We start from the raw sequence: 55238 nt of genomic DNA, 5'->3' as shown, positions 1-55238 counted from the left end.
GCCCGGAGGCGTTGTGGGGGTGCGCGGCGCTGGTCGTGGTCGTCACGGCGGCGGTGCTGTGCGTTCCGGACGTCCGCAATCTCCGCCGCCGGACCCGCCAGGTCACCGGCGCGTCCGTCGCACCGGCCGATGCCGGACGTCCCCTCGGGGAACTCGGGAGATCGCCGCAGGACTGAACCGCGGTCCGCGCCGCCGGACCCGCCACGCCGGCGGTACCGGCCCGGACGGTGCGTCAGCCGATGCCGAACGCCCCTGCGGGGGGCTCGGGTGACGGTACGGCGTCCTCGTCCCGCACCGGGAGCGCGCCGCGGACGAAGTCCCGCAGCGCGGCCCCGTGTTCCACCCGGGCCGGGAAGGCGTCGGCGGCGGTGGCGCGGGACAGGGCGGCGATGTCCAGGGGCCGGTGGGCGGCGGCCAGGACCGCGTTGCCGAAGCGGCGGCCGCGCAGCACTCCCGGCTCGGCGATCAGCGCCAGCTCCTCGAACCGCGTGCCCAGGGTGGCGATCTGGGAGCGGAGGAAGGCGAACGGGGCCGCGTCCGCGAGATTGGCGAGATAGACCCCGCCGGGCCGCAGGACGCGCGCGGCCTCCTGTGCGTAGGCGGCGGAGGTCAGGTGTGCCGGGACCCGCGAGCCGCCGAAGACGTCGGCGACCAGGACGTCCGCGCTGTCGTCGGGGGCCGTCTCCAGCCAGGCGCGGGCGTCCGCCGCGTGCAGGGTGACATCGGCGCCGGCGGGGAGGGGCAGGTGCTCGGCGACCAGCTCCAGCAGTCCCCGGTCGAACTCCACGACGTGTTGCCGGGAACCGGGGCGGGTGGCGGCCAGGTAGCGGGGCAAGGTGAGCGCCCCGCCGCCGAGGTGCAGCGCGTCCAGCGGGCGCCCCGGTTCCGCCACGGTGTCGAGGACGTGCCCGAGCCGCCGGGCGTACTCGAACTCCAGGTGCGCCGGCTCGTCCAGGTCGACGTACGACTGCGGCGCACCGTCGACGGTGAGCAGCCAGGCCCGCTGCCGGTCCACGTCGGGCATCAGCTTGGCGGTGCCGTGATCGACGACGCGGGTCACGGGGATGGGCTCGCTCACCGTCCCATTGTGTGCCGTCGTCCGCACGGACGGCCGACCGCCCCCTGTCCGGGGGCGGGCGGCCGTCCGCCGCTCAGCCGACCGCCGTCACCGTGCCGGCGCCGACCGTGCGGCCGCCCTCGCGGACGGCGAAGCCGAGCCCGGGCTCCAGGGGCACGTCCCGTCCCAGCTCCACGGTCATGGTGACCGTGTCCCCGGGCCGCGCCACCGCCGCCTCGCCGAGGTCGACGTCGCCCACGACGTCCGCCGTGCGGATGTAGAACTGCGGCCGGTACCCGGTCGACACCGGTGTCGTACGGCCGCCCTCGCGGGCCGACAGCACGTACACCTGCGCGGTGAAGCGCCGGCTCGGCACCACGCTGCCCGGCGCGGCCACCACGTGCCCGCGCCGCACCGCGTCGCGCGGCACCCCGCGCAGCAGCAGCGCCACGTTGTCGCCGGCCTGCGCCTCCTCCATGGGCTTGCCGAAGGTCTCCAGGCCGGTCACCACGGTCTCCACCCCGGCGCCGAGCACCTCGACCCGGTCGCCGACGCGGACCGTGCCGCGCTCCACCGCGCCGGTCACGACGGTGCCCCGGCCGGTGATGGTGAGCACGTTCTCCACCGGCAGCAGGAACGGCGCGTCCAGGTACCGCTCGGGCATGGGCACGTACGTGTCCACCGCGTCGAGCAGCGCCTCGACCGACGCCGTCCAGCGCGGGTCGCCCTCCAGCGCCTTCAGCCCGGAGACCCGTACGACGGGCGCGGACTCGCCGCCGTAGCCGTGCGCGGAGAGCAGGTCGCGGACCTCCAGCTCGACCAGGTCGGTCAGCTCGTCGTCGCCCGCGTCGGCCTTGTTGATCGCCACGACGATGTGGTCCACGCCCACCTGGCGGGCGAGCAGCACGTGTTCGGCGGTCTGCGGCATGATCCCGTCGAGCGCGGAGACGACGAGGATCGCCCCGTCGAGCTGCGCGGCGCCGGTGACCATGTTCTTGACGTAGTCGGCGTGGCCGGGCATGTCGACGTGGGCGTAGTGCCGGGTGTCGGTCTCGTACTCGACGTGCGCGATGTTGATGGTGATGCCGCGGGCGGCCTCCTCCGGCGCCCGGTCGATGCGGTCGAACGGGACGAAGCTGCCGGAGCCGCGCTCGGCGAGGACCTTGGTGATGGCGGCGGTCAGGGTGGTCTTGCCGTGGTCGACATGGCCCATCGTGCCGATGTTCAGATGCGGTTTGGTGCGGACGTACGCCGTCTTGGACATGGCGGTACCTCGAAGCCTCTCGGTGGTGACGCGTGACGGCCCCGGACGCGGCGGATCGGCGCGCGACCGGGACGGGGACCCCAGGAACCTGGCCGACCCTCCCCCTGGGGGGTCCGCCGGACGATCCGGGGAGGGTCAGCTTCGGGCGCCGTCGACGGCGGCGAGGAGAGCGGGAACGGCAGCCTTCGGGGCATCCGCGACCGCGGATGCTGCGAGGTGGAAGGCGTACCGGAACATGGTGTCGATCCTCGCCGACGACCCGCCCCGCGTCGAATGGTTTTCCGCGGAGGTGCCGGAGCCGGGCGGCTACGCGCCGATGTTCCTCAGCGCCTCCCGCACCGACAGCGGCGCGAACCGTCCCTGTTCGCGCGCCAGGAAGGCCCGTACGGCGTCGGGGTCGGTCCTGGCGTACTCGCGCAGGCACCAGCCGATGGCCTTGCGGATGAAGAAGTCCTGGTGGCCGGAGCGGCGCAGGCAGTGGTCGAAGAGGCGCGCGGTGTCGGTGCGCTCCTTGTGGCGCAGCTGGTGGAGCAGGGCGGTGCGGACGAGCCACAGGTCGCCGTCGTCGATCCACTCGTCCATCTCGGCGGCGAGGCTCCGGTCGGCGGCGACCAGGGCCCCGACGACGTGCGCGGCGAGCAGGTCGACGGTGTCCCACCACGGGACCGTGGTGACGAGGTGCCGGGCGACGGGCAGGAAGCCGGAGGAGCAGTGCCGCACGTGGCGGCGCAGGTAGTCCACGGCGAAGTACTGGTACTCGCGCTCGGGCAGCTCCCAGCAGCGCAGGGCGACGGCCGCGCAGTCGGCCTCGCCGGGGCGGGGCAGCCCCTCCACGACGGTGCGGGACAGGGCGCGGCGGACCGGGGCGGCCAGGCCGAGGAAGGGGGCGACGTCCTTCATGTAGGCGCGCATCACCACGGCCCGTTCCGGGTCGGCCGCCGGCGCGTACGTGGCGGTGAGCCGCTCCAGCACCGTGTCGGCGAGCGGACTGTCCGGCACGCGCGGTGCCGCCGTACCGCCGTCTGTGACGCGCATGAGACGAACACTACGGCGATCACACACATATGTCGGTTAGTGTCACCGGATGCTCGATGCCACCACCCGCTCTGGGGGCACCGCCACGGCCTCTCCCCGGGCCACCGCCACGGACCTCGCGGTACCGCTCCCGCCGGCCCCTGCCACGGGATTCGCCGCCCGCTGCGGCAGATTCCTGCTGTCGCCGTGGTCACGGCTGTCCCTGCTGGTCGCCCTGCTCCTCACCGCCGCGTCGCTGATGCTGGCCTTCGAGCCGCAGCGGCTGCTGACCGACGGCTGGCCGGACCGGCTCGGCGGGGCCGCGGCGGTCGTGGCGTACGCGGTGCTCTACGGGGTGTGCACGGTGGCGTTCATGCCGCGCCCGCTGCTGAACCTCGCCGCGGGCGCGCTGTTCGGCTCCCAGCTCGGCCTGGCCGCGGCGCTGGGCGGCACGGTGCTGGGCGCCGGGCTGGCCTTCTGCCTGGGGCGGGCGCTCGGCCAGGAGGCGCTCCGTCCGCTGCTGCGCGGACGCTGGCTGAAGGCCGTGGACGACCAGCTGAGCCGGCACGGCTTCCGCTCGATGCTGGCGGCCCGGCTGTTCCCGGGCATCCCGTTCGCCGCCTCCAACTACTGCGCCGCCGTCTCCCGTATGGGCCTGCTGCCGTTCCTGCTGGCGACGGCGCTCGGCTCGGTCCCGAACACCGCCGCCTACGTGGTGGCCGGCGCCCGCGCGTCGACGCCGACGTCCCCGGCCTTCCTGATCGCGCTGGCCTGCATCGCCGTACCGGGTCTGGCGGGCGCGGTGGTGGCGTGGCGCAAGCGGCACCGGCTGCGCGGGCGGTGAGCCGGCCGGCGGGGCGTCAGACGCGTTCGAGCACCATGGCGTTGGCGAGGCCGCCGGCCTCGCACATGGTCTGCAGGGCGTAGCGGGCGCCGCGTTCGCGCATCGCGTGGACCAGGGTCGTCGTCAGCCGGGTGCCGCTGGCGCCGAGCGGATGGCCGAGGGCTATGGCGCCGCCGTGCACGTTGACCCTGGACAGGTCGGCGCCGGTCTCCTGCTGCCAGGCCAGGACCACACTGGCGAACGCCTCGTTGACCTCGAACAGGTCGATGTCGCCGAGCGACAGGGAGGCGCGGCGCAGCACCTTCTCGGTGGCCGGGACGACACCGGTGAGCATCAGCAGCGGGTCGGATCCGGTGACGGCGAAGCTGTGCAGCCTGGCGAGGGGGCGCAGGCCGAGGCGGGCGGCGGTCTCGCTCGAGGTGATGAGCACGGCGGAGGCGCCGTCGTTGACCGGGCTGGCGTTGCCCGCGGTGACGTTCCACTCGATCTGCGGGAAGCGCTCGGCGAAGACCGGGTCGTGGTAGGCGGACCGCAGGCCGGCCAGGGTCTCGGTGGTGCTGTCCGGCCGTACGCACTCGTCGCGGGTGACGCCGTCCAGGGGGGCGGTCTCGGCGTCGAACAGTCCGGCGTCCCAGGCCGCGGCGGCCTTGCGGTGCGAGGAGACGGCGAAGGTGTCCATCTGCTCGCGGGTGAGCGACCACTTGGCGGCGATCAGCTCGGCGCTGATGCCCTGCGGGACGAGCCCCTCCGGGTAGCGCCCGGCGACTCCGGGGCCGAAGGGGTCCTGGCCGGCGGGCACGTTGGACCACATCGGCACCCGGCTCATGGACTCCACGCCGCAGGCGACGACGAGGTCGTACGCGCCGGAGATGACGCCCTGCGCCGCGAAGTGCACGGCCTGCTGGGAGGAGCCGCACTGGCGGTCCACGGTGGTGGCCGGGACGGACTCCGGCAGGCCGGCGGAGAGGACGGCGTAGCGGGTGGTGTTCATGGCCTGCTCGCCGACCTGGTCGACGGTGCCGCCGATGACGTCGTCGATCAGCGCGGGGTCCACGCCGGAGCGTTCGACGAGGGTGCGCAGGGTGTGGGCGAGGAGCTCGACGGGGTGGACGTGGGCGAGGGCGCCCCGCGGCTTGCCCTTGCCGATGGGGGTGCGTACGGCTTCGACGACTACGGCGTCACGCATGGTGCGGGCCTCCTTGGCCGGGACCGGTTCAGGGCGACGTACCAGTGAGTAGGAAATCCGAACTCACCATAGCCCTTCGAGTTGGAAAAACAAACCCTCCCCTAGACTCGGCCGTATGGCCGCCTCCAAAGACCCGCGCCCCTGTTCGATCGCCGACACGCTCGCCCTGGTCGGCGAGAAGTACTCCCTGCTCGTCCTGCGCGAGGTGTGCCTCGGCAACGGCCGTTTCGACCAACTGGTGCGCAACATCGGCGCTCCGCGCGACGTCCTGGCCACCCGGCTGCGGCGCCTGGTCGACGCCGGGATCCTCGCCAAGCACCCCTACAGCGAGCGCCCGCAGCGCTTCGAGTACCGGCCCACCCCGGCGGGGCTGGAGCTGGAGCCCGTTCTGCTGACCCTCAAGGAGTGGGGCGACCGCCACCTGCACCAGGACGGCGACCTGCCCATGGTGCTCGAGCACGTCTGCGGCAACGAGTTCGTCCCGGTCGTCACCTGCCGGGCCTGCGGCGACGAGGTGCGTCACGAGGACCTGACCTCGCATCCGCAGGCGCCGGGTTGGACGGTGGGCGGCCCGACGACGGCCTGAGCCGCCGCTTCCCGCCGAGGGCGCGCGGCCGTGAAGCCCCTGTGTCGGAGCTGTCATCTTGGGGCGCTACGCTTCCCCCTCGGCGCACCTGATCATCGATCACCGCCCACGGCGGTGCGGTGCGGTGCGCTCCGTCGCCCGTCCCACGATCGGCACTTGGACTTCGCTACCTCATGTCTTGGTTCGAATCACTCATCCTCGGACTCGTCCAGGGGCTGACCGAGTTCCTGCCCGTCTCCTCCAGCGCGCACCTGCGGCTGACCGCGGCCTTCTCCGGCTGGGAGGACCCGGGCGCGGCCTTCACCGCGATCACCCAGATCGGCACGGAGACCGCGGTCCTGATCTACTTCCGCAAGGACATCGGGCGGATCCTGTCGGCCTGGACCCGCTCGCTGACGAACAAGGAGATGCGCCGCGACCAGGACGCGCGCATGGGCTGGCTCGTCATCGTGGGCTCCATCCCGATCGGTGTGCTCGGGGTGACGCTCAAGGACCAGATCGAGGGTCCGTTCCGTGACCTGCGGCTCACCGCGGCGATGCTGATCGGCATGGGCATCGTGCTCGGCGTCGCCGACCGTCTCGCAGCGCGGGACGAGAGCGGCGGCCGGCACCGCGTGGCCAAGCCGCGCAAGGAGCTCGGGGACCTGACCGTCAAGGACGGCCTGATCTACGGCGTCTGCCAGGCCATGGCCCTCATCCCGGGCGTCTCCCGTTCCGGCGCCACCATCAGCGGCGGTCTGTTCATGGGCTACCGGCGCGAGGCCGCGGCCCGCTACTCCTTCCTGCTCGCCATCCCCGCGGTGCTGGCCTCCGGCCTCTTCGAGCTGAAGGACGCGGCGGAGGGCGGGCACGTCTCCTGGGGCCCGACGCTCTTCGCGACGGTCATCGCCTTCGCGGTCGGGTACGCGGTGATCGCCTGGTTCATGAAGTTCATCTCGACCAAGAGCTTCATGCCGTTCGTCTGGTACCGCATCGCGCTCGGCATCGTCATCATCGTGCTGGTCGCCACGGGCGCCCTCAGCCCGCACGCGGCGGAGTCGGCGGGCTGAGTCCCGGCCTGAACGCGGCCCCGGGGCGGAAACGCGGCCCCGGGGAGGGAACGTGACCCGGGCACGTGACCGAAGACATACGGTGCGCGTAGCCGTCCGGTAGCGCACTGTCAGTCCCTGGCCCTAGGCTTGTCCGCATGTCCCCCGATTTAGTGACCCCTGGTTCCGTGCGGTCCGCCGCCGAGGTCAACGAGCAGATCCGCGCGCTGTGGCTGCGCGCGGGCGGTTCCCTGTCCGCCCAGGAGCGCGAACAGTACGAACTGCTGGTGGTCGAGTGGGCGGCGGCGATCCGCGGCCGCGTCGTCAAGGCGGCCTGACCCTCCCCCGCCCTCGCGGTGCGGCTCAGCGCCCGCCCGCCACCCTCAGCACCGTCCCCGTGGTGTACGAGGCGTCCGGCGACATCAGCCACGCCACGGCCGCCGCGATCTCCCCGGCCTGCCCCGCCCGCCGCAGCGGAATGCTCCCGGCCATGTCCCGGACCCGGTCCGGGGCCCCCATCGCGGCATGCATCTCCGTGTCGATCAGGCCCGGAGCGACCGCGTTGACGCGGATGCCGTCCGGGCCCAGCTCCTTGGACAGGCCGAGAGTGAGGGTGTCGACGGCGGCCTTGGTCGCCGCGTAGTGGACGTACTCACCGGGGCTGCCCAGGGTGGCGGCCCCCGAGGAGATGTTCACGATCACGCCTTCGCCCCGGGGCGTCATGAGCTGCGCCGCCCGCCGCGCACACAGCAGCGTCCCCATGAGGTTGACGTCGACGACCCGGCGCAGGGTGTCCGTCCCGACCTCGGTGAACCGCCCCAGCGGTCCGGTGACCGCCGCGTTGTTCACCAGCCCCGTCACCGGTCCGAGCTCCCGCTCCGCCACCTCGAAGAGCCGCTCGACGTCCGCCTCGACGGCCGTGTCCGCGCGCACGGTCACGGCCCGCGCCCCGGCCGCCCGCACCCTCTCCGCCACGTCCTCGGCGGCCGCGGAGTCCCGGACGTAGTTCACCGCCACGTCGTGCCCCTCCGCCGCGAGCCGTAGACAGGTCGCGGCGCCGATTCCCCGGCTGCCGCCGGTGACCACCGTGACGAGACGCTTCATGAGTACCTCCAGGCGAAGAGCGCGAAGATCGCGGGACGAAGATCCTCAGGCTCGCAGATGCGCGAGCACGTCGTCGTCGAGGGGGTAGGGGCGCTCCTCGGGCAGCAGCCCGGCCGCGCGGTCGAGCTCCCCTTCGCGCACCAGGCCGTGGATCTCCGTGGCGAGCGGTGTCACGTCCTCGATGCCCACGATCCACTCGTCCGCGTACCGCGCGGCCGCCTCCCCGGCGAGCCCCAGCTGGAGCGAGCGGTACGGCAACGGGCCGAGGCGCAGATCCCGCTCCGGGTCCCACTGCACCCGCGCGGGCGCCTTCCGCAGCTCCCGCCTCCAGGTGTCGCCGTCACCGTGCAGGGCGGGCACGTAGTGCGACAGACACGCGTTCCGCAGCGCCCACACGAACCCCTCCCGGCTGATCTCCACGGCCAGCACGGTCTCCTGGTCCTTCTTGGTGCCCCACCCGCAGCGGTACATCATCCACAGGAACGACGGCTTGATCCACGTCATGCGCTCCCGGCTCCAGGAGGACGTGAAACGACCGTGGCGTGCCGCGGCACGGCCGATCTTCGGACGGTAGGCCTGGTAGACGGTGACGGTGGAGTCGGTGTGGTGGGCACGTACCTCGTACCTCGGGCGCTGATCGTTCACGGCGTACAGCCTCGACCGCGCGGCACGTCGAAGGCCACCGAATATCCGCGCGCACCCCTTTGGCCGCGCACCTCCCATGGCCAACACTGAGCCGATGACGCAGCGTGCGGAGCTCGCGACCGTGCGGGACCGGCTGGCCGTGGACGGGCTCGTCACCGAGTACGCGGTGGCCGTGGACGACGGTGACTGGGAGGCGTACCGGGGACTGTTCACGCCGGACGGGCGGGCGGACCACCGCTCGGCCGGGGGCATCGAGGGCAGCGCCCGGGCGGTGGCCGGATGGCTGGCGGAGAGTCTCGGGAGCTTCTCCGTGCGGCAGCATCTGATCGTCAACCGGCGGGTGCGGTTCGGGATCCGGGAGCAGGACACCGGCGACACGGCCCGGGTACAGGCCGACTACGTCAATCCGATGGGCCGCGCGGGGCGGAACGGCGCGTCCGCCGTTCCGGACTTCGTGTGCGGCGGCCGGTGCGCCTTCGCGATGCTGCGCACGGACGACGGCTGGCGGCTGAGCGAGGTGGTCGTACGGGAGAAGTGGCGCCGCCCGCCCGACCGGCGGGCGGCTCCTGTGATCGACTGATCCCGAAGCGCGCTGTCCCGGATCACCGAGGGGACGCACACTGGAGGCACCACGGGGTAGGGAGGCGCCTATGAAGACGCTCGGCCACTGGACCGCCTCCCCCTGGCGGCGCTCGACCGTCGCCGCGGTCGTGGGCGCCCTGCCCGTCCTGGCCTTTCCTGCCCCGTCCCTGTGGTGGTTCGCCTACGTCGCCCTGGTCCCTTGGGTGCTGCTGGCCCGTACCGCTCCCACGGGGAGACGGGCGGCCCTCGACGGCTGGTGGGGCGGGTTCGGCTTCATGCTGGCCATGCACCACTGGCTGCTGCCGAATCTGCACGTGTTCACGTTCGTCATCGCCGCCCTGCTGGGTGCGCTGTGGGCGCCGTGGGGGTGGCTGGTGCGGCGGCTGCTCGGCGGGGTGCCGTCGCCCGGGCGGGTCGCGGCCGCGCTCGTCGTGGTGCCGTCGGGGTGGCTGGCGATCGAACTCGTCCGCTCCTGGCAGGGGCTCGGCGGCCCCTGGGGCGTGCTCGGTGCGAGCCAGTGGCAGGTGGAGGGCGCGCTGCGGCTGGCGTCGGTCGGAGGAGTGTGGCTGCTCAGTTTCCTGGTGGTGGCCCTGAACGTCGCCGTGGCCGTGCTGATCGCGGTCCGGCGGGCCCGGGTGCCCGCCCTGGCCGGGCTCGTCGCCACGGCCGCCGTCGCCTCCGCCGCCTGGGTGTTCTCCCCCCGGCCCGGTACCGACGACCGGGTGCGGATCGCGCTCGTGCAGCCGGGTGTCGTCGCCGGGCCCGACAGCGCGGACCGGCGTTTCGACCGCGAGGAACAGCTCACGCGCGAGCTCGCCGGGCAGGACGTGGACCTGGTCGTCTGGGGCGAGAGCAGCGTCGGCTTCGACCTCGGGGACCGGCCCGACCTCGCGCGGCGGCTGGCCGCGCTGTCCCGCGAGACGGGCGCCGGACTCCTGGTCAACGTGGACGCCCGGCGGTCGGACAAGCCCGGCATCTACAAGAGCTCGGTGCTGGTCGGCCCGGACGGCCCGACCGGCGACCGGTACGACAAGATGCGGCTGGTCCCCTTCGGCGAGTACGTCCCGGCCCGTTCCCTGCTGGGCTGGGCGACCTCCGTCGGCGAGGCGGCCGGCGAGGACCGCCGGCGGGGTTCCGAGCAGGTGGTGATGGACGCGGGGAACGGGCTGCGGATCGGCCCGATGGTGTGCTTCGAGTCCGCGTTCCCCGACATGAGCCGGCACCTCGCCGAGGACGGCGCCGACGTGCTGCTCGCCCAGTCCTCCACGTCGACGTTCCAGCAGAGCTGGGCCCCCGCGCAGCACGCCTCGCTCGGCGCGCTGCGCGCCGCCGAGACCGGCCGCCCGATGGTGCACGCGACCCTGACGGGCGTCTCCGCCGTGTACGGGCCGGGCGGGGGGCGCGTCGGCCCGCGGCTCGGCACGGACACCGCCGCCGCACAGGTGTACGAGGTTCCGCTGGCACACGGCACCACGCCCTACGTCCGCTTCGGCGACTGGTCGCTGTACGGGGCCCCCGTGGTCCTCGCGGCCTGGGGCGTCATCGAGGTGCTGCGGGTCAGGCGGGGCGCTCGTGGACCGCTCGCAGCACCCGCTCGCACAGCTCATGGGTCGCCAGCGCGTCCCGGGCGCTGAGCACCTCGCCCGCGCGGACCGCGTCCAGGAAGGCGAGCACCGCCTGCTCGATGCCGCGCTGCCGCGACACCGGGACCCAGTCGCCGCGCCGGCGCACGGTGGGCTGTCCCTTGTGGTCGATCACCTCGGCGAGGTTGACCACCTGGCGCTTGGTGTCCTGTCCGGAGACCTCGAGGATCTCCTCGGCCGAGCCGCTGAGCCGGTTCATCACGCCGAGCGCGGTGAAGCCGTCCCCGGAGAGCTGGAGCACCACGTGGTGCAGCAGGCCGTTCTCGGTGCGGGCGCGCACGGTCACGTCGTCGACCGCGCCGGGCACCAGGAAGCGCAGGGTGTCGACGACGTGGATGAAGTCGTCGAGGATCATCGTGCGGGGGTCCTCGGGCAGGCCGACGCGGTTCTTCTGCATCAGGATCAGCTCGCGCGGGTGGTCGGCGCACTGGGCGTAGCCGGGGGCGAAGCGCCGGTTGAAGCCGACGGCGAGGCTCGTGCCCCGTTCCTCGGCGAGCGCCACCAGCCGCTCGGAGTCGGCGAGTTCGTAGGCGAGCGGCTTGTCGACGTACGTCGGTACGCCCGCCTCCAGGAGCCGGGTGACGATCTCCGGGTGGACCTCGGTCGGCGCGTGCACGAAGGCCGCGTCGAGGTCCTGGGCGATCAGGGAGCCGAGGTCCGCGTGGCGCCGCGCGGGCGGGAGGTGGAGGCCGTCGGCGACCCGGTCGAGCGTCGCGGGGGTGCGGGTCTGCAGGTGCAGCTCCACTCCGGGCTGGTGGGCGAGCACCGGGAGGTAGGCCTTCTGGGCGATGTCACCGAGTCCGATGCAGCCGACCTTCACGGGGTGTTCTCCTCTAGCCATTGCTTTGCGTGGTGTGCTGCGAAGCATACGGCCGCTGCGGCGGCCGCCAGTCGGCGATCGAGTCGAAACCGCGCAGGAACAGGGCCGGTCCGGCCTTCGACAGCGCGGCGACCGCCTGGTCGCGTACGGCGGTGCCGACGCGGTTGGTCATCAGGTTGAGGCGGGCCACCTTCACGGCCCGGCGGGCGATCCCGGTGGTGCGGGGCAGCCGGGCCGCGGTGTGGGCGGGCAGGTCGTCGGCGTGGTGGGCGAGGGTGATCGCGTCCTCGATGGCCTGGTTGCCGCCCTGGCCCAGGGTCGGCGGCATGGCGTGCGCGGCGTCGCCGATCAGGGCCACCCGGCCGCGGTGGTGGGCGGGCAGCGGCTCGGCGATGTGGTGGACGTCGTGGCGCAGTACGTCCTCGGGGCGGGCGGCGGCCAGCACCTCGGGGATCGGGGCGTGCCAGTCGCCGTAGAGCCGCAGCAGTTCGGCCCGCTCGTCGTCGGGGGCGCGCGCCCCCTCGGGCGCCTTGGCGGCGGCGTAGGCGTAGATCCGGCCGTCCTTGAGCGGATGCGTGCCCCAGATGCGGCCCCGGCCCCAGGTCTCGTGGGAGGCGAACTCCGCGCCGGGCAGCGGGATCACCACCCGCCAGGTGGTGAACCCGGCGTACACGGGCCCGGGATGGCCGGGGAACAGCACGCGGCGCACGGCGGAGTGGATGCCGTCGGCCGCCACCACGAGGTCGGCCTCCAGTTCGCCGTCGGGGGTGCCGACGCAGGCCGGCCGGCCGGGGTCGCCGGGGACACCGGGGTCGAGGAGGCGGGCGTCGGCGGCCGTGCGGACGGCGTCCGACGGGAGCAGTGCGGCCAGGTGGCCGACGAGGGTGGCGCGGTGCAGCAGGACGAGGGGACCACCGAAGCGCTCGGCCGCGGCGGCGGCGTCGGTCCGGGACAGCCACCGTCCGCCCGGCGCGCGCAGCCCTCCGTCGCCCTGCCAGGCGGACAGGGCCCGGATGTCGTCGCCGAGGCCGATGACGTCAAGGCCGCGCAGTGCGTTGGGGGCCAGGGAGATGGCCGCGCCGACCGGTTCCAGTGAGCCGGCCCGCTCCAGCACCGTCACCCGCACACCGCGCCGGTGCAGGGCGACCGCCGCGGTCAGGCCGCCGATCCCTCCGCCGATGACGATCGCCCGTTCGACCCGTGCCATGGCCCCTCCTCACACCGGAACCGCACCCGCGGTTACTACATCTGTAGTGAGCGCTCGGCTCCACCGTACTACAGCTGTAGTGAGGAGGGTAGTTTGGCCTCCATGTCCGTACGCACCGCAGGCGCCTCCCGCGCCGATCTCATCGCCGACACCGCCCTCGCCCTGCTCGCCGAGCGCGGGATGCGCGGACTGACCCACCGGGCGGTCGACGAGACGGCCGGACTCCCCCAGGGGTCCACGTCGAACCTCGCGCGCACCCGGCAGGCGCTGCTGGAGCTCGCGGTACGACGGCTCGCCGAGCGGGAGGCGCGGGTTCTCGCGCTGCACGAGATGCCGGACCCGCGAGCCGGCGCCGCCTCCCTGCTGGACGCCCTGGCCCTGGCCACGCACCGCGCACTCACCGGGAACCGGGCACTGACCCTCGCCCGCTACGAACTGGCTTTGGAGGCCACCCGCCGGCCCGAGCTGCGGGCGTACTTCGACGCGGCCGGCGCCCGCTTCCGCGATCAGCTGACCGCCCTGGTCACCGGGCTCGGCTCCACGGACCCCGAGCGCCACTCGCTGTCCCTGATCGCCTGGGCGGACGGCCTGATGTTCTCCTGCGTGGCCGGTTCCTTCAGCGCGCGCGCACCGAGCCTCGCGGAGGTCCGCTCGGACCTGCGGGAACTGCTGGCGGGGATGCTCGGCGCCGAAAAGCCCTGGTGAAGGGAGACCGCGCCGGGCAAGGATGGCGGCATGACGATCGAGCGCAGTGAACCCGCCGTCGACGCCGACGAACGCACCATGCTGGAGGGGTGGCTCGACTACCACCGCAGCACCCTCGCCCAAAAGTGCGAAGGACTGACCGACGAACAGCTGCGCACCGCGTCGGTGCCGCCCTCGGAGCTGTCCCTGATGGGCCTGGTGCGGCACATGTCGGAGGTGGAGCGGAGCTGGTTCCGCAGGGTGCTCGCGGACGAGGACGCCGGCCCCCTGTACTACAGCGAGGCCGACCGGGACGGCGACTTCCACCCGACCGAGGCGGACACCTGGCAGGAGGCGTACGCGACCTGGCAGTCCGAGATAGGCGCCGCCCGGCGCAACGCGGCCGGCTTCGCCCTGGACGACCTGTCCCGGGGCCGCCACAGGTTCAGCGCCGATCCGTACAGCCTGCGCTGGATCTACACCCACATGATCGAGGAGTACGCGCGGCACAACGGCCACGCCGATCTGCTCCGCGAGCGCGTCGACGGCGCCACCGGCGACTGACGTCACCCGCGGCGCGTCCGGGAGCCCCCGTACGGGGCGGGAGATCACCCGTGCGGGGCATGCTGTGTCCGTCCGGCCTCCCCCGGGCAGCCGGAGCCAGCAGAGTGGCGCGGGTGCATCGAACGACGACCACAGCAACGCTTCTGGTGACCGTGGCTGTCTCGGCCCTCTCGGGCTGTGTGACGGTCCACCGTCCCCTCGCGCCCGGACCGGCGACGGCACCGTCGCGGGGGGCGGAGCCACGTCCGGTCGGGGGGAACGAGACGGAGGTCGTGCAGGCACCGGCGCGCGAGGCCCTGGAGATGATCGGCCCGCCCCGGCCCTCGAAGACGCCCGCGCCCCCGTCGCACCGTGCCGCTCCCAGGGCCACGCCGGAACGGAAGACACCGCCCGACGAGCGGAGCGGGCAGGTCCGGCCGACTCGCCCCGGAACCGGCGGGAACGGGCGGCCGCGGCCTCCCGCGACGGCCCTCCCCGACGTGGCGGAGCCGATGCGCCGTGGCGCCTCCGGCGGACCGGACGTGTGCGCGCTGGGCAGGCAGTACGGCGGCTGGCGCCCGGACAGCCCGGAGGCCACCATCTGCGAGGAGGCGTACGGAGGCTGAACCGGCCGGAGCGCGTACGGACGCCGGTCCTAGGAACGCCGTCCCGGCGGCCACCGGTCCCCGGGCGCCTCCTCCTCGTCCAGCCGGATCTCCAGCCGCCGGATGGCGGCCCGTACGCCCTCGCCGTAGCGGTCGTCGGCCAGGGTGCGGGCCGCGCCCCGGGCCCGGTGGAGATGGGTGCGGGCGGCGTCGGTGCGGCCGAGGCGGGCGTAGTCGGCGGCCAGGTTCAGCTGCAGGGACGGGTAGAGCGCGCGCACGGCGAGGGATCCCTCGTACGCGCCGACGCGGTCGGCCGCGACCTCCTCGGCCGCCGTCAGCGCCCGCAGGTCCCAGGCCAGTTCGTCCTCGGGGTCGTCCTGTGTGTCGGCGAGGTAGTGGGCCAGGGTGCAGCGGTGCAGCGGGTCCCCGTGCTCGCCGATCTCCGCCCACAGGCCGAGCAGCCGGTGCCGGGCCTCCTCGCGGTCCCCCGCGTGGTGCAGCATCACGACCTGACCGATCCGCGTGAGCACGGCGTCCGGTGCCGCCCGCTCCTGTCGCTCCGCCACCACGCCCTCCGCACCGCTCGCCGTCTGTCGCCCCCGACGCTAACCGCAGGCCGGGGCGATACCGGACAAGCCGCTCCGTGGTCCCTCTAGCGGGCCGGATGCGGATCCGGGTGAGCGGCCCGCATCCGGCGGGGCGGCGTCAGCCCAGATTCGGGACGGTCCAGTCGATCGGCTCGTGGCCCTGCGCGGCCACCGCCTCGTTGATCTGCGTGAACGGCCGGGAGCCGAAGAACTTCTTCGCGGACAGCGGCGAGGGGTGCGCTCCCTTGACCACCACATGCCGGCTCTCGTCGATCAGCGGCAGCTTCTTCTGCGCGTAGTTGCCCCACAGCACGAAGACCGCCGGGTCGGGGCGGTCCGCCACCGCGCGGATCACCGCGTCGGTGAACAGCTCCCAGCCGCGGCCCTTGTGGGAGTTGGCCTCACCGGCGCGGACCGTGAGCACCGCGTTGAGCAGCAGCACGCCCTGCTCGGCCCACGGCATCAGGTAGCCGTTGTCCGGGATCGGCGTGCCCAGTTCGGCGTGCATCTCCTTGTAGATGTTGCGCAGGGACGGGGGGATCCTCACGCCCGGGCGGACGGAGAAGCACAGGCCGTGTCCCTGGCCCTCGCCGTGGTAGGGGTCCTGGCCGAGGACCAGGACCTTCACCTTGTCGTACGGCGTGGCCTCCAGCGCCGCGAAGACCTCCTCGCGGGGCGGGTAGACCGGACCGTTCGCCCGCTCCTCCTCGACGAACTCGGTCAGCTCCTTGAAGTAGGGCTGCTGCAGCTCGTCGCCCAGAACCCCGCGCCAGGACTCGGGCAGCATGGCGATGTCGGTCACGTCAATGTCCTTACGTGTGCGGTCGCTTCCAGACCACAGAACCTACAGGCGACCACTGACAACCGGCCCGGCGAACGGCCGTACCCGGTCCTACCAGCTGGTCTTCCGGGAGAGTTCCCACAGCATCATGATCGTGGACGGGTCCAGCGCCCGCTCCGCGCCCGAGATGTCCCGGCTCGCCGCCACGTGCTGCCGGCCCTGCCACAGCGGCAGCAGCCGCACGTCGTCGACGAGGATCTGCTGGGCCTCCTCGAACTGCTTCACCACGTTGCCGCGGTCGCTCTCCCGGCGGGAGCTGGGCAGCAGCTCGGCCGTGATCTCGGTCGCCTCGTAGGGCGTGCCGAGCGCGTTCTGCTTGCCGACGAAGGGGGCGATGAAGTTGTCCGCGTCCGGGAAGTCGGGGAACCAGCCGCGCCCGAACACCGGGTACTCGCCCTTCTGGTAGCCCTCGACGTACGTCTTCCAGGGGCGGCTCTTGAGCGTGACGTCGAACAGCTTCGACGCCTCCAGCTGACGCTCGAGCTCCTTGAACTCCAGCGCGGTCTCGGAGCCGTAGCGGTCCGTGGTGTACCAGAGGGTCAGCGGGACCGGCTCGGTGATGCCCGCCCCGGTGAGGATCCGCCGGGCCTTGGACACGCTGGGCTCGCCGTAGTCGTCGAAGAAGCCGGTGGTGTGCCCGGTCAGGCCCTTGGGGACCATGGAGTACAGCGGGTCGACGGTGTCCTTGTAGACCTTGTGCGCGATCGCCGCGCGGTCGACGATCTGGGCGATCGCCTGGCGCACCTCCTTCTTGCCGGCCCACGGGTCCTTCGGGTTGAACACCAGGTAGTTGATGTCCGTCCCGGTGCCGTCGATCAGCTGGAGCTCCTCCTCCTTGGAGGTCTTGCCCTGGAGCTCAATGATGTCGTCCGCCGCCAGACCGCGGTAGGTCAGGTCGATCCGGTCGTCCCGCAGCGCCTTGACCATGGTGCCGGAGTCCTGGAAGTAGCGGATGGTCACCGCGTTGTTCCGGCGTTCGGCGAAGCCCTCGTAGCGGTCGTTGCGGACGAGTTCGGCCTCCTCGCCCTCCTCGTACGACCGGAGGGTGTAGGGACCCGAGCCGACGACGCCGTCGTCCTCGCGCAGGGCGTCGGCCGGGTAGGCGTCGGGGTCGACGATGGACATCGCCGGGGTGGCGAGCACGAAGGGGAAGGTGGCGTCCGGCTTGTTGAGGTAGAAGACGACCTCGCGCTCGCTGGGCGCCTGCACCCGTTCGAGGCTGCCCAGCAGACCGGCCGGACCACCGTTGACGTTGATCTCCCGGATCCGGTCGATGGAGTGCTTGACGGCCTTGGCGTCGAGGGTGCCGCCGTCGGAGAACGTCAGCCCCTCGCGCAGCTCGCAGCGGAACACCTGGTTGGAGCTGTCGGAGAACTCGCAGCTCTTGGCGGCGTCCGGCTGCGGGGTGGTGGTGCCGACCGGGTAACTCAGCAGGGTCTGGTAGATGTTGCGGAACAGCTCCCAGGAGCTGTCCCAGGAGGCGGCGGGATCCAGCGTGCTGGGCGAGCTGGTGGTTCCCACGACGATGGGTCCCTCGTCGTCCGAGGTGTCCGACGACAGGACGCCGCAGCCGGTCACCAAGGACGATATGGACGCGATGGCCGCCACCCGCCGCAGGCATCGGTTCCGGTTGAACACGCGCACGCTCCTCGATCCGCCGTCCCAAGAGTCGGCAGACCATACCGCAGTGTTCGCACCGTTGACCCCCCTCTGTACGGCCCTTGAGATCAACTCTCCGATGACTACGTTGTCACGCACCGTCGCGACCCGATGCGCCGGCACGGGCGCCGTTCTCGTCGACGGACACCCGTGCCGGATCGTCGAACAGGGGCCCCGCGCGGGGCATCGGACCGTCCCGCGCGGCGCACGTGTCGCACCGCGCGGGACGTTCGGTTCAGGCGACGCCGGCGTTGAGGAAGATGCCGCCGTCGACGACCAGGGTCTGGCCGGTGACCCAGTCCGACTGGTCCGAGGTGAGGAAGGCGGCGGCGCCGCCGATGTCGGAGGGCACGCCGAGCCGGCCCAGCGGGTAGCCGGCGGCGGCCTCCGCCTCCCGGCCCTCGTACAGCGCCTGCGCGAACTTGGTCTTCACCACGGCCGGGGCGATGGCGTTGACCCGCACCCCGGGCGCGAACTCGTGCGCCAGCTGCTGGGTCAGGTTGATCAGCGCGGCCTTGCTGACACCGTAGGCGGCGATGAACGGCGAGGGCGCGATGCCCGCGACGGAGGCGATGTTGACGATCGCGCCGCCGTTGTCCTTCTGCCAGGCGTGCCAGGTCTTCTGCGCGAAGCCGAGCGCCGAGATCACATTGGTCTCGAACACCTTGCGCGCCACGTTCAGGTCGAGATCGGCGATCGGCCCGAACACCGGGTTGGTACCTGCGTTGTTGACCAGGTAGTCGACGCGGCCGAAGGCCTCCATCGCGCGCTCGACGGCGACGGCCTGGTGGGCCTCGTCGTGCGCCTTGCCGGCGACGTACACGGCACGGTCGGCGCCGAGCTTCTCGACGGCCTCCTTGAGGGCGTCCTCGCCCCGGCCGGTGATGCAGACCCGGTCGCCGCGCGCGACCAGCGCCTCGGCGACGCCGTAGCCGATGCCGCGGCTGGCGCCGGTGATCAGGGCGACCTTGCCCGAGAGTTCCACAGCAGTCATGTTCCCGGTCTTCCTAGTCGAGCGGTCCGCCGGCGACGTACAGCACCTGGCCGGAGACGAAGCCGGCCGCCTCGCCGGTGAAGAAGGCGATGGCGTTGGCGATGTCCTCGGGCTCGCCGACGCGGGCGACCGGGATCTGGGTGGCGGCGGCGGCCTTGAAGTCCTCGAAGCCCATGCCGACGCGGTCGGCGGTGGCCTTGGTCATCTCCGTGGCGATGAAGCCGGGGGCGACGGCGTTGGCGGTCACGCCGAACTTGCCGAGCTCCTTGGCGAGGGTCTTGGTGAAGCCCTGCAGGCCGGCCTTGGCCGCCGAGTAGTTGACCTGGCCGCGGTTGCCGAGCGCGGAGGAGGACGACAGGTTGACGATCCGGCCGAACCCGGCGTCCACCATGTGCTTCTGACAGGCCTTCGACATCAGGAACGCGCCGCGCAGGTGCACGTTCATGACGGTGTCCCAGTCGGAGACGCTCATCTTGAACAGCAGGTTGTCGCGCAGCACGCCCGCGTTGTTGACCAGGATGGTCGGCGCGCCGAGCTCCTCGGCGATGCGCGCGACGGCGGCCTCGACCTGCGCCTCGTCGGAGACGTCGCAGCCGACCGCGATCGCCTTGCCGCCGGCGGCGGTGATCTTCTCGACGGTGTCCTTGCAGGCGGCCTCGTCGAGGTCGATCACGGCGACCGCGCGGCCCTCGGCGGCCAGTCGTACGGCGGTGGCGGCGCCGATGCCGCGCGCTGCGCCGGTGACGACCGCGACCCGCTGCTCAGTGGTGGACATTGCTGCTTCTCCTCGCGCTTGGGATGCGGCTCCTGCGGCCGGGCCGGGATCGGTGAGCGACCGCTTAGTACCTTCAGCAGACGTGACGCTAGAAGCACTGGCACCCGGTGTCAACGGCACACCGCGCGTGTGTGATCCATTCCCCGCGCGGCGGCCCTCTTCCGCCCGCCGTGGCCGGGGCACGCCCGGCATCCGCGCGGAGCACCCGATCGGCCCAGCGCTGCGCGCCCTCACGCCGGGCGGCCCCTAGCGTCGGACGCGAGCCACCCGCGGCCGGAAAGGAGGCGTTCCATGCGCCGTCGCACCGGTGCCATGGGCATATTGATCGCGCTCGCCGCGATCGTGCCGTTGGCCGACCCCGCTCACGCCCAGGACCTGGACTGCGGCGACTTCACCTATCAGGAGGACGCGCAGACCTTCTTCGAAACGGACCGGAGCGATCCGCACCGGCTCGACGAGGAACCGGGCCCGGACGACGGAGTGGCCTGCGAGGCGCTGCCCCGGCGCGGCCTCACCTCGTCCACCTTCCGGCCCGTCCCCTCCACCCCGGCACCGACGACCGTTTCACCCACCCGGCCACCGTCGCCGACGACCGTTTCGCCCACCCGGCCACCGACGACCGTTTCGCCCACCCGGACCGTGCTCCCCACCACCGCGCCGACGACGCGGTCCGCGCCCGCGACCACCGCACCCCCGCCTCCCGCCAGGACATCCGCCGCACCCACGACTCCCCCGGCCGTCGCGCCGACGCGCGGGGTGCAGGGCGGGCTGGGCGGCTCGTCGGAGTCCGGGCCGAGCGGCTGGGACCTGGGCGTCGGCGCGACGTTCGTGACGGGCGCCGTGCTCGCGGCCGGACACCTGGTGAGACGCCGCCGGACCTGACGGGCCGTGGGCCGCCGCGGGTGGCCGGCGGCCGGCCGCGCGCACGCGGTGGAGCGGCCACGAACCACCCGCGGCGGCCCACCGTCCCGGTCAGCGCACGAGCAGCTCGAGCAGCCGTTCCGCCTCCGCCGCCGGATCGGCGGTGAGCCCGGTGTGCACGGGACCGGGCTGGACGATGGTGGACCGGGGCGCGATCAGCCAGCGGAAGCGCCGCCCGGCGTCGTCCCCGGCCGCCTGCCCGGCCGCGTCCCCGCCCGCGCAGACGCCCTCGACGGCACGCAACGCGGCCCGTACGCCGGGCAGGTCGGCCTTCGGGTCGAGGGCCAGCAGCCGCGCCTCGTCGAGGTGGGTGCGGGCCGCGACGAACGACTTGGGGCGGCAGTACACGAGCACCCCGGCGTTGACGCACTCACCGCGTTCGACGCGCGGTACGACCCGCAGCAGCGCGTACTCGAAGACGTGCCGGTCGCTCACTGGTCCCCCTCGAGGCCGTGGATGTGGTGGTGGACGGTGGCCGCGCGGGCGAGCAGCGGCCGCGCGTAGGCCGACCGGAGCTCGTCCGGGGTGTCGAAGCCGGGCTCGCCGGTCAGCCAGAGGTCGGGGATCTCCGCGGTGACCTCGGCGAGCAGTTCCTCGGTGACCCGCGGCGCGAGCCGGGCCGCGGCGGACGCGATGTCCGGCGCGCAGGGCTTCAGGGCGTGGTCGGAGGCGTCGTAGGGTCGGGCGGCGGAGGCTGTGGCGCCGGGCCAGTTGTGGTGCCAGATCATGGTCGCGCCGTGGTCGATGAGCCAGAGCTCGCCGCGCCGGCACAGCATGTTGGGGTTGCGCCAGGAGCGGTCGACATTGTTCACCAGCGCGTCGAACCAGACGATCCGTCCGGCCTCCTCGGGACTCACCTCGAAGGCGAGCGGGTCGAAGCCGAGGGCGCCGGAGAGGAAGTCCATGCCGAGGTTGGTGCCGCCGCTGGACTTCAGCAGCTGCTGCACCTCCTGCTCGGGCTCGCCGAGCCCCAGCACGGGGTCGAGTTCGACGGTGACCAGGCGGGGCACCCGCAGGCCCAGCCGACGGGCGAGTTCCCCGCAGACGACCTCGGCGACCAGCGTCTTGCGGCCCTGTCCGGCACCGGTGAACTTGAGGACGTAGGTGCCGAGGTCGTCCGCCTCGATCAGTCCCGGCAGCGAGCCGCCCTCGCGCAGCGGCGCGATGAATCGGGTCGCGATGACTTCCTTGAGCATCGCCCCAGGCTACTGGCGCGTCGCCGCACGTCGGAGGCGACCCGTGCGAGAGGGTGCGGCCACGGGCCGGCGCCCGACAGCGAAACGACAGCCGTGGTTTACGCCCGTCCGACCGCGGACAGGCCAAGCTCTCGGCATCGCATGAACGGCGTGGGCCCGCCGACCGTACCTCTCCGCAGATCACACATCCTCCCCGGAAGGGACACACCGGCATGACCAGCGCATCGCTCAAGTCCGCATCGGGACCCGCCCGTCGAACCGTCGTGGCGGCGGCCGGAGCGGCGGGCCTCGCCGTCGCGCTGACCGCGTGCGGGGGCTCCGACGACGACACGTCGAGCTCCTCCGCCGACCCTGGCTCCGCCGGCGGCTCGCCGGACGACGGCGGCACGGACAGCGGGGGGTCGGACGGCGGCGGGGACGCCGGTACCGACCCGCTCGCCTCGACCGCCGACATCCCCGAGGGGGGCGGAAAGGTCTTCGCCGACCGTAAGGTGGTCGTCACCCAGCCGACGGCGGGCGAGTTCAAGGCGTTCTCGGCGACCTGCACCCACCAGGGGTGTGCGGTGAAGAGCGTCGCCGACGGGGTCATCAACTGCCCCTGCCACAACAGCAACTTCTCCATCAGCGACGGCAGTGTGCGGAGCGGCCCGGCGACCAAGCCGCTGCCCGCCGTGGAGATCACGGTGAGCGGGGACTCGATCACCCTCGCCTGAGCCGTCGGCGCCGGGCACGACAGGAGAGACGGAGGGCCGTATGACCGCCACGCAGCGCCGGGGCCGGAAGATCATGATGACGCCCGGTGAGCTGGACGACTTCCTCACCGTCCAGCGCACCTGCCGGGTCGCCACGGTGTCCGCCGACGGAGCGCCGCACGTCAGCACGCTCTGGTTCGCCTGGGACGGCGCCTCGCTGTGGCTGTACTCCGTGGTGCGCAGCCGGCGCTGGGCGGACCTGCGGCGGGATCCGCGGGTGGCGGTCGTGGTCGACACGGGCGAGGAGTACGACGAGCTGCGCGGCGCGGAGCTGTCCGGGCGGGTGGAGTTCGTGGGCGAGATCCCGCGCACCGGCGAACTGCGCGCGGAACTCGACGTCCCGGAGACCTTGTTCGCCCGCAAGAACTTCGGCCTGGACGAGATGCCCCACGACGGCCGGCACGCCTGGCTGCGCCTGACCCCGGAGAAGATCGTTTCCTGGGACTTCAGGAAACTGCCGACGCTGCCCTAACTCCCCGCGCTCTCCCCGACCCGCTCCCCCGCCGCCCGCAGCGCCTGTACCGCCGCCCGGATCGACGGGCGGCGGTCGGCGTCCGCGCGCCAGACGACGAAGACGTGCCGTCGTACGCGCTGCCGGAGCGGGACGGTCACCACCCCGTCGGGCAGCGGGTCGCGGCCGAGCAGCGGGACGATGCAGACGCCGAGCCCCGCGGCGACCAGGCCGAGCTGGGTGTGGCTCTCGGCGGCGCGGTGGCCGATGACCGGTTCGACGCCCTTGGAGCGCAGGGTGAACATCAGCCACTCGTGGCAGAACTCGCCCTCGCCCCAGGTGATCCACTCGTCCTCGGCGAAGTCGGCGAGGTCCACCTCGTCACGGCCGGCGAACCGGTGACCGGCCGGGAGCGCCACATCGGCCGGGTCGTCCAGCAGGGGCGCCTTGACCAGGCCGTCGGGCAGCGGCATCGGCTTGTTGTACCAGTCGAGCACCACCGCGAGATCGACGTCCCCGCGCACCACTCCCCGGATGCCCTGCTCCGGCTCCTGCTCGCGGGAGCGCACGCGCAGCGCGGGATGCCGCTCGCGCAGGTCCCGCAGGGCCACCGGGAACAGCCCCCGCGCGGCGGTCGGGAACGCCGCGACCCGCAGTTCACCGGCGACCTGTCCGCGCTGCGCCTCCAGGTCGGACTGGGCGAGCTCGACCTGGGAGAGGATGCGCGCCGCGTGCTCGGCGAGCAGCCGGCCCGCGTCCGTGAGCCGGACCCCGCGCCCGTTCCTGGCCAGCAGGCGCTGACCGACCTCGCGCTCCAGCTTGGACATCTGCTGCGAGACGGCCGAGGTCGTGATGTGCAGCCCCTCGGCCGCGCCGCTGACCGAGCCGTGCCGGGCGAGGGCGTCGAGGGTGCGCAGGCGCTCCAGGTTCAACATGTAAGCGATGCTACGAGATACCGGGTGCGAAATCTCGATTGTGCTACGAGATGGACGTCCCGCATCGTTGCGTCCATGAGCAGCGTCACCGCGACCACCACCACACCGGCCCCGGCCGGCCCCGCCCCGGAACGCACCCGCCCCCGCCTGGACTGGCGGCTGCGTTTCGGCGCGCTCTCCCTGATCTGGGGATTCAGCTTCCTCCTCATCAAGGTCGGCACCCAGGGCTACGCCCCCTTCCAGGTCACCTTCGGCCGGCTGGCCTTCGGCACCACCGTCCTGGCGGTGGCGATGGTGGTGCGGCGGGAGGGGCTGCCGCGCGGTGCGCGCACCTGGGGTCATCTCGCGGTCGCCGGGTTCCTGCTGAACGCCCTGCCGTTCTCGCTGTTCGCCTTCGCGGAGCTGACCATCCCGTCCACGCTCGCCGGCATCTGCAACGCGACCTCGCCGCTGTGGGGCATGGCCCTGTCGCTGGTGGCGCTGTCCGAGGACCGGCCGACCCGGGTGCGGGTGGCGGGGCTCGGCCTCGGCTTCCTCGGGGTGCTGACCGTGCTGGGCGCCTGGCAGGGCTTCGACGGCCTGGACGCCCGCGGCACGACGCTGGCCCTGCTGGCCTCGCTGAGCTACCCCGTCGGCTGGATCTACGTCCGCCGCACCCTGGCGGGCAGCAGCCACTCGAACCTGTCCCTGACCGGCGGTCAGCTGCTGCTGGCCACGGCCCAGCTGGCCGTCGTCACCCCGCTGTTCACCACACTGCCGACCCGCTTCGCCGTCGGCCCGCTGCTGGCGATCGCCGCGCTGGGCACGCTGGGCACGGGTCTGGCCGTACTCGTCCAGTACGGCCTGGTCGCCGAGGTCGGCCCGACGACCGGCCAGATGGTCACCTACTTCGTCCCGGTGATCGCCGCAGCGGCCGGCATCGCCATCCTCGGCGAAACCCTGACCTGGTCGACACCGGTGGGCGCGGCGATCGTCCTGGCGGGCGCGGCCCTCACTCAGGTAAGACCCAAGCGCCCGGCGTAACCGCCCCGGCTGCGGCCAATCACCCCAGCGCCCACCCCACCCCGCCACCCTGCCATCCCGTCACCACAGCGCCGCGCAGCTGCGGGCAGTCGTGCCTCCCCCAGTGCCTCAAGGCCTGGGAGGTGCCCCCGGGGGCGGCACGGGTGGGCGGTGGGGGCACCTCCCGCTCATGGGGGGTCCCCCGCTCGAGCGAAGTCGAGAGTGGGGGAGGCACCCCGCAAACGCCGGGCCGCGCAACACCCCCCGCCCAGCACGCTCCCGGACACCGCCTCAGGCATACGTCCGCACCAACCCCCCGGCCGGACCGATCGCCGCGGCGATCGCCTCGGACAGCGGCCCGATCTCGCCCTCCGTGAGCGTCGAGACCGTGACCCGGATCCCCGGCGCCGCGTCCATCCGGAAGCGAGCACCGGGGGCCACCGCCCAGCCGGCGTGCAGCAGCCGGGCGACCGCGCCGGTCTCGTCGGGGACCGGCACCCACACGTTCATGCCGCTGCGCCCGCGCGCCGCGACCCCGCACCCGGCCAGCGCCCCGATCAGCGCCTCCCGGCGCCGCCCGTACCGCGCGGCCACGACCGCCGGGTCCACCGCACCCTCGCGCCACAGCCGCACCACCGCGCGCTGGACGATCCGGCTGACCCAGCCCGGCCCGAGCCGCTGCCGTCCGCGCACCCGGTCGAGGGTGACCGCGTCCCCGGTGAGCACCGCGAGCCGCAGGTCGGGGCCGTACGCCTTGGCCACCGAGCGCACGAAGGCCCAGCTGCGGGTCGTACCCGCCAAGGCGTGCAGCGGCAGGTCGACGATGTGGTGCCCGTGGTCGTCCTCGACGAGCAGCGTCTCCGGGTGGTCGGCGAGCACCTGGCGCAGGGCACGCGCGCGTGCGGCGCTCAGCGCGGCGCCGGTCGGGTTCTGCGCCCGGTCCGTCACGATCAGGGCCCGTGCCCCGCCCGCCAGCGCCCTCCGCACGTCATCGGGCGAAGGGCCCTCGTCGTCGACCCCCACGGGGACGGTCCGCAGTCCCAGCGCCGGGACCAGGTCCAGCAGGCTCCCCCACCCCGGGTCCTCCACCGCGACCGCGTCCCCGGGTCTGAGGTGTGCCACGAGCACCCGCTCCATCGCGTCCAGCGCGCCCGAGGTGACGGCGACGGGCCCGTCCGGAACGCCGTCGGCGTCCAGACCGGCCCGCGCCAGCCGTGCCAGCTCGGGTTCCACGGGCGCGTGCCCGTACAGCACCGGCTCCCGGTCGCCCTCCCCGGCCGCCGCCGCGAACACCCCGGCCAGCGGGGGCAGCAGCGCGGGGTCCGGGTTGCCCTCGGACAGGTTCCGCACGCCCGGCGGGGCCTCCACCCGGATGAGTTCACGCGCGGTGGTGGCCGGCTTGGACCGCACCCGGCTCCCCCGCCGGCCCGCGGTCTCGATGACCCCGCGCTCGCGCAGGGTCCGGTACGCGGCGGCGACGGTGTTCGGGTTCACCCCGAGCCGCTCCGCCAACTCCCGCATCGGCGGCAGCGGTTCACCCGGCCGCAACGCCCCGTCCCCCACCGCGCGCTCGATGCTCGCGGAAATCTCCGCCGCACGCCGCCCACTGATCCGATACTCTCCTAGCACAAACCAAATTATGCACTAGTGCAATGGAGAACGCCATGCAGGGGACCCGGCAGCAGCGGCCCGCCACCTACCCGCCCACCGAGCGCACCGTCCCCACCCGCTCCCCCGACCGTGCCGCGTACGACAAGGAGCTGGTGCACGCGATACTCGACGAGGGCTACGTCTGCCATCTCGGCTTCGTCCGGGACGGCGCGCCGGTGGTGCTGCCCACGCTGTACGGCCGGGTCGGCGAGCGTCTCTACGTCCACGGTTCGACCGGCTCGCGCCCGCTGCGCGCGGCGGGCCAGGCGGACTCCGGGCTCCCGGTCTGCCTGACCGTCACCCACGTCGACGGGCTGGTGCTGGCCCGCTCGGCCTTCCACCACTCGATCAACTACCGCTCCGTGGTGGTGCACGGCGTGGCGCACGACGTGACCGACCCCGAGGAGAAGCGGCGAGCCCTCGACGCCCTGGTCGACCATGTCGTACCGGGCCGCGCCGCCGACTCCCGGCCGGCCAACAAGAAGGAACTGGCCGCCACGGCGGTGATCCGCCTCGACCTGGACGAGGTCTCCGCCAAGCTCCGCACCGGCGGAGTCAACGACGAGCCCGAGGACCTCGCCCTGCCCCACTGGGCCGGCGTCGTCCCGCTGCGCAAGGGCTACGGCACCCCGCTCGCCGACCCGGACCTGGCCCCCGGCACCGAACTGCCCGGCTACCTGGCGGCCCGGTGACGCTGATCCACCTCCGGGACGCGCCCCACGACGACGAGTGGCAGCGCCGGCCGGCCACGCACGACTTCGGCCGGCTCGCGGTCAACGGCCTTCCGGGCGAACCGCCGTACGTCCAGCCGCTGCACTTCGCGTACGACGCCGAGCGCGGCGAGGCGGTCACCCACCTGGCCCGGCCCAACCCGCTCCGGCGCGCCGTCGAGGCGCATCCGGAGGTCCTGCTGAGCGTGGTCGACGACTACGCGTACGTCCCCGGCCCCTGGCAGGCCGAGCCCGGCACCCCGCCCGAGCACGGTGTCCCGACGAGCCTCTACGCGTCCGTCCGACTGCGTTGCCGCGCCCATGTCGTGGACGATCCGGCACGAAAGGCCGCGCTCCTCGACCGCCAGGTGGGCCACTTCCGGCCGGAGGGCGGCTCCGCGCGGGCGGCGGCGGGCGAGGCCCCGTACGGCGGACCGCTGTCCGGGATCCGCGGCCTCCGGCTCGAAGTGACGGGCGTACGGGCGAAGTTCAAGTACGCGGGCAAGCGGTCCGAGGCGGTACGGGAGCGCATCGCGGCCGGGCTGGCGGACCGGGACGGCGCGCGTGACGCGGAGGCACGCGCGCACGTCCTGCGTCGGCGGCCGGCCTGACCTCCGGGCCGGGGCCCTCCCGCGCGGAAGGGCCCCGGCCGTCACACCGGCACCGTGCCCGGCTCCTCCTTGCGGGCCCGCGCGCCCCGCGCCTCGCCCACCGCGAGGCCCGCGACCGAGCCGAGCAGCAGCAGGGTGCCGGCCAGGGTGGCCGTCGTGAGCCGCTCACCGAGCAGGGCGACCGCGAGCACCGCCGCGCTCACCGGCTCCAGCAGCATGATCACGGAGACGGTGGCCGACCGTACGACGGCCGCGCCGGCGAAGTAGAGGCCGTACGCGAGTGCCGTCGGCACGGAGGCGACGTACGCCAGCAGGCACAGCAGGGTGCCGGGGGCGTCGGTGTGCGGCACCAGTCCCTCGGCCGCGGCGAACGGCAGCAGCACCAGGCTGGTGACGGCGAACGCCCCGACGGTCGTACCGGAGGAGTCCGTACCGCCGTCACGTCCCCACCGGCGGGTGAGCAGCGTCATCACCGAGTACCCGGCCGCGGACAGCAGGGCGAGCAGCACCCCCCACGGGTCCACGGTCGCGCCCCCGCCGCCGAGGACGAGCACGACGAGTCCGGCGAGCGCGCCCACGACGGCGGCCAGTCCGCCGCGTCCGAGGCGCTCGCCCAGGGTCAGTCGCGCGCCGAGCGCGATCAGTACGGGTCCGGCGCCGAGGGTGATGACGGTGGCCACCGCGAGTCCCGTGGCGGAGACGGCCGCGAAGTAGGAGGTCTGGAAGACCGCGAGTCCGATGCCGGTGGCCCCGGCCCGCAGCGCCCGTCGGCCGAGCGGTTCGGGGGCGGCGGTGCGGGCGCGCCGCGACAGCGGCCGGGCGGCGAGCAGCAGCACCAGGCCGGCCGCGCAGCGCCAGAAGGACAGGGCGACGGGACCCATGTCGCTGGTCCGGTAGACCAGTGACGCGGCGGCGCCCGCGGTGCCCCAGGCGGCACCGGCGACGATCAGATAGAGGAGGCCTCGCCCTACGGGCAGGCCGGAGACGGCGTTCGACACGTGTTCTCTCCGCGGATGCGCGCGCCACGCGCGTCGGCGTGGGCGCGGAGGTTCGGGAAGGGATCCCGGATCGGTCCCGGCCGGGGCCGGGGCGGCGGGATCCGCGGACTCCGTCCGCGGGCAGCACCGTCACGCCCGGCGACCAGCCGGGCGGATGTACCGGAGGGCCCGCCTCAGGCGATCGGAGGCGGAAGGACACGTGCGCGTGCGTGCATGATCAGCACCTTAAGCAGTCGTTCCCGGCGTGGACAACTCCCTTTCGGGCCCGCCGCTCGCCACCGGTTCCCCGGAGCCCTTCGCCGGGGCCGAGGACTGGGCGATGAAGGCGCCCGTCAGGACCACCGCGCCGCCCACGATCTGCGGCGCCGACAGGTGCTCGCCGAGCAGGACCCAGGCGAGGACGGTGGCGATGACCGCCTCCAGACAGGCCACGACACCGGCGACCTGCGGGGAGAGCCGGCGTACCGAGAGCACTCCCGTGGCGTACGCGACGACCGTGGCGACGAGGACGATCCAGGCCAGCAGCGCGAAGGCGGCGACCGGAGTGCCGTTCATCTCCGCGTGGCCGGTGAGGACGGACCAGTCCATGGACCAGGGCCGGGCGACGACGGTGAGGACGGCTGCGCCGATCAGCAGCCCATAGGCGACCACACCGAGCGGGTCGGGGGCCTCCTCGCCGTCGCTGCCCCGGTCGGACAGGACGAAGTAGCCGACCTGGCAGCAGGCCGCGCCGAGCGCGAGCAGCAGACCGAGCGCGTCGAAGCCGAGGCCCGCCCACACCTCCACGACACAGGCGAGCCCGCCCACCGCCAGGACCACGCCGACCGCGGCGGCACGGGTCACCGGCCGCCGCTGCACGAACCGCACCCAGCCGAGCACGAGCGCGGGCGCCAGGTACTCGACCAGCAGCGCGACCCCGACGGGGATGCGGGAGAGGGCGGCGAAGTAGCAGGCCTGGACGCCGGCCACGGCGAACAGGCCGAACCCGGCGAGCAGTCCGGGCCTGCTGCGCAGGAGTCCCCGGTGGCGCACCGCCAGCGGCAGCATGACGAGCGCCGCGCCCGCCACCCGCAGCCACACGACGTGGAGCGGGTCGAGACCCGCCTCGATCAGTGGCTTGGCGGCCACACCGGAGCCCCCGAAGGCCAGTGCGGACAACAGCGCGAGGCCGAGTCCGACGCCCTTTCGGTGGTCGCCCGGGGTACTGACAGAGGTAGGCACCGGCACATGATGACAGGCCCCGACAGGAGCGTCACCCTCCATGGCACCTGTCTCACCGGCTGGACGGCACCTCGAGCCGGGCGAAGAGTTCACGCGGGTCGATTCCGGCGCGTTCGAGGACCTCGACGGCACGCGCCCGCGGGTCCACGACGATCGCCGCGAGCAGGTCCGTACCGCACGCCGGACCGCGGCCGTGGCGGGCGGCGCGCTCGTGGGCGTACTCCACGCAGCTCGCGGCCAGCGGCGAGAGGCCCGCGGCCTCGGTCACCGCGGGGACGCCGCCGGAGTCCTCGACCGCGCCCTGCCAGCGCAGGCCGTAGCCGATGCTGCGCTGGACCAGGTAGCCGAGCAGCCGGGCGATCCGCGGGCCCTCGCCGAAGGCGGCTCTCACCTCGGTGTCGGACTCCAGGAGCGAATGCAGCAGGTGGGCGGTGTCGATCTGCCGGTCCCCGTCCCGGACCGCTCTGCGCCGGGCACCGGCCACCACCGCTGCCAGCTCGGCGCCGAGCCTGGCATCGTTCTCCGCGCGGTGGATGCCCTGCCCCTGGAGTTCCTGGGCCTGTCGCCGGGGGATACGGGGTTGCACGTCCCCCACCCCATCAGCCCCGCGGGCCCGGGACATCCCCGGCGGGAAGCATCTTGGCGTCCCACGGGAAGTGGACGTCCCGGGCCGGAATCTCCTCCTTGCGGAGGAGATCAGGGTGTTTCCGCCCGAGGGGCGCGCGCCGGTTTGCGCCACGCCCCCGCCGACCCCCACCGATCCCGTCAGTCCTCGTCGGCGAGGATGAGGTACAGCTTCTTGCGGGCCTCGTTGATGACGGCGAGAGCCTTCTCCCGTTGCTCCTTGCTGCCCGTCTTCCAGACCTGTCCGAAGGCCTCCATCAGGCCGAAGCCGGCCTGCCGGATCTCGCTCAGCGCCTCCCAGTCGACCCCGCGCGAGGCTTCCTCCCAGGGAGCCTCGGGACCTTCCCCGGTCGCCGAGCGGCCGGCGTCGGTGAGCGAGAACAGCTTCTTGCCACCCTCGGACTCGCTGGCGATCAGCCCCTCGTCCTCCAGCAGCTGGAGGGTGGGGTACACCGAGCCGGGGCTGGGCTTCCACGCCCCGCCGCTGCGCTCGGCGATCTCCTGGATCATCTCGTAGCCGTGCATCGGACGGTCCTTCAGCAGGGCCAGGATCGAGGCCCGCACGTCACCGCGCCGCGCCCTTCCCCTCGGTCCGCCGCGCCCTCGCCCGCCCCAGGGGCCGCCGTGCCCGAAGCCCGGGCCGAAGGGGCCGCCGGGACCACCCGGGCCCCCCGGACCGAAGGGCCCGAAGGCCGCCCGCAGCCGTTCGAAGTCGCCCCGGCCGCCACGCGGGCCGCCGTGACCGTGTCCGTGCTCGTGACCATGGGTACGCATCGCAACCACTCCATTCCATCGTTGATCTGTCGCGATGCTTCAACGATATATCGGAACAGCTCGTTCGGCAACCGCTCGGTCGGGCCGGTGCCCGCGGCGACCGGGCCGGCACCCGCGGATTGGCCTTGGCCCGGGGTTTCGCACGGCCCTTACCGTCAGGACATGCGGATTCGAATCGTCGACGCCTTCACCGACCGGCCCTTCGCCGGCAACCCCGCCGGAGTGCTGCTGCTTGACGCCTTCCCGGGCGACCCCTGGCTGCAGAACGTCGCCCTGGAGGTCAACCACGCCGAGACGGCCTTCGCCCACCCGCTCCCCGCGGGCGGCGACGCCGACTGGGCACTGCGCTGGTTCACCCCCGCCACCGAGGTCGCGATGTGCGGCCACGCGACACTGGCCACCGCGCACGTCCTGCACACCACCGGCACGCACCGGGGACCGGTGCGCTTCGCCACCCGCAGCGGCGTCCTCATCGCCACGCCCGGCGAGGACGGCTCCGTCACCCTGGACTTCCCCACCGCCCCGCTCACCGCGGTCGACGTTCCCGAAGGCGTCGCCGAGGCGCTGGGCGCCCGGCCGCTCACGGCGTTCGACACCGGCCCGGACATCGGGGACCTGCTCGTCGAGGTCGCCGACGAGCGGACCGTCCACGCCCTGCGGCCCGACCTCAAGGCCCTGGCCGCCCACTCCGAGCGCGGCGTCATCGCCACCGCCCGCGCGGAGAACCCCGCCCTCGGCTACGACTTCGTCTCCCGCTGCTTCTTCCCGAACGTCGGCATCGACGAGGACCCGGTCACCGGCAGCGCGCACACCGCTCTGGCCCCCTACTGGTCCGAGCGCCTCGGCCGCTCCGTCCTCACCGGCCTCCAGGCCTCGCCGCGCTCCGGCCGCGTCCGCACCGAGGTGCGCGGTGGGCGCACCCTGCTGAGCGGACGGGCCGTGACGGTCATCGAGGGGAACCTGCTGGTCTGAACCCGGTACGGCGAAGGGGCGTACGGCCGCTCCGTACGCCCCTTCGCCGCTGTCTCACGCCGTCGGCAGCCAGTCCACCTTGCCGGCCAGCAGCGCGTACCCCACGAACGCCCCGACGTCGAGCAGCGTGTGCGCGGCCACCAGCGGACCGACGCGCCCCCAGCGCCGGTAGAGGTACACGAACACCACGCCCATCACCATGTTCCCGATGAAGCCGCCGATGCCCTGGTAGAGGTGGTACGAGCCGCGCAGCACCGAACTGGCCGCCAGCGAGGCGCCGGGGCTCCAGCCCAACTGATCGAGCCGGCGCAGCAGATAACCGACGACGACGACCTCTTCGAGGATCGAGTTCTGCATCGCGGACAGGATCAGCACGGGGTACTTCCACCACACCTCGGGCAGTGCCTCCGGCACCACCGTGAGGTTGAAGCCGAGGCCGCGCATGGCCAGGTAGAACGCGATGCCGCTGCTGCCGATGCCCGCCGCGACCGCCGCTCCGCGGCCGAGGTCGGACCAGGGGCGGGTGCGGTCGAAGCCTAGGGTGCGCAGCCCCGCGCCCTCGCGCAGCAGGAAGTGCGCGACGAGCGCCACCGGCACGAGCGCCGTGGTGATCCCGAAGAGCTGCCAGGCCAGGTCCAGCCAGGGGCGGCCCGGCGCGGCCGAGGCGTTGAGGGTGGCCGCCTGGTCCTTCAGGCCGCCCGGCTCGGTGACCGAGCCGACGAAGCTGATCAGGGCCGACACTCCGCTCGCGCCGAGCGACAGCGCAAGCACGAGAAGCGTCTCGTTGCGGAGCGTCGTCCGCGAGGGCCTCCGCTCGGAATACGAATCGGCCCCCGGGCCGGCCTCCGCCTGCACACCTGCCTCCACATCACCGATCGGGTCCGATCAGTATGAGGGCAGCGGCTGTGCGCCCGGCCGGGGGGTCGTGCGGGGGTGATCCGTGGGGCCGTGAGGTGGTGGTCCGCGGGGGTCAGCCCGTCGGCACCGTCTCCGGCAGCCCCACCGGCCAGCTGTGCACCGGATCGCCCTGCTGTGTCAGCTCGCGGTAGCGGAGGGTGGTGGCGGCCAGGGCGGCCTCCCGGCCGAGGCCCAGGTCCAGGGCCCGGTGGAAGGTCGCGGCCTGCCAGGTCGCGCCGTTCACCCTCCGTCGGCACCGCTCCTCGATCACCCCGAGGTACAGATCGCGGTCGGCGGGCTCGATCCCCCACGCGTCCAGCCCGGCCTCGGCGAGCGGCAGCAGTTCGTCCCGTACGAGGGTGACCGCGTCCACCTCGCCCAGCCCACCGAGGCGGCCGCGCCGGGGCCAGATGAGGCGGGCGTCGATGCCGTGCTCGCAGGCGGCGTCGAAGTTGGCGGCCGCCGCCTCGAACGGCAGCCGGGTCCACACCGGCCGGCTGTCCTCGGCGAGGGCACGGACCACGCCGTAGTAGAAGGCCGCGTTGGCGATGACGTCGGTGACGGTGGGGCCGGCGGGCAGTACGCGGTTCTCCACGCGCAGGTGGGGGACGCCGTCGGCGATGCCGTAGACGGGGCGGTTCCAGCGGTAGACGGTGCCGTTGTGCAGGACGAGTTCCGCGAGTGAGGGGACGCCGCCCCGGTCCAGCACCTCGAGCGGGTCCTCGTCGTCGCAGATAGGCAGCAGGGCCGGGTAGTAGCGCAGGTTCTCCTCGAACAGGTCGAAGGCCGACGTCACCCACCGCTCCCCGAACCAGGTGCGCGGCCGCACGCCCTGGGCCTGGAGCTCGGGCGGGCGCGTGTCGGTGGACTGCTGGAACAACGGGGGCCGGGACTCCCGCCACAGTTCGCGGCCGAACAGGAACGGCGAGTTGGCGCCGACGGCCACCTGGGCGGCGGCGACGGCCTGGGCCGCGTTCCACACACCGGCGAAGCGCTCCGGGGTGACCTGGAGGTGCAGCTGCACCGAGGTGCAGGCGGCCTCGGGGGCGATGGACTTGGAGGTGCAGCTGAGGCGCTCGACGCCGTCGATGTCGAGGGTGAAGTCCTCACCGCGCGCGGCCACGATCTGTTCGTTGAGCAATGCGTAGCGATCGACGTCGGAAAGATTCGAGGAGACCAGGTCGTCCCGGTCCAGCGTCGGCAGGATGCCGATCATCACGATCCCCGCGTCCACCTCACCGGCTTTCCGGTCGGCGTACGCGAGCGAGGTGCGCAGTTCCTCGTCGAGCCGGTCGAATACCCGCCCGCCCAATCGGTGAGGAGCGATGTTCACTTCCAGATTGAACATGGCGAGCTCTGTTTGGAAGTCCCTGCTGGCGATCCTTTCGAGGACTTGCGCATTCAACATTTTCGGCATGCCGTCGGCACCCGCGAGATTCAATTCGATCTCCAGCCCCATGAGGTTCTTGGGGCGGTCGAACCGCTTCTCCGCCAGGAGTCGCTCCAAGCCCGTCAGGCAGCTGCGGAGCTTCTCGCGGTAGCGCTGGCGATCGGAGAGGTCGAACTGACCTGCCACGACCTTCTCCCCCATCGAAGCGTCCCTTCTTGCACGGGCGGACCGAAGATCGTCCGCCGGGGTCCCGGTCCACAGGCAAGGATGCCCCGTCGATGCGATCGATAACGCCCCGGACGGCACCATGGACCGCTAGTCTGGTCGACGGTGACCAGTGGCACATTCACGAGGCATGGCACGGAAGGCGACTTGCGGGTCTGTTGCGAACTCGTGAAAAACGCCGACGAGAATGGGCCGACCGCTTCGCGGTCATTTTCCGAGGTCATCGGCGTGCACCCTGCCTGAAATCGGGATATCTTTCGCGTTTCACCGGCCAGAAGTACCCTTGTTCCGCCGGTCGAAAACAGCTAGTGGAAACACAGTCTGAACACGTGTCGTATAAACTTTGCGCACAAGGCAGAAGGTTGGCGCCCACGGTTCGAGTGATCCAGCCGAGAGGTGGCGTGCGGCACTCCTCGCCCCGTCTCCCGGACTCGAGTCCCGGCCCCTGCCTCTCTGACCTTCGCGAGCTGACAGCGCCGTCCGCCCCGCCACGCCCCGCCCTCGCGCCACTGTGCCTTCGAATGAGAGGCGACCCACCATGCCGCTGCATGTCCTCCCGGCTCCCGCGCCCGCACTGCGTTCCGTCCTGACCGCGCTCTCCTCTCCGACCGCGGTCCGCGAAGCCCGAACTCCCTCTCTGCTCGTCGCCCAGGGACCCGCCTCAGCCGAGCTGCCCCTCCCCGTGCACGTCCTGGACCGGACCACCCCCGAGGGCGGAACCGCGACCCGGCTGGCCGGCTGGCGTTTCCTGATCCGCACCGGTGACCGCGCGGTCGCCGCCGCGGACACGGTGCTCACCGCCGACGGCTGGGCGTTCTCCCGCTTCTTCGAGGGCCCTTACATCACCTCCACCGAGCTCGCGCTGCGCCAGGCCGAGGCCATGACGCAGCCGTACCAGCCCCGGCTGCTCTCGGTGCCGGGGCTCTACATGCTGGCGCTCTGGCTGCACGACGATCCCACCGCGGACGGCGCCACCGGCCACCCGGCCGCCGGTGATCTGCTCGTCCCGCTCGCCCCGGCACCGCCCGGCATCGCGGCCCACCGCCCGCACCGGTTCACCGACCTGCTCCCGGTCCTGACGCACCGGGTGGCACCGACCCGCCTGCTCGGCTCACCCGCCTGAGAAGACACCGCGTACCCCGCCGCCCGGAACTCCCGACGCGGCGGGGTACGTGCCGTTCCCAGGGGACTAGCCCCATCCGGCCACGGCGAACCACCCGAATTGACAGTGCAGTTGAGATGAACCGTCCGCACGGGTGACGCGTCCTCAACCTGTGAGGAGCGGTGCCGCGAAATCCCTGCGGATCCTCGTCCATGGGGCAACACTGGTTTCGACCGACCTATCACAACGGGGGGGGCGGCCATGAGCGAAGCTTCACGCCGCGGAACTGAAACGACAGCCGACTCACAGGTCACCACAGAGCGAGAGATCCCATCCATGTGCCAGCACCAGCCACCGTGCCCCTCAGCCGACTCCGCCGACCGGGAATCCGCCCGTCTCGTGGCGCACCACCCGGAGCAGGGCTGGAGCCTGCTGTGCAACGGGGTCGTGTTCTTCGAGGACACCGGTGAACTCCTGCCCGACGGCAGCGTCATCGCCCCGCAGCGTCCCCGGGGCGCCAGCCTGACCACCGCCTGAGCACGACCGGGCGGAACGGGGCCCGCCCGGAAACACCAGGGGCCGGACGCGGAACCTCCCGCGCACCGGCCCCGACGCGTGTCCGGGGCGGATCACTCACTGTGGTCCGGCGCGTGGAAGGGGTGACCGGCCGGTCCCCCGGCGAGAGCCCGCCCCGCGACGCCTTCCCACGGGCACCCGCTTTCCGGAAGACTCCTGGAAGTTCCGCGGGTTTCGTCACGGAGGTGGGGCAAGTGGCAGCACAGGGGGCCGGCGCCGGGGGCAGAGTCACGATCACCGAGATCGCCCGGCAGGCCGGCGTCTCCGTACCGACCGTCTCCCGCGTGGTCAACGGCCGCTCCGACGTCTCCCCGGGGACCCGCGCCCGGGTCGAGGACCTGCTGCGCCGTCACGGCTACCGCAAGCGCCCCGCCGCCTCCCCCTCCCGTGCGGCCCTGCTCGACCTCGTCTTCAACGACCTCGACAGCCCCTGGGCCGTGGAGATCATCCGCGGTGTCGAGGAGGTCGCCCACGGCGCCGGGGTGGGCACGGTGGTGTCGGCGATCCACGGACGCTCCGGTGACGCCCGGGAGTGGATGCGCAACCTGCGGGCCCGCGCGTCCGACGGCGTCATCCTCGTGACCTCGACGCTGGAGTCCACGCTGCACGAGGAGTTGCGCGTCCTGGGGGTGCCGCTGGTGGTCGTGGACCCTGCGGGCTCCCCCGCCCTGGACGTGCCCACCGTCGGCGCCGCCAACTGGTCGGGGGGTCTGGCCGCGACCGAGCACCTGCTGGCCCTGGGGCACCGCAGGATCGGCATGATCGCCGGGCCGCCGCGGCTGCTCTGCTCACGTGCGCGGCTCGACGGTTACCGGGCGGCGCTCGAAGGCTCGGGCATCACACCCGACGCGTCGCTGGTGGTGCCCGGCGACTTCAAGCCGGAGTCCGGCTTCGCGGGCTGCAACGTCCTGCTGGACCTGCCGGAGCCGCCGACCGCGGTGTTCGCGGCCAGCGACCAGATGGCGCTGGGGGCGATCGAGGCGCTGCGCGGCCGGGGGCTCAGGGTCCCGGAGGACATGAGCGTGGTCGGCTTCGACGACCTTCCGGAAGTCCGCTGGTCGGCGCCGCCGCTGACCACCGTCCGCCAGCCCCTGGCCGACATGGGCAAACTCGCCGTCCGCACGGTGCTCCGTCTCACCCGCGACGAACAGCCGGACTCCCCCCGCGTGGAACTGGGCACGGACCTCGTCGTCCGCGCGAGCACGGCGGCTCCCGCCGAGCGGGGCTGACGCACCCGCGGCACCACCTATCGTGACCGGCATGCAGTCCTACACGATCGGCCAGGCAGCGAGGCTGCTCGGCGTGAGCCCGGACACCGCCCGCCGCTGGGCGGACGCGGGGCGTATCACCACCCACCGCGACGACGGCGGACGCCGGCTCGTCGACGGACGGGACCTGGCGGCGTTCTCCGTCGAACTCGCCAGGGCCGGTGCCGCCGAGGAGGGCACCCCGTACACCTCCGCCCGCAACGCCTTCCCCGGCATCGTCACCGCGATCAAGCTCGGCGACGTCGCCGCCCAGGTCGAGATCCAGGCCGGTCCGCACCGCCTCGTGTCGCTGCTCACCCGGGAGGCCGTCGAGGAACTGGGGCTGGAGGTCGGCATGGAGGCCACGGCCCGCGTGAAGTCGACGAACGTCCATATCGACCGCACCTGACGGCGGCAACACACCCGAGCGAACGCACATGCGTCCCCTCCGGCAACTTTTCCTTGCTCATGCGATGGGACAAGGAGTGAACACCTGGCAGATACGCCAGTATGATCGGTGTAATCGGAAGGGCTCTGCGGGCTCTTCCCCGGTCCCCGAGGGAGTGCTCCGAGATGCCCCGTCCGCATCGGACCCGTCGGATCACCGGCGCCGGGACAGCCGCCGCCCTACTGGCGCTGAGCGCCTGCTCCGCGTCCGGCTCGGACCCGTCCGCGGAGGCCGGCGGGCAGGGCGTCACCGGCACGGTCACCGTCTTCGCGGCCGCCTCGCTGAAGGAGAGCTTCACGACGCTGGGCGAGCGCTTCGAGAAGGAGCACCCGGGGACCGAGGTCGCCTTCAGCTTCGGCGGCAGCGACGGTCTGGCGGCCGGCATCGGCAACGGCGCACCGGCCGACGTCTTCGCGGCGGCCAGCACCAGGACGATGAAGCTCGTGACGGACGAGGGGCTCACGGCGGGCAGCCCGAGCACGTTCGCCCGCAACCGGCTGGAGATCGCCACCGCGCCGGGCAACCCGCACGCGATCGACTCCCTCGAGGATCTGACCGCGTCCGGCCTCAAGGTCGTGCTGTGCGACGAGACGGTGCCCTGCGGAGCCGCCGCGCGGACCGCCCTCACCTCCGGCGGCGTGGAGCTGGAGCCGGTCTCGTACGAGCAGGACGTCAAGAGCGCCCTGACGAAGGTCGAGCTGAAGGAGGCCGACGCCGCCGTCGTGTACCGCACGGATGTGAAGGCGGCCGGTGACAAGGTGGAGGGCGTGGAATTCCCGGAGTCCGCCGAGGCCGTCAACGACTGTCCGATCGCCCGGCTCGAGAACGCCCCGAACCCCTCGGCGGCGAAGGAGTTCGTGGAACTGGTCAAGTCGCCGGAGGGCCGGAAGGTACTGAGCGGGGCGGGATTCCTCAAGCCATGACCACCGGCCGGGAAACGCCTCGGAAGGCACGCCCCCGCGCCCCCGGCCGCGGTGTCCCCCTCGCCCTCCTCGCGCCCGCCCTCCTGGGCCTGGCGTTCCTCCTGGTGCCCCTCCTCGCCCTCCTCCTGCGCGCCCCCTGGCGCAGCCTCCCCGAGCAGCTGACCAGCCCCGAGGTGTGGGAGGCGCTGCGGCTGTCGCTGCTGTGCGCCACGACGGCGACCGCGCTGAGCCTGGTCGTCGGCGTTCCGCTGGCCTGGCTGCTGGCCCGTACGGACTTCCCCGGCCGCGGCCTGGTCCGCGCCCTGGTGACGCTCCCACTGGTGCTGCCCCCGGTGGTGGGCGGTGTCGCCCTGCTGCTCGCCCTCGGCCGCAACGGCGTCGTCGGCCAGTGGCTGGACGCGTGGTTCGGCGTCACCCTGCCCTTCACCACCACGGGCGTCGTCCTCGCCGAGACGTTCGTGGCGATGCCGTTCCTCGTCATCAGCGTCGAGGGCACGCTGCGGGCCGCCGACCCGCGCTACGAGGAGGCTGCCGCCACCCTGGGCGCCTCCCGCTTCACCGCGTTCCGCCGGGTCACGCTGCCGCTGATCGCCCCCGGCGTCGCGGCCGGTGCCGTACTGGCCTGGGCCCGGGCCCTCGGGGAGTTCGGCGCGACGATCACCTTCGCCGGCAGCTTCCCCGGCCGCACCCAGACCATGCCGCTCGCGGTCTACCTCGCCCTGCAGAACGACCCGGCCGCCGCCATCGCCCTCAGCCTGGTCCTGCTGGCGGTGTCCATCGCCGTACTGGCCGGGCTGCGGGACCGCTGGATGAGGACCGCCTGACACCATGCCGAAGAGTCCCGGAACCGTGCCCGACGCCGCCGCCGAGGGCCTGGACGCGCACCTCGTCGTGGACCGCGGCTCCTTCCGCCTGGACATCGCGCTGACCGCCGCGCCCGGTGACGTCGTCGCCCTGCTGGGACCGAACGGGGCCGGCAAGACCACCGCCCTGCGCGCACTCGCGGGCCTCGCCCCGCTCGGCGCCGGGCATCTGCGGCTGGACGGCGCGGATCTGCGCCGCACCCCGCCGGAGTCCCGCCCGGTGGGCGTCGTCTTCCAGGACTATCTGCTCTTCCCGCACCTGACCGCGCTCGACAACGTGGCCTTCGGGCCGCGCTGCCGGGGTGCCGGCAAGGCGGAGGCACGCGCCCGGGCCGCCGAGTGGCTCGACCGCATGGGTCTGGCCGAGCACGCGGGCGCCAAGCCCCGGCGGCTGTCCGGCGGCCAGGCCCAGCGGGTGGCCCTCGCCCGCGCCCTGGCCACCCACCCCCGGCTGCTGCTCCTGGACGAACCGCTCGCCGCCCTGGACGCCCGCACCCGGTTGGAGGTGCGCGCGCAGCTCCGCCGTCATCTGGCGGCGTTCGAGGCCGTCGCCGTCCTGGTCACGCACGACCCGCTGGACGCCATGGTGCTCGCCGACCGTCTGGTCGTCGTGGAACAGGGCCGGATCGTGCAGGAGGGCACGCCCTCCGACATCGCCCGCCACCCGCGCACCGAGTACATCGCCCAGTTGGTCGGCCTCAACCTGTACCGCGGGCAGGCCGACGGCCACACGGTGCGGCTCGACGCGGGCCCCGCCGTGAACACCACGGAGGGCCTCTCCGGGCCCGCCTTCGTGGCGTTCCCGCCCGGCGCCGTCACCCTGTACCGGGACCGGCCGACCGGCTCCAGCGCCCGCAACCTCTGGCGCTGCGCGGTCGCCGGTCTGGAGACCCACGGGGACCGGGTCCGCGCGGAGCTCACCGGCGAACTCGCCCTGGCCGCCGACCTCACCACGGTCGCCGCGGCCGAACTCGACCTGCATCCGGGCGCGACGGTCTGGGCGACGGTCAAGGCGACGCAGACGCACGCGTACCCGGCGTAGCCGCACACGCCGAAGGGGGCCCCTGTGGAGGGGCCCCCTTCGGCGTGTGTCAGTCCTCGTACGCGTCCAGCGGCGGGCAGGAGCAGACCAGGTTGCGGTCGCCGAAGGCCTGGTCGATGCGGCGCACCGGCGGCCAGTACTTGTCGGCGGCGCTCACCCCGGCCGGGAAGACGGCCTCCGCGCGGTCGTACGCGTGCTCCCACTCCCCGCCGAGCGCGGCGGCGGTGTGCGGGGCGTTGCGGAGCGGGTTGTCGTCCGCGGGCCACTCGCCGGAGCCGACCTTCTCGATCTCCGCGCGTATCGCGATCATCGCCTCGCAGAACCGGTCGAGTTCGGTGAGGTCCTCGGACTCGGTGGGCTCGATCATCAGCGTGCCGGCCACCGGGAACGACATCGTCGGCGCGTGGAAGCCGTAGTCGATCAGCCGCTTGGCCACGTCGTCGACGCTGACGCCGGTCGCCTTGGTCAGCGGGCGCAGGTCGATGATGCACTCGTGCGCGACCAGCCCGCCGGGGCCGGTGTAGAGCACCGGGTAGTGCGGCTCCAGGCGCTTGGCGATGTAGTTGGCGCTGAGCACGGCCACCTGGGTGGCCCGCTTCAGGCCCTCGCCGCCCATGAGACGGACGTACGCCCAGGAGATCGGCAGGATGCCCGCCGAGCCCCACGGCGCCGCCGAGATGGGCCCGACGCCGGTCTTCGGACCGGCCTCCGGCTGGAGCGGGTGGTTCGGCAGGTACGGCGCCAAGTGCGCCCGCACGCCGACCGGGCCGACGCCGGGGCCGCCGCCGCCGTGCGGGATGCAGAAGGTCTTGTGCAGGTTCAGGTGCGAGACGTCACCGCCGAAGTGGCCCGGCTTGGCCAGCCCCACCAGGGCGTTGAGGTTGGCGCCGTCCACGTACACCTGACCGCCGGCCTCGTGCACCTCGGCGCAGATGTCGGCGACGTGCTCCTCGAACACGCCGTGCGTCGAGGGGTAGGTGATCATCAGCACGGACAGCTCGTCGCGGTACTGCGCGATCTTGGCGCGCAGGTCCGCGACGTCGATCTCGCCGTCGTCGGCCGTCTTGACGACGACGACCTTCATGCCTGCCATCACGGCGCTGGCTGCGTTGGTGCCGTGCGCGGAGGACGGAATGAGGCAGACGGTGCGCTGCTCGTCGCCGTTGGCCCGGTGGTAGCCGCGTACGGCGAGCAGACCGGCCAGCTCGCCCTGGGAGCCGGCGTTGGGCTGGAGGGACACCTTGTCGTAGCCGGTGACCTCGGCGAGACGGTCCTCCAGCTCGTGGATGAGCGTGAGGTAGCCCCGGGCCTGCTCGGCGGGCGCGAAGGGGTGCAGCTGACCGAACTCGGGCCAGGTGACCGGCTCCATCTCGGTGGTCGCGTTGAGCTTCATGGTGCAGGAGCCCAGCGGGATCATGCCGCGGTCCAGCGCATAGTCGCGGTCGGACAGCCGGCGCAGGTAGCGCAGCATCGCGGTCTCGGAGCGGTACTGCTGGAAGACGGGGTGGGTCAGGTACTCGTCGGTGCGCAGCAGGGCGTCCGGCAGCGTGTCCTGCGCGACCGCGTCCAGGGCCTCGACGTCGCCCTCGACGCCGAAGGCGCTCCACACGGCGGCCAACCGCTCCCGGGTGGTGGTCTCGTCGCAGGCGATCGAGACGTGGTCGGCGTCGACCGGGCGCAGGTTGACGCCGTTGTCGCGGGCGGCGGCGACGACCTCCGCCGCCCGCCCGGCGACGCGCACGGTCAGCGTGTCGAAGTAGGAGCCGTGCACGATCTCGGCTCCGCCGTCCCGCAGCCCCTGGGCGAGGACGGTGGCGTACCGGTGGGTGCGCCGGGCGATCAGCCGCAGCCCCTCCGGGCCGTGGTAGACGGCGTACATGCCGGCCATGACGGCGAGCAGCACCTGGGCGGTGCAGATGTTGCTGGTGGCCTTCTCGCGGCGGATGTGCTGCTCACGGGTCTGGAGGGCGAGACGGTAGGCCTTGTTCCCGTCCGCGTCGACGGAGACGCCGACGAGCCGTCCGGGCAGGCTGCGCGCCATCTTCTCCTGCACGGCCATGTAGCCGGCGTGCGGCCCGCCGAAGCCCATCGGCACACCGAAGCGCTGCGTGGTGCCGACCGCGATGTCCGCGCCCAGCTCACCGGGCGACTTCAGCAGCGTGAGGGCGAGCAGATCGGCGGCGACGGTGACGAGCGCGCCGAGCTCGTGCGCCTGGTCGATCACCGGCTTGATGTCGCGCACGGCACCGGAGGCACCCGGGTACTGGATCAGCACGCCGTTGATCTCGCGCCCGGCGACCTCGGCGGGGATGCCCTCGCTCAGGTCGGCGACGACGACCTCGACGCCGGTCGGCTCGGCGCGGGTCTCGATCACGGCGATGGTCTGCGGCAGCGCGTCCGCGTCGACCAGGAACAGGCCCTTCTTGTTCTTGCCCATGCGCCGGGACAGCGCCATCGCCTCGGCGGCGGCGGTGCCCTCGTCGAGCAGCGAGGCCCCCGAGGTCGGCAGGCCGGTGAGCTCGGCGACCACGGTCTGGAAGTTCAGCAGCGCCTCGAGCCGTCCCTGGGAGATCTCCGGCTGGTACGGCGTGTACGCCGTGTACCAGGCCGGGTTCTCCATCACGTTGCGCAGGATGACGGGCGGGGTGAAGGTCCCGTAGTACCCGAGCCCGATCATGGAGCCGAGCACCTCGTTGCGGTCGGCCAGCGCGCGCAGCTCGGCCAGCACCTCGGCCTCGCTCCGGGCACCCGGCAGGTCCAGCGCGTCGGCGTTCTTGATCACGTCCGGCACGGCGGCGGCCGTCAGCTCGTCCAGCGAGCCGTAGCCGACCTGGGCGAGCATCTTGGCCCGGGCCTCGTGGTCGGGGCCGATGTGGCGCTGCTCGAAGGGGATTCCCTGTTCGAGCTCGGAGAGCGGAGTGCGAGGGGCGGTCATTGAGGAGGCCTCCTGGTCCGACGACCTTCGAGGGGCACCACGGCGCGGGTGCCCGGACGGCCTCCCCCTCTGTCATCTCAACCTGAGAGCTTCACCGGACGGCCCGAAGGCGCCCGGTTTTCACCGTCGGTGAGAGCGGAAGCCGTCGACATCCGCCCTGCTTTCCAGAGTGACCTCGTCCGTGCGGTACGTGTGCCTGAGAGATTCCGGGGAGGATTTGCTCCTTCGGCGCCTCCGATGGTGTCCGGAGGGCTCTCCCGCACGGGGTCAGCAGCCGTTTGCCAGCGTACCAGCGAGCACCACACCAATAACCTCCGAGTGGCCGTCCAGCCGATTGTGCCGTTCTGTAGTGCTTACGGATGAGTTTGCGACCAGTGGAGGGCCTGTGCAGACTGACATCGATCCGCGCCACCTGATCGGCCGCAAGGCGTTCGACCGCAACGGAACCCGGATCGGCACGATCGACGAGGTCTACCTCGACGACGCCACCGGCGTACCGGAGTGGGCGGCGATACGCACCGGCCTGTTCAGCAGGGACGCCTTCGTCCCCCTGGAACCCAGCGACCTCGTCGACGGCGCCCTCCACGTCCCCTTCGAACGCGCCCTCATCAAGGACGCCCCCGACTTCGGCGTGGGCCGCCACCTCTCCCCCGAACAGGAACTCCAGCTCTACCACCACTACGGCCTGGACCTCGCCGCTCCTCCTCCCCTCCCGGACCGCGACTTCGGCAAACTCGCCGGGAACGACAGGCCGTCCTGATCCGCCCCGCTCACCCGCCCTCCGCCCGCACCCCTCCGTCGGCCCCCGCGCCCTCGGTCTCCCCGGGTCTTCGGGACACCAGCGGCAGCGGTTCCGCCGGTTGCAGAGCCGGGTCGTCGACGCGGAAGGTCTTCACCCGGCCCGGCTCCGAGTCGGGTGTCTCGAAGCGCACCGTGACCCGGCCCAGCCCGCTGCCCTGCACCCATCCGGGCCCGTGCACGGCGTGCCGTACGTCGTGCCCCGCCGGCCAGCGCCGCTCGGCGGGCGTCTCCGGCTCAGGTGCGGGCGCGGCCTCGGTCTCCTCGTGCGGAAGGTCGTCCACCTGCCCGCCCGCCTGCGCGAACAGGTCCTCCTGCGTGTAGTCGGCCAGCCCGCTGACCCCGACGCCCAGCAACCGCACCCCGCCCGTCGTGTCGACCGAGTCCAGCAGCCGCGCGGCCGCCTCCCGCACCACCGCCGGATCGTCCGTGGGGCCCCGCAGCGTCTCGGACCGGGTGAGGGTCGAGAAGTCGTACCGGCGTACCTTCAGTACGATGGTCCGCCCCGACAGGCCGGCCGCCCGCAGCCTGCTCACGCACCGGTCCGCGAGCCGCCGCACCTCCGTACCGACCCGCAGCCGGTCGTGGATGTCCACGTCGTACGTGTCCTCGACCGACACCGACTTGGTCTCCCGCTCGGCCACCACGGGCCGCTCGTCCCGGGCGAGCGCCATCGCGAACAGCGCGTGTCCGTGGGCCCTGCCCAGCAGCCGTACGAGCTCGTCCTCCCCGGCCTCGGCGAGCTCGTCGACCGTGTGGATCCCCGCCCGCCGCAGGTGATCACCGGTCGCCGGCCCGACGCCCGGGAGGGTGCGGACCGGCAGCGGCCCCAGCAGGGCCCGCTCCGTGCCCGGCTCGATCAGCACCAGTCCGTCCGGCTTGGCCTGCTCCGAGGCGATCTTCGCCAGCATCTTGGAGGCCGCGAGCCCCACCGACCCGGTGAGCCCCGTGACCGCTCGTATGTCCGCGCGCAGCTTCGCCCCTGCCAGGCGCGCCGACCGCTCGTCCCAGGCCGCACCGCCGGCCTCCAGGTCCACGAACGCCTCGTCCAGACTCAGCGGCTCCACCAGTGGTGACAGGGCCTTCAGCAGCCTCATCACCTGCTCGCTGATCGACCGGTAGAGAGCGAACCTCGGCACCAGATACGCGGCGTTCGGCGCGCGCCGCCGGGCCTGCGCCATGGGCATCGCCGAGTGGACGCCGAAGATCCGTGCCTCGTACGAGGCGGTGGCCACCACACCCCGCGGCCCGAGCCCGCCCACGACGACCGCCTTCCCGCGCAGGCTCGGCTTGGACGCCTGCTCCACCGAGGCGAAGAAGGCGTCCATGTCGAGGTGCAGGATCGTGGGCGCGGATCTCACGTCTCCGATGCTGCCCTACGCCACTGACAACGGCCGTTCCCGGACGTCCCCGGACAGCCTCAGACCGCCTTGTTCCGCCGCCGGGCCAGCTCGTCCATCGGGTTGTGCCCGACCAGGGTCTCCCCGGTGTCGACGCGCTCCCCGTGCAGCTGGGACAGCGCGCTCTCCACGTCCCGCCACACCACGCCCACGGCGATGCCGAAGACACCCTGGCCACCCTGGAGCAGGGCGTGGACCTCGTCGGGCGAGGTGCACTCGTAGACCGTGGCCCCGTCGCTCATCAGCGTCATGCGCTCCAGGTCGCTGAAGCCGCGCTCACGCAGGTGCTGGACCGCGGTGCGGATGTTCTGCAGGGAGACGCCCGTGTCCAGGAACCGCTTGACGATCTTCAGCACGACGACGTCGCGGAAGCTGTACAGCCGCTGCGTGCCCGATCCGTGGGCCGGCCGCACACTCGGCTCGACCAGCCCCGTACGGGCCCAGTAGTCGAGCTGCCGGTAGGTGATACCGGCGGCGGCGCAGGCCGTGGGCCCCCGGTAGCCGATCTGCTCGGACGCCATGGATGTCGCCCCTCCGCTGCTCGGCACGGCCGTCGGTCGCTGCGGAGCCTGGTCGATCGCGCCGCCGTGCGCGGGATGCCCCCCGCTCGGACGGAGCCGGGAGCTCTGGGGAGGGTACGGCCCGCCCGCCCCGAAACCGCGCCCGGGGGCACCCCCAGCCGTACCGTCGCCGCTGCTTCTCACGCCGACCTCCGTCCTTGACCTGCCTCCTCGAAGGTAGGCAGTCACCAAGGGTGCGTCAACGATCGCCACACTCGGCACGCCGAGTGATAATCACCCTAAGAGTGGTTTCCCGTACCTCACCGCGGGGAAAGGCTAGCCGAATGCGCTCGGCGCGAGCCACGACGGCCGACCCGGGTGGCGGCCGCCGACCGCCCTCACTGGTTACTGGTTCCGAAGTCCTCCGGCGAGATCTGGTCGAGGAACTCGCGGAACTTCTCCACCTCGTCCTCCTGCTCGTCCGGGATGGCGATCCCGGCGTCGTCGAGCACCGTGTCACTGCCGTAGATCGGCGTACCCGTCCGCAGGGCCAGCGCTATGGCGTCGGAGGGGCGGGCACTCACCTCGACGCCGCTGGCGAACACCAGCTCCGCGTAGAAGACGCCCTCGCGCAGATCGGTGATGCGCACTTCCGTGAGCTCCTGCCCGACGGCTTCCAGCACGTCCTTGAACAGGTCGTGGGTCAGCGGCCGTGCGGGTGCCATGCCCTGCTGGGCGAAGGCGATGGCCGTCGCCTCCCCCGGTCCGATCCAGATGGGGAGGTAGCGGTCGCCGCCCACTTCACGCAACAGCACGATCGGTTGGTTGGAGGGCATCTCGACCCGGACACCTACGACATCGAGCTCGTTCACACAGCAACCCTAGGCCGTGCCCGGGACGTTTGGGTAGTCGGGCGGGGAACGGGTGGCCGATCCGGGCCCCGCGCCGCTCCGTCTCAGGGCAGCCGTATCCCGAGCGCCGCCTGCACCAGCGCCGCGTGCAGCTTCACCGTGAGCCCCGCCAGCTCCTTCGTGCGCGCCTGCGCGTGGGCCCTGGTCTGCGGATTCCGGTGGCGCTTCAGCGGGGCGACGACCTGGTCCACCAGGCCGGCCTCGCGGTCGGCGGCGGCCTTCATCGCCCTCAGATGACGCGGCTCGATCCCGAACCGCCCCAGCTCGGTGATGAGCCCGGCGACGGTGACCGACTCGGCGTCGTACACGCCTTCCTCGACCGGGACGAGCAGCCCGTACGACTCCCACTCAGCGAGCATCCGCTCGTCGATGCCGGCGGCCTCCAGCAGCCGGCCGCGCCCGATGCGCGCCGCCGTGGACTCCTCGGCGGGCTCCTGACCGGTGTCCCCGTCCCCCGGACGGCCCAGCACCGGCAGCTGGACGGCCTCGCCTCGCTCCATGGCGTCAAGGTGCTCGCGGATCACCTTGAGCGGTAGATAGTGGTCGCGCTGCATGCGCAGCACGTGACCGAGGCGCTCGACGTCCCCGGCGCCGAACTTGCGGTACCCCGACGGGGTCCGCTGCGGCTCGATCAACCCCTCCGACTCCAGGAAACGGATCTTGGAGATGGTGACCTCGGGGAACTCCTCGCGCAGCACGTTCAGCACCGCGCCGATGCTCATCAGTCCGGTGCCCGCGGCGGCGGCGCCGTCGCCGGCACCGCCGCTCGGTGTCTGAACCATGAACCTTCCCTGGGGTCCCCCGGACGGATCCGAGGAGGTCAGTAGCCCCGCTGGCTCGCGTAGAAGACCAGCCGGTACTTGCCGATCTGCACCTCGTCGCCGTTGGACAGGGCGACCTGGTCGATCCGCTCCCGGTTGACGTACGTGCCGTTCAGGCTGCCCACGTCGGCCACGGTGAAGGAGCCGTCCGGACCGCGCCGGAACTCCACGTGCCGACGGGAGACCGTCACGTCGTCCAGGAAGATGTCGCTCTGCGGGTGACGCCCGGCCGTGGTCAGGTCGCCGTCCAGCAGGAAGCGGCTGCCCGAGTTCGGCCCGCGGCGCACGACCAGGAGCGCGGAACCCATCGGCAGCGCGTCGACGGCCGCCTGCGCCTCGGGGGAGAGCATCGGCGTCGGCGTCTGGCCGGTGGCCTCCGCGTCGTAGGCCTCGAGACCGGAGATCGAGATCGTGGACGTCGTCTCCGAGGGGCGTTCGGGAGTGACCCCGGGCCTCAGCGGCGCGCCGCAGTTGGAGCAGAAGCGGCTGTTCTCCGCGTTGCGGTTACCGCACCTCGTACACACCAGGGCCGACATGGACGGATCCTCCTGCCGCGGCTGCCCCCCAGGGGCGTGGGACGCGTACGGGTCGGAGAACCCTCCCCCCGTACCCGATGTCGACGGCTGCCCGAAACCTATGCCGCCGGACTGCGCAGGGTCAACGGACGGCGCGCCCTGACCCACCTGGTCCCGGTACAGCGGACGCTGGCCTTCCGCCTCAGGCTGTGCGCGATGACGAGCGGTCGCGTTGTCGCTGCCCTCTCGCCGCGCGCTCTTGCCGAACAACTTCGCAAACAACTTCACGGGCGATTCCCCTTGACCGAAACAGACCCGCCCGTGGGGCAGGACGAACCCTGACTGAACACATTGGCCGACCCGGACATCTTCACAACGTCCGCCTCCGCCAGACAGTTTCCACCACGCACCACCCATTCGGTGCGTCGACCCCCCGCAACCTCATGCCCTCGCCGAACACCCCTCATGCACCCCCGGTTCACCGGGAGGACGACCGAGCGTAGTCAGGCCGCTTCACCGCTCGCAAGGCATCCACGACGATCTTGGTCGACCGCTCCACGGTAACGGTGGCCTGTTCTTTCTCGAGAGTCTGCACCACGCCTCCGGGGATGTTGAGCGCCGGCTCGAGGTCCTGCGGCTTGCCTATGACCTTGAAACGATAGGGCGCGGTGATCTTGTTCCCGTCCACGCCGACACCGTTCCCGGAGTCCGTCAGGTAGGTCCCCGCCACCACCCGCACACCGTTCACCTGGATCGCCTCGGCACCGGCCGCGCGCAGCTCCTGGACGGCGTCGAGCAGCATGTTCGCCTCCACCATCCCCTTCGTGTCCTCGATGGTCATCGTGATCCCGGGCCCCTGCGCGGCCACGGTGCCCGCCAGTACGCCGAGTTGCCGTTCCTTCTCGATCGTCTGCCTACGGGCCTCTTCGGCCTGGTCGGAACTGTTCTCCAGTTCGTCGCGCTGCTTCTCGAGTCCCTGCTTCTCGTCCTCAAGACGCTCTGTGCGGTCGTCTAGTTCATCGAGGATGCGCACAAGATCTTCCTGACGTGCCCCGCGCAGCGCGCTGTCGCCGTCGCTGTTCGACGCCACCTGAACGGCCAGACCGAAGCCCAGGCCGAACAGCAGCAGGGCCACGATGAGTTGGGCCCGGGTCACCCTCGGCGGCCACAGCCCCTTCACCAGCCGCTGCCGGCCGGTCAGACCGGGCGAGAGCTTCGGAACGTCCTCCTCCGCGGGTGCGGGTGCCCTCGTGGGCACCCCGGCGGGTACCTCCGCGGGCAATTCCCTGCGCAGGCCGGCCGCGGGCGCGGCGTCCGGAGCGGGCCGCGGCGGGGACACCGCCGGGCGCGTCGTCTCGTTGTGCTCGTGCTCACTCATCGGCCTCACGCCCGGAACACATGCCTGCGGATCGCCGCGGCGTTGGAGAAGATGCGGATGCCGAGGACCACCACGACGCCCGTCGACAGCTGGGCCCCCACGCCGAGCTTGTCGCCGAGGAACACGATCAGGGCGGCGACGACGACGTTCGACAGGAACGACACCACGAAGACCTTGTCGTCGAAGATGCCGTCGAGCATGGCCCGCAGCCCTCCGAACACGGCGTCGAGCGCCGCGACGACGGCGATCGGCAGGTAAGGCTCGACGGCCGCCGGAACCTCGGGCCGGACCAACAGTCCGGCCACGACTCCCACGACGAGGCCCAGTACGGCGATCACGATGCGTCCTTCTCGGTTATCGGCTGTGCGGTACGTACGATCACACTCGGTGCGGCGGACAGCCGGACGTCGTCCTCCACGGAGATGGCCGTCCGGATCCCGTAGTTCTCCTGCAGGACATGCAGATACAGCCCGTCCGCGCTGTTCTGGAACCGGTCGCTCAGCTCTCCGCCGTTCCCCACCGCGAGCACCGTGTACGGCGGCACCAGCGGTCTGTTGTCGACCAGTATCGCGTCTCCCGCGGCCCTGATCGCCGACAGGGCTGTCAGCCGCTGCCCGTTGATGGAGACGGCCTCGGCACCGGACTCCCACAGACCGTTGACCACACGCTGCATGTCACGGTCACGAACCCGCCCGGTGTCGGAGAAACCGGAGGCCGACCGGGCGTCCCCGTCACCGCCCGTGCTCGCGTCCTTGGCGTCGTCCACCACCAGTCGCACACCGGGCCCGTGCACCGCGGTGGCGCCCGAGAGGATGCCCACCAGTGTGGACCGGTCGCCTCCGTCACTGTCCCGGAGCGCCTCGCGCTGCCGCTCGCTCACGTCGGCACGCAGCTCGTCGACGCTGTCCTCAAGCCTGTCCGCGGCCTCGGTCTCCTGATCGATCCGGTCGATCAGTTCCTCACGCTCCTTGGCCACGACGGGAGCCGCGACCCTGGCCTGCGCGGCACCGACGGTCACGATCAGAGCGGCGAGCACCAGACCGCCAGCCAACCCCAGCTTCGCCCTGAGCGTCTTCGGCATGCCACCGCCGCCGTCGGCCTTCCGCCGCGCGGCGGCCTCGGCGTATCCGTCGTCGAGGCTGTGGTCCATGACGTTGGTGATCAACGACATGGAGGCATCCGGGCGAGCGGGCCGCGCGGGTGTGCTCCGAACGGGGGGTTGCTGCGGCATGCCGCACATCGTCGCACGCCGCAGCCCCTACCTCCGAACGGACCTACCGGCGTGCCGGACAGGCCCCGTTGGGGACACTTGTCCGGCACGCACGCGTACCGCTCGTTTTACCGCCCGCGTCGGCCGCTCACCGACCCGCGCTGTCCACGACCGCCGCCCACTCGTCGAGCAGGGCCTGCGCGGAGGCGTCGTCGGGCCCCTCGGCCCACAGATGGGTGACCGCCTCGGCCGGGTCGGGCAGCACCATCACCCAGCGGCCGTCGGTCTCCACCACACGCACGCCGTCGGTGGTGTCCACGAAACGGTCGCCGGCCGCCTCCACGACCCTCCGCATCACCAGGCCCTTGACGGCCCACGGGGTCGCCAGATCCCGCTTGAGCACGTGCGCCCGCGGGATGCGCGCGTCGATCTGGCTGAGCGTGAGCTGGGTGCGCGCCACCAGTCCGATGAGCCGCACGAAGGCCGCCGTGCCGTCGTAGACGCTGCTGAACTCCGGGACGATGAAGCCGCCCTTGCCGTCACCGCCGAAGATCGTCCCTTCCTCACCGCCCACACGCGTGAGGTCGTCGGGCGACGTGGTCGTCCATTCGACCTGCGTGCCGTGATAGGCCGCGACCTGCTCGGCGATCCTGGTGGTGGTCACCGGGAGCGCCACCCGGCCGCTGCGCCGCTCGGACGCGATGAGGTCGAGCATCACGAGGAGCGACCGGTCGTCCTCGATGATCCGCCCCTTCTCGTCGACCAGGGACAGCCGCTCACCGACGGGGTCGAACCGTACGCCGAAGGCGGCACCGGAGGACGCCACGATCTCCCCGAGCCGGACCAGCCCCGAGCGCCGCATGTCGGCCGTCTCGGTCGGCCTGGACTCGTCGAGACCGGGGTTGATGGTCAGCGAGTCGACGCCCAGCTTGCCGAGCAGACTCGGCAGCACCAGGCCGGCACTGCCGTTGGAGGCGTCGACGACCACCTTGAGTCCGGACTCCGCGATGCCGGTGATGTCGACGTTCCGCAGCAGAGAGCCCGTGTACGAGTCGAAGACACTGGCCGGGAAGTGCAGATCCCCGATCTCCCCGGGGAACGCGCGCCGGTACTCCTGCCGCGCGAACACCCGGTCCAGCTTCCGCTGGCTGCCCTGGGAGAGGTCGGCGCCCTGGCCGTCGAAGAACATGATGTCGACGGAGTCCGGCACACCGGGCGTGGTCCGGATCATGATGCCGCCCGCGCTGCCCCGCGCGGTCTGCTGCCGCGCCACGGGCAGCGGCACGTTCTCCAGGTCCCGTACGTCGATGGCACTGGCCTGCAGCGCGGAGATGACCGCCCGTTTCAGCGCACGGGCACCACGGGAGTGGTCGCGGGCCGTGGTGACGGTCGAGCCCTTCTTCAGGGTCGTCGCGTACGCGCCGGCCAGCCGCACCGCGAGTTCCGGTGTGATCTCGACGTTCAGGATCCCGGACACGCCCCGGGCCCCGAAGAGGTGCGCCTGTCCCCTGGACTCCCAGATCACCGAGGTGTTGACGAACGCTCCGGCCTCGATGGTCTTGAACGGGTAGACCCGCACATTGCCCTGGACGATCGATTCTTCACCGATCAGGCACTCGTCACCGATGACGGCACCGTCCTCGATCCGCGCGGCCCGCATGATGTCGGTGTTCTTGCCGACGACGCAGCCCCGCAGATTGCTGTGCGGTCCGACGTACACGTTGTCGTGGACGACGGCCTTGTGCAGGAAGGCGCCGCTCTTCACGACGACGTTGGACCCCACGACCGTGTGTTCGCGGATCTCCGCGCCGGCCTCGACCTTGGCGTAGTCGCCGATGTACAGCGGCCCGCGGAGCACGGCGTCGGGGTGGACCTCGGCGCCCTCGGCGACCCACACGCCCGGGGAGATCTCGAAGCCGTCGATGTCGACGTCGACCTTGCCCTCCAGGACGTCGGCCTGCGCCTTCACATAGCTTTCGTGCGTGCCTACGTCCTCCCAGTAGCCCTCGGCGACATAGCCGTAGACGGGCTTGCCCTCCTTCATCAGCTGCGGGAAGACGTCACCGGACCAGTCGACGGGCACATCGGGCTCGACGTAGTCGAAGACCTCGGGCTCCATGACGTAGATGCCGGTGTTCACCGTGTCGGAGAAGACCTGCCCCCAGGTCGGCTTCTCGAGGAAGCGCTCGACCTTGCCTTCTTCGTCCACGATGGTGATGCCGAATTCCAGCGGATTGGGGACGCGGGTCAGGCAGACCGTGACCAGGGCGCCCTTTTCCTTGTGGAAATTGATCAGCTCGGTGAGGTCGAAGTCGGTGAGGGCATCACCGGAGATGACGAGGAAGGCATCGTCCTTCAGCGCCTCCTCGGCGTTCTTCACGCTCCCTGCGGTACCGAGTGGCTTCTCCTCGTTGGCATAGGTGAGCTCCATCCCGAGTTCTTCGCCATCACCGAAGTAGTTTTTGACGAGCGATGCAAGGAACTGGACGGTCACAACGGTTTCGTTGAGCCCATGCTTTTTGAGCAGCCGCAGAACATGCTCCATGATCGGCCTATTGGCCACCGGCAGGAGCGGCTTGGGCATGCTTGAGGTCATGGGGCGAAGGCGGGTGCCTTCACCCCCGGCCATCACGACGGCCTTCATGTCGGAAGCGTCCTCCTCGAAGAGACGACGGTCTAGCCGATTTCACCCGCCAGGATTGTCCCGCACTTTTCTACTGCGGGCCATCGCACCACCTTGTGCGTGCCAATCAGCGAGTTCAATCGGCCACGGCGTCCGCACGAACCAGACGGCGGACTTGGACCACGTAGAGCACTCCTGCCCACCAATACAGAGTTGTACCCCATCCGGCGAACGCCCATCCGAAAATAGCAGCGAGTGACGAGATCCAGCCAGTTCCGTCACTGAGCAGGAGCAGTGGGAAGGCGTACATCAGGTTGAAGGTGGCGGCCTTCCCCAGGAAGTTCACCTGCGGCGGCGGATAGCCGTGCCGCCGGAGGATGCCCACCATGACCAGGAGAACCAGCTCACGCGCCAGCAGAACGGCGGTCAGCCAGAGCGGCAGAATCTCGCGCCAGGTGAGGCCGACCAACGTCGAGAGAATGTAGAGCCGGTCGGCGGCGGGGTCGAGCAGCCGGCCGAGGCTGCTGATCTGGTTCCACCGTCGCGCCAGCTTGCCGTCCAGGTAGTCGCTGACGCCGCTGAAGGCCAGCACCAGGAGGGCCCAGCCGTCGCTCTTCGGACCGCCGAACTCCGGCCTCAGGATCAGCCACAGGAACAGTGGTACGCCAACGAGCCGCGCCATGCTGAGCATGTTCGGGATGGTGAGGACGCGGTCTGTCTGGACCCGCGTCTCCTGGACCTCCACCCGGGATCCTCCTGTGGGAAAAGTGTCGACGCTGTCCCCCGACCTTACCTCAACGCAAAAAAGCTCTGGCTCTCGGGCTGTATGCCCAAGAGCCAGAGCTCTAAAAGGAGTTCGGCGGCGTCCTACTCTCCCACAGGGTCCCCCCTGCAGTACCATCGGCGCTGTAAGGCTTAGCTTCCGGGTTCGGAATGTAACCGGGCGTTT

The 55238-nt window shown here is 72.3% G+C and carries 59 protein-coding genes, 1 rRNA gene and 1 riboswitch (1 of these 61 running past the window's edge); of the genes, 25 read left to right on the top strand and 35 right to left on the bottom strand.

Annotated features, from left to right (window positions below; genetic code table 11):
* On the top strand, positions 1–176 hold the 3' portion of the coding sequence (locus tag AB0A94_RS19010; RefSeq protein ID WP_361745670.1) for an MFS transporter. Its footprint begins 1126 nt before the window's first position; the window shows 176 of its 1302 coding nt (coding positions 1127–1302); the start codon falls outside the window, past its left edge; its stop codon occupies positions 174–176.
* A gap of 56 nt (positions 177–232) precedes the next feature.
* Here AB0A94_RS19010 and AB0A94_RS19005 read toward each other — a convergent pair whose 3' ends face one another.
* From AB0A94_RS19005 to AB0A94_RS18995, 3 genes are all read right to left on the bottom strand, one after another.
* Complete coding sequence (locus AB0A94_RS19005) at positions 233–1078, bottom strand: fused MFS/spermidine synthase (protein WP_361745669.1); 846 nt, start codon at positions 1076–1078, stop codon at positions 233–235.
* Positions 1079–1151: 73 nt separating this feature from the next.
* Positions 1152–2321, bottom strand: coding sequence for an elongation factor Tu (gene tuf / locus AB0A94_RS19000; protein ID WP_361745667.1), 1170 nt, complete (start codon positions 2319–2321; stop codon positions 1152–1154).
* A 306-nt stretch (positions 2322–2627) separates the two neighbouring features.
* Entirely contained in the window at positions 2628–3356 is a 729-nt protein-coding gene (locus tag AB0A94_RS18995) for a DNA alkylation repair protein (protein ID WP_361745665.1), read from the bottom strand.
* A gap of 49 nt (positions 3357–3405) precedes the next feature.
* On the opposite strand from AB0A94_RS18995, the gene AB0A94_RS18990 reads away from it, so the two are divergent.
* On the top strand, positions 3406–4179 hold the full coding sequence (locus AB0A94_RS18990) for a TVP38/TMEM64 family protein (RefSeq protein ID WP_361745663.1): 774 nt from the start codon (positions 3406–3408) through the stop codon (positions 4177–4179).
* A gap of 16 nt (positions 4180–4195) precedes the next feature.
* On the opposite strand, the gene AB0A94_RS18985 is transcribed toward AB0A94_RS18990, so the two are convergent.
* Positions 4196–5365, bottom strand: a complete 1170-nt coding sequence (locus tag AB0A94_RS18985; RefSeq protein ID WP_361745661.1) for a thiolase family protein — start codon at positions 5363–5365, stop codon at positions 4196–4198.
* Positions 5366–5480: 115 nt separating this feature from the next.
* Between AB0A94_RS18985 and AB0A94_RS18980 the strand changes: the two genes are divergently transcribed.
* The 3 genes from AB0A94_RS18980 to AB0A94_RS18970 all read left to right on the top strand — a co-directional run bounded on the left by AB0A94_RS18980 (position 5481) and on the right by AB0A94_RS18970 (position 7317).
* Complete coding sequence (locus AB0A94_RS18980; protein ID WP_361745659.1) at positions 5481–5951, top strand: helix-turn-helix domain-containing protein; 471 nt, start codon at positions 5481–5483, stop codon at positions 5949–5951.
* 173 nt (positions 5952–6124) lie between these two features.
* On the top strand, positions 6125–7000 hold the full coding sequence (locus AB0A94_RS18975) for an undecaprenyl-diphosphate phosphatase (protein WP_361745657.1): 876 nt from the start codon (positions 6125–6127) through the stop codon (positions 6998–7000).
* A 137-nt stretch (positions 7001–7137) separates the two neighbouring features.
* Positions 7138–7317, top strand: a complete 180-nt coding sequence (locus tag AB0A94_RS18970; RefSeq protein WP_073934613.1) for a hypothetical protein — start codon at positions 7138–7140, stop codon at positions 7315–7317.
* Between the two features lie 25 nt (positions 7318–7342).
* On the opposite strand, the gene AB0A94_RS18965 is transcribed toward AB0A94_RS18970, so the two are convergent.
* Positions 7343–8083: an SDR family oxidoreductase gene (locus AB0A94_RS18965; protein WP_361745655.1), complete on the bottom strand. Its 741-nt coding sequence runs from the start codon at positions 8081–8083 to the stop codon at positions 7343–7345.
* A gap of 45 nt (positions 8084–8128) precedes the next feature.
* Entirely contained in the window at positions 8129–8728 is a 600-nt protein-coding gene (locus AB0A94_RS18960; RefSeq protein WP_361745653.1) for a DUF4291 domain-containing protein, read from the bottom strand.
* 94 nt (positions 8729–8822) lie between these two features.
* Between AB0A94_RS18960 and AB0A94_RS18955 the strand changes: the two genes are divergently transcribed.
* A complete protein-coding gene (locus AB0A94_RS18955; RefSeq protein WP_361745651.1) occupies positions 8823–9308 on the top strand; it encodes a nuclear transport factor 2 family protein in 486 nt (161 codons plus the stop codon).
* A 70-nt stretch (positions 9309–9378) separates the two neighbouring features.
* Entirely contained in the window at positions 9379–10944 is a 1566-nt protein-coding gene (gene lnt, locus AB0A94_RS18950) for an apolipoprotein N-acyltransferase (protein ID WP_361745649.1), read from the top strand.
* On the opposite strand, the gene AB0A94_RS18945 is transcribed toward lnt, so the two are convergent.
* On the bottom strand, positions 10868–11773 hold the full coding sequence (locus tag AB0A94_RS18945; protein WP_361745647.1) for a Gfo/Idh/MocA family oxidoreductase: 906 nt from the start codon (positions 11771–11773) through the stop codon (positions 10868–10870). The two genes, lnt and AB0A94_RS18945, sit on opposite strands and share 77 nt — an antisense overlap.
* A gap of 13 nt (positions 11774–11786) precedes the next feature.
* Positions 11787–12980 carry an FAD-dependent monooxygenase gene (locus tag AB0A94_RS18940; protein WP_361745645.1) on the bottom strand — a complete coding sequence of 398 codons (1194 nt, stop codon included), beginning with the start codon at positions 12978–12980 and terminating at the stop codon, positions 11787–11789.
* A 102-nt stretch (positions 12981–13082) separates the two neighbouring features.
* On the opposite strand from AB0A94_RS18940, the gene AB0A94_RS18935 reads away from it, so the two are divergent.
* The 3 genes from AB0A94_RS18935 to AB0A94_RS18925 all read left to right on the top strand — a co-directional run bounded on the left by AB0A94_RS18935 (position 13083) and on the right by AB0A94_RS18925 (position 14833).
* Positions 13083–13685: a TetR/AcrR family transcriptional regulator gene (locus tag AB0A94_RS18935; protein WP_361745643.1), complete on the top strand. Its 603-nt coding sequence runs from the start codon at positions 13083–13085 to the stop codon at positions 13683–13685.
* A 30-nt stretch (positions 13686–13715) separates the two neighbouring features.
* The gene (locus tag AB0A94_RS18930) at positions 13716–14228 is read left to right on the top strand and encodes a DinB family protein (protein ID WP_361745641.1); all 513 of its coding nucleotides are present in this window, start codon (positions 13716–13718) and stop codon (positions 14226–14228) included.
* A 272-nt stretch (positions 14229–14500) separates the two neighbouring features.
* Positions 14501–14833 (top strand): hypothetical protein, encoded by a 333-nt coding sequence (locus AB0A94_RS18925; RefSeq protein ID WP_361745639.1) that lies wholly within the window; start codon positions 14501–14503, stop codon positions 14831–14833.
* Between the two features lie 29 nt (positions 14834–14862).
* On the opposite strand, the gene AB0A94_RS18920 is transcribed toward AB0A94_RS18925, so the two are convergent.
* The 5 genes from AB0A94_RS18920 to fabG all read right to left on the bottom strand — a co-directional run bounded on the left by AB0A94_RS18920 (position 14863) and on the right by fabG (position 19668).
* On the bottom strand, positions 14863–15378 hold the full coding sequence (locus tag AB0A94_RS18920; RefSeq protein WP_361745637.1) for a hypothetical protein: 516 nt from the start codon (positions 15376–15378) through the stop codon (positions 14863–14865).
* A gap of 139 nt (positions 15379–15517) precedes the next feature.
* Positions 15518–16201, bottom strand: a complete 684-nt coding sequence (ung, locus tag AB0A94_RS18915) for a uracil-DNA glycosylase (RefSeq protein WP_217135557.1) — start codon at positions 16199–16201, stop codon at positions 15518–15520.
* A gap of 90 nt (positions 16202–16291) precedes the next feature.
* Complete coding sequence (locus AB0A94_RS18910) at positions 16292–17878, bottom strand: ABC transporter substrate-binding protein (protein ID WP_361745635.1); 1587 nt, start codon at positions 17876–17878, stop codon at positions 16292–16294.
* 256 nt (positions 17879–18134) lie between these two features.
* Entirely contained in the window at positions 18135–18893 is a 759-nt protein-coding gene (locus AB0A94_RS18905; RefSeq protein WP_217135561.1) for an SDR family oxidoreductase, read from the bottom strand.
* A gap of 13 nt (positions 18894–18906) precedes the next feature.
* Positions 18907–19668, bottom strand: a complete 762-nt coding sequence (gene fabG, locus AB0A94_RS18900) for a 3-oxoacyl-ACP reductase FabG (RefSeq protein ID WP_030865253.1) — start codon at positions 19666–19668, stop codon at positions 18907–18909.
* Between the two features lie 291 nt (positions 19669–19959).
* On the opposite strand from fabG, the gene AB0A94_RS18895 reads away from it, so the two are divergent.
* The gene (locus AB0A94_RS18895; RefSeq protein ID WP_361745633.1) at positions 19960–20550 is read left to right on the top strand and encodes an excalibur calcium-binding protein; all 591 of its coding nucleotides are present in this window, start codon (positions 19960–19962) and stop codon (positions 20548–20550) included.
* Between the two features lie 90 nt (positions 20551–20640).
* Here AB0A94_RS18895 and AB0A94_RS18890 read toward each other — a convergent pair whose 3' ends face one another.
* A complete protein-coding gene (locus AB0A94_RS18890) occupies positions 20641–21024 on the bottom strand; it encodes a DUF3037 domain-containing protein (RefSeq protein WP_361745631.1) in 384 nt (127 codons plus the stop codon).
* The gene (locus AB0A94_RS18885; protein WP_361745629.1) at positions 21021–21785 is read right to left on the bottom strand and encodes a HipA family kinase; all 765 of its coding nucleotides are present in this window, start codon (positions 21783–21785) and stop codon (positions 21021–21023) included. The genes AB0A94_RS18890 and AB0A94_RS18885 overlap by 4 nt, the downstream gene beginning before the upstream one ends.
* A 212-nt stretch (positions 21786–21997) precedes the next feature.
* Here AB0A94_RS18885 and AB0A94_RS18880 point away from each other — a divergent pair, with 212 nt between their 5' ends.
* Both AB0A94_RS18880 and AB0A94_RS18875 read left to right on the top strand, forming a co-directional pair.
* Entirely contained in the window at positions 21998–22498 is a 501-nt protein-coding gene (locus tag AB0A94_RS18880; RefSeq protein ID WP_361745627.1) for a Rieske (2Fe-2S) protein, read from the top strand.
* A gap of 40 nt (positions 22499–22538) precedes the next feature.
* Positions 22539–23009, top strand: coding sequence for a pyridoxamine 5'-phosphate oxidase family protein (locus tag AB0A94_RS18875; protein WP_361745625.1), 471 nt, complete (start codon positions 22539–22541; stop codon positions 23007–23009).
* Here AB0A94_RS18875 and AB0A94_RS18870 read toward each other — a convergent pair.
* Positions 23006–23923 (bottom strand): LysR family transcriptional regulator, encoded by a 918-nt coding sequence (locus AB0A94_RS18870; RefSeq protein ID WP_361745623.1) that lies wholly within the window; start codon positions 23921–23923, stop codon positions 23006–23008. The two genes, AB0A94_RS18875 and AB0A94_RS18870, sit on opposite strands and share 4 nt — an antisense overlap.
* A 75-nt stretch (positions 23924–23998) precedes the next feature.
* Here AB0A94_RS18870 and AB0A94_RS18865 point away from each other — a divergent pair, with 75 nt between their 5' ends.
* A complete protein-coding gene (locus AB0A94_RS18865; RefSeq protein WP_361745621.1) occupies positions 23999–24946 on the top strand; it encodes a DMT family transporter in 948 nt (315 codons plus the stop codon).
* A gap of 270 nt (positions 24947–25216) precedes the next feature.
* On the opposite strand, the gene AB0A94_RS18860 is transcribed toward AB0A94_RS18865, so the two are convergent.
* Positions 25217–26554 (bottom strand): aminotransferase class I/II-fold pyridoxal phosphate-dependent enzyme, encoded by a 1338-nt coding sequence (locus tag AB0A94_RS18860; protein WP_361745619.1) that lies wholly within the window; start codon positions 26552–26554, stop codon positions 25217–25219.
* A 35-nt stretch (positions 26555–26589) separates the two neighbouring features.
* Here AB0A94_RS18860 and AB0A94_RS18855 point away from each other — a divergent pair, with 35 nt between their 5' ends.
* Positions 26590–27267, top strand: coding sequence for a pyridoxamine 5'-phosphate oxidase family protein (locus tag AB0A94_RS18855; protein WP_361745617.1), 678 nt, complete (start codon positions 26590–26592; stop codon positions 27265–27267).
* Entirely contained in the window at positions 27264–27896 is a 633-nt protein-coding gene (locus AB0A94_RS18850) for an FMN-binding negative transcriptional regulator (RefSeq protein ID WP_361745615.1), read from the top strand. The genes AB0A94_RS18855 and AB0A94_RS18850 overlap by 4 nt, the downstream gene beginning before the upstream one ends.
* A 41-nt stretch (positions 27897–27937) precedes the next feature.
* Here AB0A94_RS18850 and AB0A94_RS18845 read toward each other — a convergent pair whose 3' ends face one another.
* The 4 genes from AB0A94_RS18845 to AB0A94_RS18830 form a co-directional block, all read right to left on the bottom strand.
* On the bottom strand, positions 27938–28894 hold the full coding sequence (locus AB0A94_RS18845; RefSeq protein ID WP_361745613.1) for an EamA family transporter: 957 nt from the start codon (positions 28892–28894) through the stop codon (positions 27938–27940).
* A 225-nt stretch (positions 28895–29119) separates the two neighbouring features.
* Positions 29120–30121 carry an EamA family transporter gene (locus AB0A94_RS18840; RefSeq protein WP_361745611.1) on the bottom strand — a complete coding sequence of 334 codons (1002 nt, stop codon included), beginning with the start codon at positions 30119–30121 and terminating at the stop codon, positions 29120–29122.
* A 46-nt stretch (positions 30122–30167) separates the two neighbouring features.
* Positions 30168–30701, bottom strand: coding sequence for a Clp protease N-terminal domain-containing protein (locus tag AB0A94_RS18835; RefSeq protein WP_361745609.1), 534 nt, complete (start codon positions 30699–30701; stop codon positions 30168–30170).
* Positions 30702–30880: 179 nt separating this feature from the next.
* Positions 30881–31513, bottom strand: coding sequence for a PadR family transcriptional regulator (locus AB0A94_RS18830; RefSeq protein WP_361745608.1), 633 nt, complete (start codon positions 31511–31513; stop codon positions 30881–30883).
* 162 nt (positions 31514–31675) lie between these two features.
* On the opposite strand from AB0A94_RS18830, the gene AB0A94_RS18825 reads away from it, so the two are divergent.
* The gene (locus AB0A94_RS18825; RefSeq protein ID WP_361745606.1) at positions 31676–32485 is read left to right on the top strand and encodes a PhzF family phenazine biosynthesis protein; all 810 of its coding nucleotides are present in this window, start codon (positions 31676–31678) and stop codon (positions 32483–32485) included.
* 54 nt (positions 32486–32539) lie between these two features.
* Here the strand turns inward: AB0A94_RS18825 and AB0A94_RS18820 are convergent, their stop codons facing one another.
* Both AB0A94_RS18820 and AB0A94_RS18815 read right to left on the bottom strand, forming a co-directional pair.
* Positions 32540–33340: a type II CAAX endopeptidase family protein gene (locus AB0A94_RS18820; protein WP_361745604.1), complete on the bottom strand. Its 801-nt coding sequence runs from the start codon at positions 33338–33340 to the stop codon at positions 32540–32542.
* A gap of 115 nt (positions 33341–33455) precedes the next feature.
* Positions 33456–34973: a glutamate-cysteine ligase family protein gene (locus AB0A94_RS18815; RefSeq protein WP_361745603.1), complete on the bottom strand. Its 1518-nt coding sequence runs from the start codon at positions 34971–34973 to the stop codon at positions 33456–33458.
* Between the two features lie 562 nt (positions 34974–35535).
* Between AB0A94_RS18815 and AB0A94_RS18810 the strand changes: the two genes are divergently transcribed.
* From AB0A94_RS18810 to AB0A94_RS18780, 7 genes are all read left to right on the top strand, one after another.
* The gene (locus AB0A94_RS18810) at positions 35536–36120 is read left to right on the top strand and encodes a hypothetical protein (protein ID WP_361745601.1); all 585 of its coding nucleotides are present in this window, start codon (positions 35536–35538) and stop codon (positions 36118–36120) included.
* Between the two features lie 315 nt (positions 36121–36435).
* Positions 36436–36636: a DUF5999 family protein gene (locus tag AB0A94_RS18805; RefSeq protein WP_217135590.1), complete on the top strand. Its 201-nt coding sequence runs from the start codon at positions 36436–36438 to the stop codon at positions 36634–36636.
* 233 nt (positions 36637–36869) lie between these two features.
* Positions 36870–37904 (top strand): LacI family DNA-binding transcriptional regulator, encoded by a 1035-nt coding sequence (locus tag AB0A94_RS18800; protein ID WP_361745600.1) that lies wholly within the window; start codon positions 36870–36872, stop codon positions 37902–37904.
* Positions 37905–37935: 31 nt separating this feature from the next.
* Positions 37936–38331, top strand: a complete 396-nt coding sequence (locus tag AB0A94_RS18795) for a helix-turn-helix transcriptional regulator (protein WP_361745598.1) — start codon at positions 37936–37938, stop codon at positions 38329–38331.
* A gap of 164 nt (positions 38332–38495) precedes the next feature.
* Complete coding sequence (modA, locus tag AB0A94_RS18790) at positions 38496–39293, top strand: molybdate ABC transporter substrate-binding protein (protein WP_361745596.1); 798 nt, start codon at positions 38496–38498, stop codon at positions 39291–39293.
* Complete coding sequence (locus tag AB0A94_RS18785; protein ID WP_361745594.1) at positions 39290–40117, top strand: ABC transporter permease; 828 nt, start codon at positions 39290–39292, stop codon at positions 40115–40117. Before modA ends, AB0A94_RS18785 begins: the two co-directional genes overlap by 4 nt.
* A 4-nt stretch (positions 40118–40121) precedes the next feature.
* Positions 40122–41198, top strand: coding sequence for an ABC transporter ATP-binding protein (locus tag AB0A94_RS18780; RefSeq protein ID WP_361745592.1), 1077 nt, complete (start codon positions 40122–40124; stop codon positions 41196–41198).
* A gap of 49 nt (positions 41199–41247) precedes the next feature.
* On the opposite strand, the gene gcvP is transcribed toward AB0A94_RS18780, so the two are convergent.
* Positions 41248–44133, bottom strand: coding sequence for an aminomethyl-transferring glycine dehydrogenase (gene gcvP / locus AB0A94_RS18775; RefSeq protein WP_361745590.1), 2886 nt, complete (start codon positions 44131–44133; stop codon positions 41248–41250).
* A gap of 174 nt (positions 44134–44307) precedes the next feature.
* Positions 44308–44403, bottom strand: a riboswitch (glycine riboswitch).
* A gap of 115 nt (positions 44404–44518) precedes the next feature.
* Here gcvP and AB0A94_RS18770 point away from each other — a divergent pair.
* Positions 44519–44893 (top strand): PRC-barrel domain-containing protein, encoded by a 375-nt coding sequence (locus AB0A94_RS18770; protein WP_361745588.1) that lies wholly within the window; start codon positions 44519–44521, stop codon positions 44891–44893.
* Between the two features lie 10 nt (positions 44894–44903).
* On the opposite strand, the gene AB0A94_RS18765 is transcribed toward AB0A94_RS18770, so the two are convergent.
* The 11 genes from AB0A94_RS18765 to rrf form a co-directional block, all read right to left on the bottom strand.
* Positions 44904–46292, bottom strand: coding sequence for a DNA polymerase IV (locus tag AB0A94_RS18765; protein ID WP_361745586.1), 1389 nt, complete (start codon positions 46290–46292; stop codon positions 44904–44906).
* 59 nt (positions 46293–46351) lie between these two features.
* A complete protein-coding gene (locus tag AB0A94_RS18760) occupies positions 46352–47035 on the bottom strand; it encodes a MerR family transcriptional regulator (protein WP_217135604.1) in 684 nt (227 codons plus the stop codon).
* 194 nt (positions 47036–47229) lie between these two features.
* Positions 47230–47703, bottom strand: coding sequence for a bifunctional nuclease family protein (locus AB0A94_RS18755; RefSeq protein ID WP_004934251.1), 474 nt, complete (start codon positions 47701–47703; stop codon positions 47230–47232).
* A gap of 83 nt (positions 47704–47786) precedes the next feature.
* On the bottom strand, positions 47787–48524 hold the full coding sequence (locus AB0A94_RS18750) for a MerR family transcriptional regulator (RefSeq protein WP_361745584.1): 738 nt from the start codon (positions 48522–48524) through the stop codon (positions 47787–47789).
* 38 nt (positions 48525–48562) lie between these two features.
* Complete coding sequence (locus AB0A94_RS18745; RefSeq protein WP_344561659.1) at positions 48563–49495, bottom strand: FHA domain-containing protein; 933 nt, start codon at positions 49493–49495, stop codon at positions 48563–48565.
* Positions 49496–49556: 61 nt separating this feature from the next.
* Complete coding sequence (locus tag AB0A94_RS18740) at positions 49557–50456, bottom strand: DUF881 domain-containing protein (protein WP_361745582.1); 900 nt, start codon at positions 50454–50456, stop codon at positions 49557–49559.
* 5 nt (positions 50457–50461) lie between these two features.
* Positions 50462–50794: a small basic family protein gene (locus tag AB0A94_RS18735; protein ID WP_003977440.1), complete on the bottom strand. Its 333-nt coding sequence runs from the start codon at positions 50792–50794 to the stop codon at positions 50462–50464.
* The gene (locus AB0A94_RS18730) at positions 50791–51627 is read right to left on the bottom strand and encodes a DUF881 domain-containing protein (RefSeq protein ID WP_361745580.1); all 837 of its coding nucleotides are present in this window, start codon (positions 51625–51627) and stop codon (positions 50791–50793) included. Before AB0A94_RS18730 ends, AB0A94_RS18735 begins: the two co-directional genes overlap by 4 nt.
* Before the next feature lie 187 nt (positions 51628–51814).
* Positions 51815–54310 (bottom strand): mannose-1-phosphate guanyltransferase, encoded by a 2496-nt coding sequence (locus tag AB0A94_RS18725; RefSeq protein WP_361745578.1) that lies wholly within the window; start codon positions 54308–54310, stop codon positions 51815–51817.
* 115 nt (positions 54311–54425) lie between these two features.
* Positions 54426–55034 (bottom strand): CDP-alcohol phosphatidyltransferase family protein, encoded by a 609-nt coding sequence (locus AB0A94_RS18720; RefSeq protein WP_073934564.1) that lies wholly within the window; start codon positions 55032–55034, stop codon positions 54426–54428.
* A 109-nt stretch (positions 55035–55143) separates the two neighbouring features.
* A 5S ribosomal RNA gene (gene rrf, locus AB0A94_RS18715) occupies positions 55144–55238 on the bottom strand; the annotation flags it as partial.

The sequence above is a fragment of the Streptomyces sp. NPDC044984 genome (assembly GCF_040646935.1).
GTDB lineage: Bacteria > Actinomycetota > Actinomycetes > Streptomycetales > Streptomycetaceae > Streptomyces.
This window is presented reverse-complemented; position numbering and strand designations above follow the sequence as displayed.

Bases quoted from the DNA above. Each gene is read 5' to 3' on its own strand.
- AB0A94_RS18905 (WP_217135561.1), bottom strand. From the start codon at position 18,893: ATGACTGCTGTGGAACTCTCGGGCAAGGTCGCCCTGATCACCGGCGCC.
- AB0A94_RS18785 (WP_361745594.1), top strand. From the start codon at position 39,290: ATGACCACCGGCCGGGAAACGCCTCGGAAGGCACGCCCCCGCGCCCCC.
- AB0A94_RS18780 (WP_361745592.1), top strand. From the start codon at position 40,122: ATGCCGAAGAGTCCCGGAACCGTGCCCGACGCCGCCGCCGAGGGCCTG.
- AB0A94_RS18965 (WP_361745655.1), bottom strand. From the start codon at position 8,083: ATGAAGCGTCTCGTCACGGTGGTCACCGGCGGCAGCCGGGGAATCGGC.
- AB0A94_RS18995 (WP_361745665.1), bottom strand. From the start codon at position 3,356: ATGCGCGTCACAGACGGCGGTACGGCGGCACCGCGCGTGCCGGACAGT.
- fabG (WP_030865253.1), bottom strand. From the start codon at position 19,668: ATGTCCACCACTGAGCAGCGGGTCGCGGTCGTCACCGGCGCAGCGCGC.
- AB0A94_RS18865 (WP_361745621.1), top strand. From the start codon at position 23,999: ATGAGCAGCGTCACCGCGACCACCACCACACCGGCCCCGGCCGGCCCC.
- AB0A94_RS18815 (WP_361745603.1), bottom strand. From the start codon at position 34,973: ATGGGGGAGAAGGTCGTGGCAGGTCAGTTCGACCTCTCCGATCGCCAG.
- tuf (WP_361745667.1), bottom strand. From the start codon at position 2,321: ATGTCCAAGACGGCGTACGTCCGCACCAAACCGCATCTGAACATCGGC.
- AB0A94_RS18855 (WP_361745617.1), top strand. From the start codon at position 26,590: ATGCAGGGGACCCGGCAGCAGCGGCCCGCCACCTACCCGCCCACCGAG.
- AB0A94_RS18930 (WP_361745641.1), top strand. From the start codon at position 13,716: ATGACGATCGAGCGCAGTGAACCCGCCGTCGACGCCGACGAACGCACC.
- AB0A94_RS18975 (WP_361745657.1), top strand. From the start codon at position 6,125: ATGTCTTGGTTCGAATCACTCATCCTCGGACTCGTCCAGGGGCTGACC.
- AB0A94_RS18875 (WP_361745625.1), top strand. From the start codon at position 22,539: ATGACCGCCACGCAGCGCCGGGGCCGGAAGATCATGATGACGCCCGGT.
- AB0A94_RS18935 (WP_361745643.1), top strand. From the start codon at position 13,083: ATGTCCGTACGCACCGCAGGCGCCTCCCGCGCCGATCTCATCGCCGAC.
- AB0A94_RS18725 (WP_361745578.1), bottom strand. From the start codon at position 54,310: ATGAAGGCCGTCGTGATGGCCGGGGGTGAAGGCACCCGCCTTCGCCCC.
- AB0A94_RS18830 (WP_361745608.1), bottom strand. From the start codon at position 31,513: ATGCGTACCCATGGTCACGAGCACGGACACGGTCACGGCGGCCCGCGT.
- AB0A94_RS18825 (WP_361745606.1), top strand. From the start codon at position 31,676: ATGCGGATTCGAATCGTCGACGCCTTCACCGACCGGCCCTTCGCCGGC.
- AB0A94_RS18740 (WP_361745582.1), bottom strand. From the start codon at position 50,456: ATGAGTGAGCACGAGCACAACGAGACGACGCGCCCGGCGGTGTCCCCG.
- AB0A94_RS18895 (WP_361745633.1), top strand. From the start codon at position 19,960: ATGCGCCGTCGCACCGGTGCCATGGGCATATTGATCGCGCTCGCCGCG.
- AB0A94_RS18970 (WP_073934613.1), top strand. From the start codon at position 7,138: ATGTCCCCCGATTTAGTGACCCCTGGTTCCGTGCGGTCCGCCGCCGAG.
- AB0A94_RS18795 (WP_361745598.1), top strand. From the start codon at position 37,936: ATGCAGTCCTACACGATCGGCCAGGCAGCGAGGCTGCTCGGCGTGAGC.
- AB0A94_RS18730 (WP_361745580.1), bottom strand. From the start codon at position 51,627: ATGTCGTTGATCACCAACGTCATGGACCACAGCCTCGACGACGGATAC.
- AB0A94_RS18955 (WP_361745651.1), top strand. From the start codon at position 8,823: ATGACGCAGCGTGCGGAGCTCGCGACCGTGCGGGACCGGCTGGCCGTG.
- AB0A94_RS18985 (WP_361745661.1), bottom strand. From the start codon at position 5,365: ATGCGTGACGCCGTAGTCGTCGAAGCCGTACGCACCCCCATCGGCAAG.
- AB0A94_RS18885 (WP_361745629.1), bottom strand. From the start codon at position 21,785: ATGCTCAAGGAAGTCATCGCGACCCGATTCATCGCGCCGCTGCGCGAG.
- AB0A94_RS18990 (WP_361745663.1), top strand. From the start codon at position 3,406: ATGCTCGATGCCACCACCCGCTCTGGGGGCACCGCCACGGCCTCTCCC.
- AB0A94_RS18880 (WP_361745627.1), top strand. From the start codon at position 21,998: ATGACCAGCGCATCGCTCAAGTCCGCATCGGGACCCGCCCGTCGAACC.
- gcvP (WP_361745590.1), bottom strand. From the start codon at position 44,133: ATGACCGCCCCTCGCACTCCGCTCTCCGAGCTCGAACAGGGAATCCCC.
- AB0A94_RS18940 (WP_361745645.1), bottom strand. From the start codon at position 12,980: ATGGCACGGGTCGAACGGGCGATCGTCATCGGCGGAGGGATCGGCGGC.
- lnt (WP_361745649.1), top strand. From the start codon at position 9,379: ATGAAGACGCTCGGCCACTGGACCGCCTCCCCCTGGCGGCGCTCGACC.
- AB0A94_RS18810 (WP_361745601.1), top strand. From the start codon at position 35,536: ATGCCGCTGCATGTCCTCCCGGCTCCCGCGCCCGCACTGCGTTCCGTC.
- AB0A94_RS18870 (WP_361745623.1), bottom strand. From the start codon at position 23,923: ATGTTGAACCTGGAGCGCCTGCGCACCCTCGACGCCCTCGCCCGGCAC.
- AB0A94_RS18805 (WP_217135590.1), top strand. From the start codon at position 36,436: ATGTGCCAGCACCAGCCACCGTGCCCCTCAGCCGACTCCGCCGACCGG.
- modA (WP_361745596.1), top strand. From the start codon at position 38,496: ATGCCCCGTCCGCATCGGACCCGTCGGATCACCGGCGCCGGGACAGCC.
- AB0A94_RS18750 (WP_361745584.1), bottom strand. From the start codon at position 48,524: ATGGTTCAGACACCGAGCGGCGGTGCCGGCGACGGCGCCGCCGCCGCG.
- AB0A94_RS18980 (WP_361745659.1), top strand. From the start codon at position 5,481: ATGGCCGCCTCCAAAGACCCGCGCCCCTGTTCGATCGCCGACACGCTC.
- AB0A94_RS18745 (WP_344561659.1), bottom strand. From the start codon at position 49,495: ATGGGTGGTGCGTGGTGGAAACTGTCTGGCGGAGGCGGACGTTGTGAA.